A 57,671-nucleotide genomic window follows, 5' to 3' on the forward strand; every position below is an offset into this window, starting at 1 on the left:
ACACGTCCGTTTCATTCGGTCCTGCGCCATATTCAAACCCTTTGTCAAACTGTGTCCGGAAGTTGATGTTTCCATAGGCTGAATAGCTGCTGTTCTCGCGGGCCAGTTCATACGTAAACCGATTCCGTATAGATAGCCGGTCATCTGTTTTTCGCGTGCCCTGGTCCTCAATTTTGGATTTCCCGTACCGGGTTCCCAACAGAAATCCATAGCCAAACCTGTCTTTCCTGTGCTTCAGGGTAAAAGTAGAATTACCGGTCACGCTGATATTGTTAACACCGCCTTGCGACCAGTTGGAGTAGGAAGCCTGGGATCCGTTGAGCCCGGCAACCCAGCTTTGGCTCCATCCCGCCAGCGTGTCACTGATCATAATAGTTTCCTGCGCAGCTAAAGGGGCCGCTGAAAATAGTACAAATGCAAATAGTGGTAATAATATTTTCTTCATCTTTTGATTCGGTTTATTTAACGTTGTATTTCTCTCAATTCGGTCAATAACAGGATACAACAAATCTTGCGAATTCACATTCCCAAAATAATTTGCTGATATTATACAAAAGAGAATGGAGTGCCAAACGTTCTTATAAACCGGCCATTACAGGTTTCCGGATCCCTTGCGGGGATGAAATGCGATTTTTTGCAAGCAGGCCCAGGCATTCTGCCGCCAATCAAAGGGAAACTCCTCGTTTCCAGGGGATGAAGTCATCCTGGTTCAGCTGCATCGCTTTTGTTTGTATGTTACCGCTGGCCAAATCGATGATATAATCCAGGATTTCCGCCCCCATCTCTTCAATCGTTTTCTCCCCCTTGATGACCGGCCCAGTATCAATATCGATGATGTCAGGCATTTTCTCAGCCAGCGCGCTGTTCGAAGAAACTTTGACGACCGGGGCGACGGGGTTGCCCGTAGGTGTTCCGAGTCCCGTGGTAAAGAGGATGATATTTGCCCCCGAACCCGCCATTGCCGTGGTGCTTTCCACATCATTGCCCGGCGTGCAGAGGAGGTTCAGGCCCGGTTCCCGCACATACTCGGTGTAATCGAGGACCGCTTTGATCGGGGAAGTGCCCCCCTTCTTTGCCGCGCCGGCCGATTTCATGGCGTCGGTAATCAGGCCGTCCTTGATGTTTCCGGGGGAAGGGTTCATGTCGAACCCGGAACCGGACGCCTCCGCCGCATCCGAGTAGTTCTGCATGAGGGTGACAAACTTCTCAACCATCTCCCTACTGGTGGTGCGATCTATCAGCTCCTGCTCCACTCCGCAAAGTTCCGGAAATTCCGACAAGATAACCGAGCCTCCCAGTGCCGTTATGAAATCGCCGGCCTGTCCCACGGACGGGTTGGCCGATATACCTGAAAAGCCGTCGGAGCCCCCGCACTCCATCCCCACGGTGAGCTTGCTGAGCGGCGCTGGTTTCCGCTCGTTTTTGTTTGCCTCGGTCAGTCCCAAAAATGTTTGACGAATAGCGGAGGTGAGCATCTCATACTCCGTTCCGCTTTGCTGCTGTTCATAAATATACAGCGGCTTCTGCAGGTCGGGAGTCAGATCCCTGATCTTCTCAAGCAGGATCTCAATCTGTGCATTTTGACAGCCAAGGCTCAAGACTGTTGCTCCCGCCACGTTGGGATGGTAAATATATCCCGCCAGCAGGCCGCATAGCGCTTCTGAATCCTGCCGAATGCCCCCACATCCCCCTTCGTGGGTTAAAAACTTGATACCATCCACATTTTCAAATAGCGGATCCGCAGTATTGAGTTCACTTTTGGGCGGCGGGTCTGTCATCTCCTGAATCTGGCCGGTTTTTCCCTCCTTATACAGCTGTACCAGCTCCGATACGTATTTCTCATAAATATTGCTGTTGGCGTACCCCAGCTCCTGCATGAACGCATTTTTAATGGTGTTGACATTGCGGTTTTCACAGAACACAAGGGGAACCACCAGCCAGTAGTTGGCCGTCCCGACCTGCCCATCCGGCCGGTGATACCCCATAAACTGCCGGTCTTTCCACCTGCTTACATCGGGGGGATTCCAGGTGCCCCCAGAGGGATCCGTGGAGTACTCGGAGACTTCATGCTTTGTATTCTGAACCGTCAGCAATCCTCCCGCGGGGACATCTTCGGTGACCGTGCCGACCAGCGACCCATACATATAGATCTTGTCACCGGCCTCCAGGTCTTGAAGCGCCAACTTGTGCTTGGCCGGGATGTCGTTCATTACGGTTACTTTTCTGTCGCCTGTCTCGACAACCTGACCGGCTTCCAGGTCGGTGAGGGCTACTAACAGGTTGTCGTCCGGGTGTATTTGCAGTGTATTTTTACTCATGTTGATAGGGGAAATGGTTAATTAATAGAACCGGGGAGGTTAATTATTGAATGAATGAGTGAATGAGTGAATTGTTGGTAGAGGGTTTAAAACAGCTTTTTTATTGACCGGTTTATTCCCTTGTTGTCAATATGTTCAAGGTAGCGGGCCACCTGGTCGGCAAGTCCCGATATTTCCGAGAGATCCTGATCCCAAAAGTCGGTATTCCCAAGTACGGCATTTGCCACCTCTTCATAGTCGCCCTGCATCCACGCATCCTGTATGAATGATACCACCTCTTCTGAATCATTGATAGGCGTGGGCTGATCCTGCCACGAGCCCTTGTAAAATCGAATCAGGGATGCCAGCGCAAACACCAGGCGGAGGGGCAGTTCGCCTTTCTTCCTGCGGTAACTCAACAGAGACGGAAGCACCCGAACCTTGTATTTGGATACGGAGTTAAGCGCAATGGAACTCAGTTCATGTTTAATATATGGATTTCTGAACCGTTCAAGCACATCGCGGGCGAACCCTTCAAGCTCGTGCAACGGCATGTCGAGCGACGGGATAATCTCATGAAAAAGGGCCGCTTCCAGGAAAGCGCTGACCTCGTCATCATCCATCGCCTCCTTAACCGTGCGGGCACCCGCCAGGTAACCGACCGGTACCATGCTGGTATGGATTCCGTTGAGAATGCGAACTTTGCGGGTCCGGTACGCAGAGAGCGAATCCACAAACTGCACGTTCAGTCCCGCTTTTTGGAAAGGGAGTTTTTCCTGGATCCACTCTGGTCCCTCGATGACCCACAAGTGGAAATATTCGCCGGTAACCACCAACTTGTCCTCATACCCGAGGTCCTGCTGTATCTGCTCAATATTGTCACTGGGGAAGCCCGGTACAATCCGATCCACCAGCGTGTTACAGAATGTCATGTAGGTATCCACCCAGTCGCGAAACAGGTAATCTGTATCCCACAAGTCGGCGTACCGGAGTATATATTCCTTTAGCTTTTCGCCATTCTTGTCGATCAGCTCGCACGGCAGCACCACGGGCGCCTTGTTTCGGTCTCCATCAAAATGGTTAAACCGGTGCAGGAGGAACGCCGTGAGCTTGGCGGGAAAACTGTTGGGGATCGTTTCATAACCTGTATCGCTTTCATCAAATGCGATCCCCGCCTCGGTCGTGTTCGAGACAATGAATTCGAGGTCGGGGTTTTCCGCCAGCTTCAAAAATCCCTGGTAATCCTCATACGGATTAATCCCTCCCTGCACCGATGTTATCAATTCCGTACTCGTATGGGGCTTGCCATTTTTAAGTCCCTGCAACTGCACGTGGTATAATCCATCCTGCTCTTCGAGCACATCCACCAGTCCACTGGGTATCGGCTGCACAATGGTGACGGATCCATTAAAGCTGGTCTCCCTGTTTATCTTTTCAATCATCCAGTCAAAGAATGCGCGCAGGAAATTCCCTTCTCCAAATTGAACAATTTTGGGCGTACCGTTGCGAGCCGTGGAAACAGTTTCATTATTGAGTGGTTTAGGCTTCATAGAAAATCTGGTTATGTTGATTGGAGTGTTAATAACAAGGACTTAACCGGTTACTTAATGTAATAAATTTTATTGGACCAAGGGAAATGGAATATTGGGGGATTCTTTTTATCGAAGATACACCCTAAAACAACAAATCCCTGCAAGCCAGTGACCTGCAGGGATTAAAGTACGCACGGGAGGATTCGAACCCCCAACCTCCGCATCCGTAGTGCGGTGCTCTATCCAGTTGAGCTACGTGCGCATTTTTTTCAAAGAAAGAAGGATTCGTAACAATTGGCTGAATTTCGATGACTGCCATTCAAATTCCGGCATATCAATCTGTTTTATCTGCCAATCATCTCACTTCCTCCAAAATAGTTTGCAAAGATAAGCACCTTTGGGAAGGCAGGCAAGATGTTTTTTGATATTTAATCCAGGGATTTTCCAGACTCTGGATGGAATAATCTTGCTTAATAGCCATTTGCCTGTGGTAATCACACGTCTTCGGGAACAATATGATGGTACCCGAAATACAGGACCATTCTTCCGCACCAAAGAAGACGGTACGAGACAGGACGCAAAAAATAATCTGTGCCTCCCTGAGAACTATCATGTCAGTTTAACCAACAACCTACCTAATACACCTGAGTTCAACGTAATTATCGCAACCAGAATGCCTGTTTGCCTTAAAATGACAGTAAAACAGTCTCTCCTTGAGGAGAGTGGTCCAATCGCGGGTTTTGCGAAATGGGTCGGGAGGTGCAGGTCTGACATAGAGAAGAACACCCCTCCCACCTTCGGCGGGGCTCCCCCCAAGGGGGAGATTAAAGGCCTACCCCAAGAAATTAAGAAACAATGTTAAAGCTGGAAGCAATATAGAACTCACGTTAATACAGCGGTTCGGGCTTGCAGTTCTGGCGGAGCGTGGCGAGCACCTGTTGGAAGTCGCCCGGCAGCTCCGAGTCAAAGATAACCGGCTCACCCGAGGTGGGGTGTTCAAATCCAAGCGTCTTTGCGTGCAGGCACTGGCGCTTCAGGTTGGCAAACAGGTTGTTAAACATCTGCCGGCGTGTACCGGTGTTGGCGCCGTAGCGGACCGAGTCGCCCCCGTACTGCCGGTCGCCAAACACCCAGTGCTTTTCATGAGCAAAATGGACACGTATCTGGTGCGTGCGCCCCGTCTCCAGGGTCACTTCAACCAGGCTCAGGTGATCAAAATATTCCAGCACGCGGTAATGGGTCACCGCTCGTTTACCCTGTCCTTCAGGTCGTACCGCCATTCGCTTCCTGTGGTGTGGATCTCGTCCAATATTGCCGGTAATGGTACCCGATTCCTTTTCCGGGATTCCCCAGATGATCGCCCAGTAGGTCCGCTCAATATCCTTTTCTTTAAAATAAGAGCTCAGTACCTCGTGCGTTTTGTCGTTTTTTGCCACAACCAGCAGACCGCTGGTATCTTTGTCCAGGCGGTGAACGATGCCCGGGCGTAGCGTATCCTCATCCTGGCCCGAAAGGCTGTCTACATGCCAGAGCAGACCGTTGACCAGCGTTCCCGTCCAGTTCCCCTTGGCGGGGTGGACCACAGTTCCCGCCCGTTTGTTGACCAACAGCAGGTCTTCATCTTCATATACTATATCCAGCGGCATCTGCTCGGGAATGGCCTCCGGCTCTTTCGGTTTCGGAATCTTCACTTTAATACAGTCGCCGGGCTCCACGTTATAGGACGATTTCTCTGCCTTCTCATTGACCGTAACATATCCCTCTTCAATCGCCTTCTGAACCTTCGTCCTGGAGGTATCATCCAGCAACGAGGCGATATACTTGTCAAGCCGGGTTCCGGATGTAAAATCGTCCGGAACCCGGTACTGATGCTCTGTAAATTCTTTTTTTTCCAAAATTGCGGCCTCCAGTTTTAAAATTAGCGCGGTATCTCTAGCCATATCAGCAATACTGAAAATAAGCTAAACCACTGTCATTCATTAATTTAGCTCATATTTTTTTAGCTATCAGGTAACGCACAAAAAAAATAAAAATTTTCTGTAAGGATCGGGCCCGAAAAGTATCAATAAAGTGACTCTTCATTAAGGGAGAGTTACTTGAGATGTTCGTTCTATAGATATCATTATTAAACTATTCCAACAGAGTTCATAAGGCTTCCGGTTTTCCCTTGATCGGAAGCCTTTTTTCATGGAACTGAATCTGCCTGCAATTGTTATCTCCTTATCCCGGCTGAATGCCGATATCGCCGGTAGCTTGATTATCAGCACCGTGAATGAGACTTTTTTCTGCTCGCTTGTTACATTGTACCGTCATCAAAATAAAAAAGTGTCGCTATGATCAAATCACTGTATGTAAAAGATTTCGCGCTGATCGATGAGCTGGAGGTTGAGCTCGGCAACGGCCTGAATATACTGACCGGCCAAACCGGTGCGGGTAAATCGATCATCGTCGGGGCCCTGAATATGATCCTGGGCGAACGTGCCGACACGGAGCTCCTTCGCCAGGGGGCTGACAAAGCTATTACCGAAGGCATCATCCACGTGGGAGAGATGCCCCCCATCCGGGAGCTGCTTGAGGATAACGCCGTTGAATACGCTCAAGACCTGATACTGCGGCGGGAGATCCGGGAATCGGGCAGCCGGGCATTTATCAATGATACACCGGTCACAATTGCCGTACTCCGCGAGGTGGGCAACTACCTGGTGGACCTCCACGGGCAGCACGATCACCAGCTGTTGCTGAAGGAGGAAAATCACCGGGGGGTCATTGACGGCTTTGATGCAATAGCTCCCCTTCTGAACGCGTACCGGGAGACCTACCACGAGATGGGAAAACTAAAACGAGAACTCCGCAAGCTGCAGCAGCGGGAAGACGAACTGCAGGAAAAAATGGAGCTCTACCGGTTCCAGGACCAGGAGCTGGAAGAGGCCAATCTCGACCCCGATGAAGAGGAGGAGCTGGAGGCAGAGTTGAAACTGCTGGACAATGCAGAGGACCTCGATCAAAAAGCGGCGGCTGTCGTCGAGATGGGGAGTGGAGATGAGGTAAACGTAATGGAGCTGCTGAACAGAATAAAGCTTCACCTGGAGGATATGGCCCGCATTGAGGAAGACTTTGAGACCTATCTTGAAGAGATCTCCACCGCCCGTATCAGCATACAGGAGATGATTAACTTTACCGAACGTTATCGCTCGAGCATCGAATTTAATCCCCAGCGCCTTGACGAACTTCGTAACCGGCTCTCCGAGCTGAATCGGCTGCGCAAAAAATATAATCGCGGCATCCCGGAACTCATTGAATACCACCACCAGATCCGTAAAGAGCTGAGCCTGGCTGAAAATTTTGACCTGGAAATCGAAAAAATGGAGAAGAAGATCTCTGCCAAGGCCGAAGAACTTAGCCAGCGCGCCCGGGCCCTGCATGACAAGCGGAGGCAGATCGGACAAAAACTGAGTGCGGATATCGTGGATGAGCTGCGCCAGATGGGGATACCTGAAGGGCAGTTTCGAGTGCGCGTCGACTGGCTTTTTTCGGATCACGGCTGGATACAGGTGGATGGCCAACCGGTCGAATGCACCGAACATGGCTGTGATGAAGTCAGTCTCTACATTTCAACGAACAAGGGTGAAGAACCCAAACCACTGGCAAAAATCGCCTCGGGCGGGGAGATCAGCCGGGTGATGCTGGCGCTAAAATCGATCCTGGCCAAGGAACAGAGCCTGCCGGTTATGATTTTTGATGAGATCGACAACGGCATCAGCGGCGAAATATCGGAAAAAGTGGGACGCAGCATGCGCCGCCTTTCCCAGCAGTGCCAGATTATCGCGATCACCCACCAGCCGCAGATCGCCAGCCAGGCGCACCATCACTACAAAGTGGAAAAAGCGGAGAAGGACGGGCGAACGGTCTCCCGCATAAATCCATTATCCAATAAGGAACACATACAGGAGGTGGCAAGCCTGATGAGCGGCGAGGATATCACCGATGCCGCCCTAAAAAGTGCCCGAGAGCTCATTGAACGGAACACTTTTAAAAACTAAGGCCCATAAAAGATGATACCGCATCGTGGTTTTCCATACATTATAAAGAGGGTTTTGAAAAACCAGAAGTTTTGCAAAGCACTCTATAAAATTACACGATTATGATTCTTCTTCACCGCCCGGAACAACCTGATCCTCTTTCAGACCAGATTGAACAACGATTGAAAGAGATGGTCATCTCCCACAAAATTCATCGCTATCCCGCCAAAGCGAACCAGGAACTCCCCTACCTGCAGGAAAACGATCATTTGGTAACGGGAAAACAGCAGATCAACCAGTTTCTCCGCGAGCTGGAAACAGAACTACGTGAACAACGGATGGTTTCAGGCGACAGCTGCTATATCGATCCCCAAACCGGGGAGATTTGCTGAGCAGCTTCCTTCATTTTTCTTTGATTACAGCTTCCCTGTTCAATTCACTTTATCCCATCTGGAATACTTAATATCGCAGGAGTTCGTTATATTACATCAGATATACCAGATCAGCTTTAATTATATATGCCGGGGAATGAGGGCGTCGAATTTCCGGTACTTTCACTTAGATACCGCATTCATTATCTTTACAAAATGAATGAATTAATTTCTTTCACCTGGCAACCGGGATCAATAAAACGAATTAGCACGGTTTACCTTTCCAAATAGTTGAAATAGCAAGAATGGATTTTTCAGAGTTTATAGAAAACTATCGAAACAGGCTTAAAACTGTTTTCAGAACGGATGACAATATCAACGAAATAAGCCTGGAGCGGGGCATCCCCTCCAAAACATTGCGGCAGGTTATGGACTGCCAGCCTCTGTCGACCTTTATCCCCGAAGAGTACGGGGGGAGAGGATGCAAAACACACGAAGCTCTTTCCATGCTGGAAGCCAGTTCCTACGAGTCGCTCGCACTTTCGCTGATGATGGGAATCAACGGGGCGCTTTTCCTGCAACCCCTGGCCAATTATGGTAATGAAGAGATTAAGCAGGATATCTTTTCACGCTTCCTGGACGATCAGTGCATGGGCGGTCTCATGATTACCGAACCCGACTACGGCTCCGATGCCCTGCGCATGGAAACCAGTTACATAAAAGATGACAAGACTTCCAGCTACCGGGTGACCGGAACCAAACATTGGGCGGGACTGACGGGACAGGCGGATTACTGGCTGATCACCGCCCGCATGAACAAGAAAAACGGCAGCGGGCTGGGGCGCGACATAGGCTTCTTCATTCATGACACCCGAAACGGCGGTATAGAAGTCGAAGAATACTATAACAACCTCGGTCTGTACATGCTTCCCTACGGTCGTAACAAAATTGATATTACCGTTCCACAGAAATACAAGCTGAATCCCCGTTCCACCGGTATCAAAATGATGCTCGACGTATTGCACCGCAGCCGCCTGCAATTCCCCGGAATGGGCATGGGCTTTTTAAAGCGTCTTCTTGACGAAGCCCACAAACATTGCAAATCCCGACTGGTTGGTGGCAAAAACCTGTTTGAATACGACCAGGTAAAACGCCGCATTGCCCGGCTCCAGATGGCGTTTACGGTCTGTTCTGCCATGTGCACACACACGAGCACCAAAGTGCCACTCAGCTGCGACACCTCAACAATGGATGTTCAGGCCAATACGATCAAGACCGTTACCACCGACCTTATGCAGGAAGCCTCGCAATCGCTGCTTCAGCTGATGGGAGCCAAGGGGTACCGGCTAGATCATATCGCAGGGCGTTCACTGATTGACAGCCGTCCCTTCCAGATCTTTGAGGGATCCAACGATATTCTTTACCAGCAGATTGCCGAATCGGTGTTCAAAAAAATGCGCCGGCTGAAGCTTACCAACATGTTTGATTTCCTCCAAAAATATGAGCTGACCTCCAATGTGGCCGACCGTTTTAACGGGTTGTTCAATTTTAATGTGGATTCCAAGATGGTACAGCACAAAATGGTTGATATGGGGCGCATCCTCAGCCGTGTAATCTCCATGGAGTACACCCTGCGGCTGGAAGATTATGGATTCAATCGAGACCTGATCCAAAACAGCCTTCGTACGCTGGAAGACAAAGTTGAGCAGCTGATGGCTTCGTTCCAGAATGAAGAGACTGCCGAGGTTGTAGACCACTATGAAGAAGACAGTTCCTGGGTCCGTTTTGTAGCTCCCGAGCTACAGTACGACTAATTGTACCCGGCGGGAAATACGAAACCTGTAGTTCGTTGTATGTAACGTAGTGCAGGAACTGCAGATCCATTGAGTGTAGCAGATGCCCCAGGTAAATTTCGGCGTGGGTTGTCTTCAACTTTTATCTGGTAATGAATAATGGACTCTCCCCAATTCCTGCATTTCTTGCCGCGTGTTCACGGGATGGCAAACAGTAGCCCATATTACACTCAAAGAATGTTTTGAAGATATCCCCGCCCCATTTATAAAATGGGAAAAGTAGCCCAGAGCATTCATTTATCATTCCACCAACAATGAGAGTAGAGAAAATATCTAAACCCAATTCATCGCTGAATGCATCCGGTTTAAAATTCGGAGGGAACGCGGGATTCTGGCAGGTCACCTGTTGAATTTTCTTCACATTTTAAGATATTTGATTAACGTTAACAATTTCCCGAGCGGAGGTGGGGAAAATAAACGTGTTTGAGATCCTGGGTCAGCTATATAGCGGAGAGTATTGGATTAGTCGGTTCTTGCTGCAGCGGGCGCTCGGCTTTATTTATCTTATCGCATTTATCAACGCGCTGAATCAGTTCCCCCCGCTCTGCGGGAAACACGGCCTGATGCCTATCGATTCCCATCTCAACCGGATCCCTTTCAAAAAAGCTCCCAGTATTTTTCACTGGAAATACTCAGACGCACTGCTCAGAGGGGTAGCCGGAACCGGCATCGTGCTATCGCTGATCGCCCTGACGGGTCTTTCGGAATCGGGGCCACTGGGGTTTTCCATGCTGATCTGGTTTCTGCTCTGGGTGCTATACCTCTCCATTGTAAATGCGGGGCAAACATTCTACGGTTTTGGCTGGGAATCGATGCTGCTGGAAGCCGGGTTCTTTGCCATCTTCCTGGGCCCAATGCATATGGCTGCTCCGGTCCTGGTAATCTGGCTGGTTCGGTGGATGCTGTTCAGGGTGGAATTTGGAGCTGGTCTCATCAAAATGCGCGGCGACCAGTGCTGGCGCGACCTTACCTGCCTCAACTACCATCACGAAACCCAGCCGCTGCCCAATCCCCTGAGTCGTTATTTCCACCTTATGCCGCAGTGGATCCATAAAACCGAAACGCTGTTCAACCATTTTATACAACTTATTGTAGTTTGGGGCCTGTTCTTTCCTCAACCGATCGCCTCCATTTCCGCGGCCCTTATCATTCTCTCACAAGCCTATCTCATCGTCAGTGGCAACTATTCGTGGCTGAACTGGCTAACCCTGTCGCTGGCTTTCAGTGGATTCAATGACGCTGTGATACAACGGTTCGTAACCATTACGCCTCCCCAAATGGCACCTATTCCCGAACTTTACTGGCCTGTGCTGGTCATTCTGGGCCTAACGGTACTATATTTGAGCTACCGTCCCGTCAAAAACATGCTTTCTCCGAGGCAGGTGATGAATTTCAGTTTTAATCCCCTCCACCTTGTAAATACCTATGGTGCATTCGGCTCTGTAACCAAAACCCGATATGAGATAATACTCGAGGGAACCCGCGACAGCTCGATTGGGCCCGACACCGAATGGAAAGCCTATGAGTTCAAGGGCAAACCCGGATCTCCTTCCCGGCGACCTCCCCAAATATCGCCCTACCACCTGCGGCTTGACTGGCAAATGTGGTTTGCAGCCATGTCTTCGCCCCACCGAAATCCCTGGCTCAGGCAGCTTATCCAAAAGTTACTGCAGGGCGACAGGGCTACAGAAAAACTGCTGAGGGATACTCCCTTCAAGGGTGCATCACCCCGACATATCCGGGCCCGGCTGTTCAAATACAGGTATGCTACAAAAGAGGAACGGAGGCGAGGCGGCACCTGGTGGAAACGGAGTTATGTCAGTGATTACATACGCCCTCTTTCCCGTGCGGACCTTGTTGATCCCTGATACCCGTTGTTCTTCATCTGGATACATTATGCTACGTGCAAAATCGAGAATCCCTGCTTCAAACGATTAGCGCTACAGCAGGTATTCCAGTACCGACGGCCAATCCGGAAAACGCTCAGTTCCGAAATGAATATGTTCCCCATCAAACTTATCCACCCCGTGGGCTTTCCTGTCGTCAATAAGTATATCTCCAAACACCAGGTGCTTGTGATGAGTCAAAATAAGTCGCTTGTGAGCTGATTTGGGAAGATACCGGCGCACCCACAAGTTTTTGGCCGCCCATGCCGTCTCGTTATTCCACGGTGCGGTAGAAAGAATATATGTATCATAAGCGTTTGCCAGCGTGCGGTATGCCGATACAGCTCCCTCCACCGGGGGCAGGTCGTCAAAAAATCCCGGGATATCATCGAAATCATCGCCGTACTCTTCTTTCTGATGTTCACTAACCAACGGGATACCGGCCTCAAAGTCGACCAGCGTTCCATCCATGTCGATATACAGTCGCTGTGCACTCATACTGTTGAAGTATTACAAAAGTTTTGGAAACTGATCTCTTTTAATCCACCAATAATAAACGCAATATACTTTCTGGTATTTTAGGTGTTAGCCTTCGGCTTTTTTGCCATTGCTTTGTATCTTCCGCTGCATTTTGTTCAACCGCTAATCAACGTTGCAGATGGTTACATCCAAACCCCGGTCACCACTTCAACAATTTCTGCTCATAGCCGGGATCCTTTTAATCGGGATCAACCTGCGGCCGGCCCTTTCGGGAGTGGGCCCCTTGATCGGGGCGATTCGTGACAGCACGGGACTTTCCAACACGCTGCTGGGTTTATTAACAACGCTGCCGCTGCTGGCATTTGCTGCCCTCTCTACGCTTACCCCCCTGTTTACCAAGCGGTTCGGTATTGAGGAGACGCTGGCTGGTGCGCTCCTTTTGCTGACCTCAGGAATTCTGCTGCGCGTGCTGGAGTCTCCGCTGGCACTGTTCGGAGGAACGTTGCTGCTGGGCATCGCCATTGCATTTGGCAATGTTTTGCTTCCCTCACTGGTAAAACGCGATTTTCCCCACAAAACGGGTTTAATGACCAGTTTTTACTCCAGCGCCATGGCGTTTGGTGCCATGGTAGCGGCGGGCATCAGCGTTCCACTGGCTTTTGAGGTGGGATTGGGCTGGCGCTGGGCACTGGGGGCCTGGGCCCTTCCCGCAGTCATCGCCCTGCTGGTGTGGCTGCCCCAGACCCGCAATACCACGCTCCCCAAACATTCACGCAGTTTTCTTAAGGCAATGAAAGACCTGGGCGGTTCCAGGCTGGCCTGGCAGGTGGCTCTTTTCATGGGACTTCAGTCGTTTGCTTTTTATGTTGTGCTGGCCTGGCTCCCGGAAATTTTAGTGGATCGGGGACTGACAGCCGAATATGCCGGCTGGATGCTCTCCCTGTCGCAGGGAATGGGAATCCTGGGCAGTCTCATTATTCCCACCTGGGCTGAGCAGATGAGCGACCAGCGCGTTGCCGTCTGGATTGTCGTAATTATGGAGCTTATCAGCCTTGTCGGGCTATTACTTCCCGGCACATTTTGGGTACCGCTGTGGGTGTCCCTTATCGGGATCGCCCTCGGAGGAAGCTTTGGACTGGCCCTCCTCTTTATTGTACTTCGCACCGAAAACTCCGAAACCTCGACAGAGCTCTCCGGCATGTCACAATCCATCGGGTACGCGCTGGCCGCTACCGGTCCCACCCTGTTCGGGGCCCTTCACGATTTTACCGGGGCCTGGCTGGTTCCGCTGGGACTCCTTTTTGCCGTTCTCCTGGTTAAACTTTTTGTGGGACTCGGGGCAGCAAAACCCCAAAAGTGTTAACTCCTGCTTTTCTGTTCCGATTTCCACCAATATTGTTTGGGAAATAAGGCAAGCAACAATAACGATGAAAGGACAAATATATCTTGAGTGGGCAGACTAAAATACAGAAATAAAGATAGTCTCAGCTATAAATGGTACGATAGTACCCCAACACGGTTGCAAAGAGCTCCCTTTTTATATCAGCTTTTTATAGATGCGAACCAGCAGCTCCTGGGATATGCCCAGGAAAAACAGTCCATAAATAAGCGTAAATATCAGCTGCAGGCGAACCACACCGACCCTCTCATACTTCCTGGCGGAGGTTGTCACTTGCTCGGGCAATATTTCAAAATTGTCTAATTTCTTTATTTTCCTCACCATCATATTATCCTCCATGACCAGCAGGTCGGCATCAAATCCTCCGGTACGTGTAAACAGTGTCCGGGTGGTGAACAGGCTCTGGTCCCCAAAGCGGAATGCGTTCAGGTCAAACCGGGTACACCAGGCATAAAAATTCAGGAGAGGGTGATCGCGGTCGAATGCAAGCCGGAAACAACCGGCAGTGGCCCCTCTTTGGCAGGCCGCCGCCACCTGCACGTCAAATTGATGGGGCGGGATGGTATCGGCATGTAAAAAGTACAGGATCTCCGAGGAGGCGTGCCGGGCCCCTTTGTTCATTTGGCGGGCGCGCCCTTTTTCGGCCGTCTGCAGCACCCGCGTAGCCCCCGCCTGGTTTGCCCGGGAAATCGTGCGGTCGGCGCTCCCACCGTCTACCACAATGATCTCTTCCAGGTAGCCGCCGGAACGCTTCTTTACAGCCCGGATTGTCCGACCGATCATATCCTCTTCATTCAGGGTCGGGATAATGACGCTAATTTTCATGGCCGGGAGTTAACAAATCGGTATTTGACCTCTTTCCAGTCATCCAGCGTGTCTACATCGTTGAGTTCCGGGAGTTCGGCAAATGAAAGGTCGAGACTATCAATATCGGCGACTGTGGCGGCATAAACTCCACTGGTGCTCCACTCTTTATCTTCAAAAAGTTCCGGGTAGTAATTGCGCATCCCCAGCAGGTAATACCCGCCGTCGCGAGATGGACCGGCAACGACCTCATTTCCCTCCAGCTCCCGGAAGGCCTGGCGGAGATGGTCGGTTTCCAACTGGGCACAGTCACTCCCAATGATGCCAATGCGCTGGTATCCACCGGCAAAGCCGCAATTGAACGCGTGTTTCATCCGCTGGCCGAGAGTTTCTCCAATCTGGGTTCTCTTTTCAGCCCCAACCTCATCCCACATGTCATTAAGGGGAATATAGTCGGAGTACCATACCTGCACATCGGCCTCAAGAGGCTTCACAACGTCGCATGTATACCGGAGCAGCTGATGATATATCTGCAGCGCTTTCTGCGCGCCGACCGACTCAGCAAGCCGCGTTTTGACTTTTCCCTGGTGTGGATTCTTTACGAAAACAAGTATAAGTTCTTCTGTTGGCACCTGCTGTCAATTACGTGTTTTGAGGATTATGATCTCGGTTGATATTCCAGTGTAACATATCCATGCTGAATCGAAATTTCACCCCGCTTGGCCATTTTGTGTAAAATCCACCCGTGATCATCATCGCTCTACGTAAAAGAGGACTTTCAAAAACTCTTATTTTGCCCAATCCCGGCGTTTTCACAAATGTTAAAGCTTTATTTACAGGGGGATAAACCCTGGTTTCGAGTTTGATCCGACCTTGATTCCAGATATAACCCCTGGTCCAGGGCCCTTCTGAAAAATATTTGTCATGTTCGAAACTTTTTGGCAATTATTAAATTTAAAGACCATCTTTGACGAGCGAATCTTACTAAATAATCAAAATCTTATTGCAACCTATGAAGAAATCTCTTTCGGGATTGTTAACCGTTTCAATACTATGTTTATTATTTAGCGCTCATTCTGCCGTTGCTCAAAACCAGGATGGCAAGCTCGGAGTGGGCCTGATGGTCGGCGAACCCACAGGTATCAGCCTTAAATACTGGCAGTCGCAACAAAACGCCATTGACGGGGGATTGGCATGGTCGCTTGGGCAGTACGATGCGGTCCACCTGCATGCCGATTACCTGTGGCACAATTATTCTGTATTTGACGAAGTGGAGGAAGGCCAGCTCCCCCTGTTCTATGGTATCGGCGGGCGATTGATTTTTACAGAAAATGATGCCGTCCTCGGAGTTCGCGTACCGGTCGGTATCAACTATCTGTTCGAAGAATCACCGGTAGGCCTTTTCCTGGAACTGGCCCCCACCATTAACCTGGCGCCAAGTACTGATTTCGACATCGGCGGGGCGCTGGGGGTACGGATTTACCTGTAATACCGATTACTGTTGTTTGAGAAGGGATTACTTCTCGAAGCAGCCCCTTCCCGGGGTCTGCAATGATATAACTTTATACCATAAATGAGAATTTCAAACCCGTGAAATGCTAACATTGGGCATAGCAGCGATTTTATAAAACCTCTGCCAGAATCCTTTGGAAAACATTTGAATCACCGTTCGCAGGGAGTTGTACTTCCGCTTTATGCGCTATAGAAGGTCGGTGTACAACCACCTCCCAACTAAGGATCAGGTTCTGCAAAGGCTTCTGCTAATCATTCCGGATCTGATCCCTGACTTCCAGCTTTACTTTGGTTCCCTCTTTAGCCAGCTGTACGGATTCAAAATATTCCCCGAATTTTCTTTCTATTTTTTCATCCAGTTCTGCCAGGTAGGTGTCGTCGGAATCCGGATCGTGATGGGTTAACAAAAGATTTTTCACCCCGGCACGGCGTGCAAAATCAACGGTAGTCTCCCACGCGGAGTGTCCCCACCCGACCTTGCTCCTGTAGCTTATCTTGTCATATTGGGCATCGTGAATCAAAATATCAGCATCCCGGATAAACTCCCTGAACTTTTCGTAAAAAAAGGCGCAGGATTTCTGATCGATCGGTTGCAACTCGTTGTCCGGGGCAAACACGATGGTTTTTCCCGCAGCCTTCAACTTGTAAATAGCGGTATTAATCGGGTGATTTGCCAGCATGTATTCTATGGAATACCCGTTGCCTTCCTGCTTTCCGGTGTCCTGGGTGACGTACTCGAGGCTGGCATCAAACATATCCAGCGTAACCGGGAAAAAAGTTTTGGAGAGGTGGCCTGAAAGAATCTCACGACACCCGCCGGTGGCCTGGGGAGGCATGTGGATGGCAAAATGATTTTCAGCACTGTAGATCGGTTTAAAGAAAGGAAAGCCCTGAATATGATCCCAATGCGGGTGGGTAATAAATATATTGCCGGTAACCTCTTCCCGGAATGCCGAAAGATAGTTGCCCAGGTTGCGAATTCCGGTACCACTGTCCAGGATCAGCAACTCGTCGGTAAATGGCAGTTCCACCTGCACGCAGGTGGTATTCCCACCGTAAACGATATTCTCTTTATTGGCACATGGAGTCGATCCGCGGACTCCCCACAGTTTAACCGCTAGGCTGGGTTTCAGAACACCGTTCAAGAGGCGACGTACCTGGGGGGCATCGATATTCTCATCCAACACAGTCACTTGCTCAAACGAGGTAAATTCAGCCGGAAAGGCATTCACTCCCTGCCTCGCTGATTGAAACAGGTATACGGGCATCGACTCCGTCTCGGCGTTGTCTCTGAGGGCCTGAATTATGGAGATCGCCTCTGTGGCAAATGCCCTGCTGTCCCAAAAGACAAGATCCGGATGGCTGGTACGTATACGGTTTACCAGTTCCTCATTATCGGAATTTCTATCCTTGATCAGCCGCAACCCGCTCTCCTCGATTGCCCGGGTTAACACAGTTAAATCGGAGGGGGACTCCGAAACAAGAAATACCTTTTTATTTATTCTTTTTTCACTCACAAAAAGGGACCTTTGTCAACCGTTTCCTGCCTGAACCATTCATTTTTCTGCGTTATCAATAGCCGTTGTTCCGCCTGCAACCGTTCCTGTAGATTATTCCCGCTATTTGTTATTCCCAGCCTGCGGTCTCGTCATTCGTTACTCGTCCCTTCGTAACTCATCAATCTTCTGATCCAGCTCGTCCAGCTTATCCTGTTTCTGCTGCAGTTTTTCTTCCACTTTGTCAATTTTTGACTGTATCTCATTCAGAAGTGGATTGTCATCATCACTGGATTTGAAGTAGGTTTTTGATTCCTGGTATTGCAGCACTTCCTCTTTCAGCTCATTCATCTCGTGCTTCACCTTTTTGTACTTTTTGCGGATATCCATAATTTTGGACCGCTGGTCGGGCTCCAGGTCAGCTTTCGCCAGCTCCTGGTCAAACTTATTGCCCGATTTGGCCGCACGAAACCGCTCATAAATAACATCACAAGCCTCGCGATACCGTTTCCATACCTCGTTTTTCTTCTTTATTGGCACATAGCCGATATTTTTAAACTCTTCCTGCAGCGGCTTAGCCTTTTCAACCGCCTCAATGGGATCATCATGCGTGCCGAGCTCGCGCAACTTTTCAAGAATCCGTTCCTTCTCCTTTAGATTCTCTTTCTGTTGCTCTTTCCTGTCCTTGAAATGCTCGCGCCGGCGCTCATAAAATACATCCTGTGCCTCCTTAAATTTTTTCCAGAGCTTGCGGGATTTATTCCGCGGGACCGGACCCACTTTTTTCCACTGGTCGAGCAGGCTCTGCATTTTGCTGTGGCCTTTGTCCCACTCGGTGGTGTCATTGATCTCGCGGGCCTTCTCAATCAGCTCAACCTTTTTCTCATAGTTGGCCTCCTCCTGCTTGCGCAGCTCATCCGAGTGCTCGGATTTATATTCGTTGAAGGCATCCGTCGCCGCCTTGAACCTCGCCCACAGTTTGTCTTCATCGCGCTGTGGAAGGTTGCCGGTCTTTTTCCAGCGCCGGTGCAGCTTGTTGAGCTCCTTGGCTGCCCTCGGCAGGTTGTCCTCGTCCATCAGGGCCTCCGCCTTGCGGCACAGATCCTCTTTTTTCTGGTAATACTTGTCAAATTTTTGGCGATGTTTCTCGTCGTGCTGGTATTTCTTGTCATAATACTTGTCCTGTGCAGACTTGTATCGATCCCACACCTCGTCCGATTTTTCAGCCGGAACCCGGCCAATTCGCTTGTACTGCCTGGTCAGATCGTCAAACTCCTTGTCGACCGCCTTCCAATCGCTTGTACTGTCATCGATCGAGGCCGCCAGTTCTTCCATCTTGTCCAGCACAATCAGTTTGCCGGTAAGATTGTCTTCCTCCTGCTGGCGTTTACTTACCAGGCGATCCACCTTGTGTTCGTCAAACTCTTTTAGCCTGGCTTCAAACTCCTCGTCGAGCTCATCCCCGGTGCCGGAAGGTAAAATACCAACACTTTTCCACTGGCCCCTGATGCTGCTGACCTTGTCGGTTGCCGTCCAGTTTTTGTTTTCCACAATCTCGGTCAGCTGTTCAAGCAGGTTTTGCTTTTTTTCCAGGTTCTTTTTCTTCTGCTTGTTCAGCTGTTCGTAGTGTTCCTCTTTCCGCTGCTCAAACGTTTCTTTCGCCTCCTGGAACCGCTTCAGCAGGTTTTTCAGGATATCCTCTTCACCTTCGATCTCGGGGCCTTCATCCCATTTGCCGCCCAGGTTGTCCAGTTCCATCGTGATGTAGGGCCAGTCAGACTGCTTGGCCAGCGATTCCGCCTTTTCGACCAGCTCCTTATAGTACCCAAGGCCGGTCTGCTCCTCCGGTTCCTCCGATTCCTGTTTTTCAGCTTCATCGGTTTCCGGCTTTTTCTCGCCATCCTCAGGGCTGACAGCTGATTCAGCTTCCTGCTTATTCACCGGCTCTTCCGCTTTGGACTTTTCTTCTTTCAACTGTTCTTTCTCCTTTTTTAACCGATTGTACAGTTCCTCAAAATCGCCAATTGCCTGTGCTTCCCTGAGCTCATTAATCAGTGCTTCCACTTTATCAGCACTTTTCTCATCCTTCCCGAGAAACGCTTTAATTTTGTCCTCGAGCTGCTGGAACATTTCCCGGTATTCATCCACCGTTTCAGAAAGCTCTTCCTCGTCTGTCACTTCTGCGATTTTCCGTTCGCCAAACAGGCTTGTTTCCTTTAGTATCAGCTCTCCCTTGTCGGTCAAATAGGAGAATTTATTTTCAAATTCCACATCCACTGTTGTCTTGGTTTCTTCACTCATAACTTCAATCCGGGACCCTTTTCCCTCTTTAGAGACCTATCCTTTGCAATATTTTAAAACTCGTTAAGTTGAACTAAGATAATATTTCTATACAATTTATTACAAACTTCTTCTGTCAAGTAAAAAAAGGAAGCCGACCCAGCGGCCGGCTTCACATTTTTAAACAGCAACGGATCATGCATCCTGTGCGGTCACGGCTTCAGGTTTGCTGGAACAGGTGCACGTCTCGCTGGGGGAACGGAAAACTGATACCCTCCTTGTCGAAACGCTGCTTTATTTTCTTGGTCAAATCGTACCGCAGCGGCCAGATCTGCTCAGTAGCAGTCCACGGGCGTACGAACAGGACCACGGCATTGTCCCCGAGACTTCCCACGGCAATAAGCGGCTCCGGCTCGGAAAGAACCCGCTCATCCGCATCCAGAATTTCTTTGATGACAGCCATCGCCTCATCAATGTCGTCTTCATAGCTTATACCGATCTCCATGTCGACGCGCCGGGTGTTGTGGCGCGTGTAATTTTCAATTTTCCCACCCCAGATCTGGGAGTTTGGCATGGTGACGCCGATATTATCGAAAGTGTGCATCTCGGTTACAAACAGGCCGATCTCATCGACCACCCCGGAGGTACCCCCGATATCCACAGCGTCTCCCACATTGAACGGGCGAAGTACCAGCAGCATAAAGCCGGAAGCGATATTGCTCAAGGTGCCCTGCAGGGCCAGCCCGATGGCCAGTCCGATCGTACCGAGCACGGCAATAATACTGGCCGTTTCCACCCCAAACTTGCTCAATACCGCCAGGATGGTAATAACGAGCACTATAATTTTTGTACCCTTCACCAAAATGGGTGATATGGTGTCATCAATTCGTTCGGTTTTGGCGGTAGCCTTACGTACTCTCTTGCTCAGCCAGTTTGCCACGATCCAACCGACAATCAATATGCCAAGGGCCCCGATCACATCAAGGCCGTAGGTGGCAAGATCTTCCCTGACAGTCTGCCATAGTGTATTGATATTCTCCATCATTTCTCCTGTAATTTTGAATTAGGCTGTACTAAAAAATTAAGGCAGCATTTCGAAATGCTGCCTTAAATTAGATAAATATTATGTTAATTGTGTTTTCTACCCTTTCAGGATAGAACGCACTTCTGAAAATCCCTCTTTCGCATCCTTCCACAGGACTTCAGCATCCTCTTTTATTTTTTCGAAGGTTTCTTCGCCTGAATCTTTAATGCGATCCAGTTTTTCGTTCAATTCACTGCGCCTGGCTTTTAGCTCTTCAAGCCTGTCGGAAATCTTTGTCTTGATCTCCTCCGACTCTCCCTGCGCTTTTTCCTGCAGGGTGTCGATCTGCTGATTCCATTCACGCAACTGTTTTTCGAGTTTTTCGATATACTGTTCTCGAGTGGCCATAGTGACCTCCTCTGGTATTTAATGATTTAAAGTTAACAGGGAACCGGTATTGCCGAATATCGATATTTTCAACCTGGTCACCTTAGTCTTCAAGGTGGCTGCGAAGCATCCATGCGGCTTTGGAGTGCACATTAAGGCGCTGGGTGATCAGATCGATGGTAGCCTCGTCATCTGCTTTTTTAGGGGCTTCCAGCGCTTCCCGTGCGGTGCGGATCACCTGCTCGTTGGCAATGGCCAGCCGGCGCACCATCTCCAGGGCTTTCGGCTTCTCGGGATCCTCCTTGATTGAGGTCAGCTGGTTAAATTCCTTGAACGAGCCGGGAGATTTGTGCCCGAGTGCCCGGATCCGCTCGGCAATCTCATCGATGGCTTCAGCCAACTCGGTATACTGCTGCTCAAACTGCTCATGCAGCGGATGAAAAAGTTCGCCGGTTACATTCCAGTGATAGTTGTGCGTCTTCAAATAGACCATGTACGAATCGGCCAGCAAGTGCGACAACCCTTCTGCAATCGCTTTCCGATCCTCTTCGCTTAGCCCGATATTGATTTCCATATCCATGACTCCATCTTTGTTGCTCATCGTATAATACCTCCTAATAATTTTGTTGAATAATGAATGCTGTTGCCTGCTTCATATTGCTTTTCGACAAGCTGGCAACAGACCGCTCGCAGACAATTTTTCTTTATCTTTGCTTGTTCCTGCATTGGCTTTGCAATTCACTATTGACTACATCAAAAGCGGGAAAATCATTCCTCTTTTTCGATAGGAACTTCCTATATCCGGCATAGAAAGGACAAAAGAGAAACAGCAAATTCAGGATTCTTCGGCACGCTCCCGGTTCCACCGGAACCGGTCGATGAGACGGAGCATATCAGCCGGTATTTTGGCCTCGTAAGACACCTTTTTACCCGTACGGGGATGCTCAAACGCCAAACGGTAGGCGTGGAGCGCCTGGCGGTTGATGAGCGGCTCTTGCTCCTCTTCGGGCGCATAGTGCTGGTCTCCCACCAGCTGGTGACCGATCTCGTTGAACTGCACGCGAATCTGATTTTTCAGTCCCGTGTCAAGGTAGACCTCAACCAGGGTGTTCTCCGCAAACCGCTCTCTCACTTTGTAGGTAAGATGGGCATACGTGGCACCCTCTTCCTCCTTGTCTACCACAATATTCCGAAAGCCCTCCTTTATCAGCTTCAGGTAGTGAATCAGCTCTCCCTCATCCTCCTTCAACACGCCGCGAACAATAGCAAGGTAACAGCGTTCGGGTGTATGATTTTTAAACTGCTCCAGCATGTTGTGATGCGCGCGTTCATTCTTGGAAAATACCATGAGTCCGCTGGTATACCGGTCTATGCGATGCACGCTGCCCACGCGCACCCCATGCCTGCCAAGATGTTCGGCAACAAGGTCGAAAAGGTTTTTAACATTGCTGTTTGGGATGGGAACCGAAAGGAGACCGGCGGGTTTGTCCACCACAAAGATATCCTTGTCCTGGTGAACGATATAAAATTCTCTTTTTCTACCCATAGATGAAGTGAAGTCCTTGTCCGGTATTGTTATGTTAAACTGGTAGGGAAGAGCCCGTCTTACCCTTCCACACCGTGAACTTCCCTCAGAATGGCCTTTGCATCTTTGTCCTCATCCTGCATAACCCGGTGCTGAAGATTGGTAATAATCTCCTGTTGTGCCTGTTCAAAAGCGGCTTCTTTGGCTTCTTCTTTTGTACCGGTCCGGATCAGGTCGTATACGTCATCGGCACGCACAACGCTGTACAGCTTATCCTCGTTAAAAGCGTGCGAGCGCAGCTCTTCGTATTCCTTGAAAACGCGGGGGAAATCCTCGCTATTGTCAGCCCGTGTAATAATTTCTACATCTTCCGGTCCTTCTGCACTTAACGGAGTTTTACAGAGATAAAAGTAATTTTGCTTGTAAATCATATTGAAAGGTGACTTATAGGTTCGCTAATGTGGTTATTGGTTAATTAGTATAGTCGTTATTTGTGCGAGACTACGTGCTGGAGTTTGGGTTCATGCCCTGTTAAATCACTCAAAAATCCAACAGCGTACGGCTTGCTGCCATATGAATCTGATCGTCATAACACCAGATGACATCCGATTTTCACAATAACCGAATTAAAATATTCGTATTTAGTATTTTATATTTGCCTGCGTCTAATATAGGTATGTTTTCCGTTTTTTGAATCCTTGAATTATTACAATCTTGCAGTAACGCAATGCAAGCCAGCCGTTGTCAGTCCGGATCGCTGCAGGTTAGCAGAAAACAAGTTTGGCAGCACATGAATAAAACGGAATTCAAAGATGTAGTTCTGAACAACAGGCCGGCATTTTAATTAAAGAACAAAACAAACAGCGCTTCCGAAAACCATTTACCAGTTGAATAACTTTCTTCCCATGTCAAATATCAGATATTGGATTCCCCTTTTTCTGGGTCTGTTGCTATTTACCTCCTGTTCAAGCACTGCCAGCCTTCAGCAGCCGGATTCCTCCCGTGATGCAGCAGGGGAGCTTCCCGACCTCTCGACCCATTATCTTTTCGGCGACACCCCCAATGATGCCGGCATGTGGCTACTGCCCCAAATTGAGGGTGCTGTTCATGCCGAAATGGCTTCCAAGGGTCTGCGCCTATCCTCCGATGAAATCTACAGCCCCAACACTCCTTCACTAAACCAGGCCATTGTTCGCCTGAATATCGGTGAAGGCGGCGGAGGGACGGCCTCTTTCGTCTCGGAACGGGGACTGCTGTTGACCAATCATCACGTAGCCTACGATGCCATCACCTCGGCAAGTACGGCCCGGCAGAACTACCTTGAGCAGGGATTTTACGCTGAGAACGGAGCAGAGGAAATTCCGGCTGAGGGGTATTCCCTTTATATCCCGGTTGAACAGACCGAAGTAACGGAACGGATCAGCGCTAAGATCCCGGATACCCTCAACAATTATGAACGCAGCGAGCTGGAACAGCAGGTCCGGCAGCAGCTAATTCAGCAGCGAAAAGAGGGCAACCAGGACCTGGTGGTAGAGATCGACGATTACTGGGCCGGCAATCGCCAGTTTATGGCTGTTTACAAAGTGATCCGGGACATCCGGCTGGTGTACGCCCCGCCCTCGTCCATCGGTAAATATGGCGGGGATGTAGACAACTGGGAGTGGCCGCGCCACACCGGTGATTATGCTTTCCTTCGCGCTTACGTGGGCCCCGACGGCAGCGGTAGAACCTATGATGAACAAAACATCCCATTTACGCCCTCACGACACCTGGCTATTGACGCAGACGGAGCGAAACCAACCGAATTTACCATGACCCTGGGGTTTCCCGGTTCCACCTACCGCTACCAGAGCAGCTATGCATTCAGCTTTTACCAGAATGTGCGCAATCCCGTAATGATCAAGGCGTTCCAGGCGATCCACGATGCGATGGAGTATGCGGCGGAGCAGGATGAGGATGTGAGAGTTGAGCAGGCCTCTGACCGCGCCTCGGTAGCAAACACGCTAAAGTACCTCAAAGGTGTTCAGGATGGATTTGACAAGTACGGAATCGTGCAGCGAAAAAAAGAACAGGAACAGCAGTTCCGGCAGTGGGTGGAAAGTGATTCGGCCCGCGATCTGCGCTACGGGCGTGTACTCAGCCAGCTGGAGCAGGCATTTGATATCGCTTCGCAAACTGGGGATCTGCTGTATGGCACCTATTATGCACTAAACAACAGCACGCTTTTGCAGGCCGCCGGTTTGTATGACGACTATTTTACCTACGTTGAGCATCCCGACAGTCTCTCCTTTAGTGCCGGCCGAAAAGACACCCTTTTGATGCAGCACCGCCAGATGCTGGAATCGGTCAACCCCGAGGCCCAAACCATGATGCTGCAGCAGATGCTCCATATCATGGCATCGTTGCCCGCCGGCAAAAAACCACTCTTTTTCGTTGATCTTTTCTCAGATAAAAAGGGGGATGCGCTGGCAAAAGCGATCAATCATTATGTAGAAGACCGGCTGAAAAAATCGATGATTTACAGCCCCGCCCAGGCGGAACAACTCCTTGCTTCTCCTGTCGGAAAGTCATCCCCCCGGCCGGTCGACCCGCTGGTAGAGCTGTATCGTGCCATGTATGAGGCTTTTGAATTTAGCCGTAACAACTACTCCCAGCATTTTGCCTACCTTAATCCTGCCCGCGAACGGTACGTGGAGGGCATGCAACAATTCCGGCAGGACTCCACAGAATATCCCGATGCCAACTTCACGCTCCGGCTCAGCGGGGGACGCGTACTCGGGTACAGCGCCACCGACGGCCTTTATAATTCGCCCTACACCACATTTGAAGGGATGATCGCCAAAGACACCGGTAAGGAGCCGTTTGATGCCCCGCAGGAGCTCGAGGACTACTACAAAAACAGGTATACAAAGGATCCCGCCTCCGTTCCCTATACAACGGAATCCGGTCACCTTGTTGTCAACCTGCTGACTACGAATGACATAACGGGAGGGAATTCCGGGAGTCCACTGCTGGACGGTGACGGAGAGATTGTGGGTATCGCCTTCGATAGCAACTACGAGGGGGTAATTGGCGACTACTATTACGACCCCGACCTTAACCGTACCATCAACGTAGATATCCGCTACATGCTGTTTTTGATGGAGGAGTACAGCAGGGCCGACCGGCTGCTGGAAGAACTGGATATCATACGGAATAACCCGGCGAATGCACTGCCGGAAGCCGCGGAATAACAAACTTCCGTGCAGCCAATTGAATTGCAGGAAAGCGTTGCAAAACCAGGGGATTTGTCCAAGATCAACCCATGAGCCCATTCAAAACCGAAGCTTATACCTCATAAATGAGGATTTCAAATGTGCAAAAATGACGAAATTGGGCAGAACTATGGTCTAGCAACGCCCTGCCCAAGGCAGGAGGGCTGTTATTCTCTATCTCAGACCTGCACCTTCCGGCCCAATCGCGAGAGCCACGCGATTGGGCCACCCTCCTCAAAGAGGGACTCGTTTCTTGCCATTTCAACGCAAACAGGCATTCTGGTTGAGATCCTTATGTCGAATTCAGGTTATCCTACTCTTACGTCCACAACGTTTAAAGCCTGTTGAAGAGGAGAAGTCCCGGTTTTTACTTCCTCTTTTTGCTTGCTTTAAACGACTGGTAGTGCTCTTCAATCTCCTCGACCGAATCACCGCCGAATTTTTCCAGGAAAGCGTTCGCGATTACCGGGGCGATCACATTTTCGATTACGACCACCGCTCGAGGCAGCGCACATACATCAGAGCGCTCGTAGCGGGTATCCATCTCCTCCTTCGTATTCATATCCACGGTCTTCAGGGGCGTGAGCATGGTGGGAATCGGTTTCATCACCCCGCGAATGACTATTGGCATGCCGGTGGTGACGCCTCCTTCGAAGCCGCCAAGCCGATTGGTCCGGCGCCGGAACGCTCCATTTTCATGGGTGATTTCGTCGTGGACCTGATGTCCCGGGCGGCGACCGGCCTCAAAGCCGAGCCCGACCTCCACCCCTTTCATCGCCTGAGTACCCATGATGGCCTGGGCCAGCTGACCTTCCAGCTTGCGATCCCAGTGCACAAAACTGCCCAGCCCGGTGGGCACACCCGTTACTACAACCTCCCAGTGGCCGCCGAGTGAACTTCCCTCTTTTCTCCAGTGCTTGATCTCTTCGCGCATTTTGCGGGTCAGCTCCTCATCGAGGCAGCGCACGGGAGACTCGTCAGCAGCCCGAAATATCGTTTCGGCCCCCTTCTCCATCAGGGGATCGGCAACGGCACGCACATCCTGCCACTCATCTTCATATCCCACGCTGCCGATACGAATTATATGACCGCCGATTTCGATACCAAAATGCTTGAGCAGTTTCCGTGCAATCGCACTTAATCCCACGCGCATGGCCGTCTCGCGGGCGCTGGACCGCTCAATAGCCGGCCGTATGTCGTCATACCGGTATTTCTGAACCCCCACGAGATCGGCATGTCCCGGCCGGGGGACGGTTATCGGGTCTACATCTTCGCCGTCTCCCTCCTTGTTCATTACTTTGGGCCAGCCGGTGTCATCTTTTTCAAACGCACGGTTGGGCAGCTGCAGGGCGATGGGGGTTCCCATCGTTTTCCCAAACCGGACGCCCGACAGTATTTCTGCTCTATCTTTTTCAAATGCCATCCGGCCACCGCGGCCATATCCTTTCTGGCGGCGCGCCAGGTGAAGGGCAATTTCATCTTCTGTAATCGGGAGACCGGCGGGAATACCTTCTATAATTCCGGTTAGTTGTGGACCGTGCGATTCTCCTGCTGTTATATATCGAATCATGCTGTAGTAGGGTAAAACGGGTTGTTAGATTGCAATTTTCTATCCTGTACGCCAGTTCACAAACTTCCTTATTTGCTGTAAATCAACCGCACAGGCGGGTTTAATATTCAGAGGATTTAATCTTTCATACCTGGGTTTTCCTTTATTTTCGCCGTCAGGTCTCAATATCAATATGCTCGTGCTTAATATAATCATGGCGGGAGACCCGCTCTTCCAGGGTGCGCGTATCATCACAGCCGCTTTCGCGCAGCTGCTCAATTCGGTCAACATCTCCAAGCACAACGAGGGAGTCCCCAACCTCGATACTATCACTGCTGCCCGGGTTAAACTTGATGCGACTTGCATCTCCCTCGGGAATTATGGCAATGATAACGACAAAATATTTTTCCCTGATTCGCGCTTCTGAAAGTGTTTTTCCAGCCAAATCGGACCCCTCGAACACTTTTACTTCATCAAAAATATGGTCCTGGGTAGTTCCCCCGAGAATTTTATCCATGAACTGATCCACATGCGGACGCAGTATCACGTTGGCCATCCGGTCGGCGCCGACCTCATAGGGAGAGATCACCTTGTTGGCCCCTGAACGCAATATTTTTTTTGTGTTGGAGCGCTGGTTGGTACGTACCAAAATAAAAATATCTTCGTTGAGTTCGCGCGCAATCAGCGTTACAAATACATTATCCTGATCGCGCGAAAGCGTGCATATAAGCCCTTTGGCCCGTTCAATACCCGCTTCAATCAGCACATTTTCTTCCTGCGCATTTCCTTCCACGTACAAGAGCCTATCCTCTTTGATTCGATCAATGCTGGTATCCCGGTTCTCCACCACCACTATCGGGATGTCCGCATCCCGCAACACCTGCCCGATACGGTGCCCGATGCGGCCATATCCACAGATTATGTAATGATTCTCCATCTTTTCCAGCTGCTTCTTCATAGCACGTTTTCTAAAAATTTCACTTTCAAATATAAGCTGTGTTGTCTGAGAGGCAATATACGATATTACCCCGATTCCCATCACAAACAGGGCCATCGTGTGGACCCGCCCCGCGTTGGAAAGGTTCTGCAGTTCGGAAAACCCGATGGTCGTTATCGTGATGAAGGTCATGTAGAAGCCATCAAAAAAATCCATACCTTCTATGAGGTGATATCCCGCCGACCCCACCAAAAAGATGATGCATAGAATACCGGTGGCCCCCAGTATCCTGAAGGCGACAATATTATTTATAATATCATTATAGATATTTCTCACGGTGTTTAAACGAACTGGTCGGAAATTAAGTTGACAATATAGCCGAAAAATAAAGCGTATGAAATGAAAACCACTTGTAAATTTAATAGTTTCCACCCCTGAAAATATAAACCGAAACACCCGAATGGAAGCTCTAGAGAAACTGGGACAATACGGACTGCTGCTTTATCGCGCACTTCGATCTTCCTATGAGTATAATAATTACAAAAACAACCTGGTCAATGAACTCGTTAAGATAGGCTATGAGTCGTTACCCATAGTATTGTTGACGGGGGTATTTACCGGGGCCGTTATGACGCTTCAGACGGCCTACCAGCTCGAAATCGCCTATGTTCCGCAGTCGGTCATCGGCGCTATTGTTTCGGAATCGATCTTGATTGAGCTTGCAGCCGTGATTACCAGCCTGGTACTGGCAGGCAAGGTGGGCGCACGCATTGCCACCGAGCTGGGAACGATGCGGGTAAGCGAACAGATCGACGCGCTGGAGTCGATGGGATTCAACTCCGTTTCGTTCCTGGTGGTACCACGCGTTCTGGCGGGCCTCATCATGTTTCCGATACTTTATATCGTGGCCTCGGCATCGGGTATTTCCGGCGGACTCGTCGCCGCTGTAGTTTCCGGTGCTGTGCCGGCGGCCGAATATATGCAGGGGGCCCGCGAGTTTTTCTATCCCTGGGATGTCTCCTTTGGCCTGCTCAAAGCGTTTGTATTTGGCTACGTAATCACGTCAATATCATGCTACAAGGGATATTTTGCAACCGGTGGAGCCGAAGGGGTGGGAAACAGTACGACCCAGGCCACCGTATTAAGTTGTATATATGTTTTGCTGGCAGATTTCTTATTAGCCGCCATAATGTTGTAAATTGCAGGATTATATGATCGAGATAAAAAATCTAACCAAAAGCTTCGGCGACCTCCTGGTCTGGCAGGACGTCTCCTTCGATATTGAAGACGGGGAAACCCTGGCCATTATCGGTCGGTCGGGCTGCGGCAAGTCGGTGCTGGTGAAACACCTGAACGCGCTGATGTATCCCGACTCCGGCAAGGTGTTTATCGACGGCGAAAATGTTTTCGAGCTGGAGTACGTAGAGCTTCGCAAAATGCGCCAGCGATTTGGCGTTCTGTTCCAGGGATCGGCCCTGTTCGATTCGATCAATACATTCGAAAACGTGGCCTTCCCGATGCGGTATTTTACCGATTTTTCGGAGGAGAAGATCACCGAGAAGGTCCATGAGGCTCTCGAAATGGTAAATCTGCTGGAAGCGGCCGACAAAGACACCAGTGAGCTTTCGGGCGGAATGCGCCGCCGCGTGGCCCTGGCCCGCGCTACCGTGCTCCAGCCTGACTTTTTGATTTACGACGAGCCGACCTCGGGACTGGATCCCCAAACCTCCGATGAGATAAACGCGCTAATCACCTCAATGGCGAGCAATCTTAACATCACCTCTATTGTGGTAACGCACGACATCCACAGCGTACTGGATATTTCTGACAAGGTCGCTTTCCTGCACGAACAAAAACTGTGGTGGCACGGGCGTACCGACAGCATGAGCAGCAGCGGCAACAAAGAGCTACTCGACTTTATAAAGGCAAGTGAATATCAAATAAAAACAGACAAGGAGAATTTCATTGGCAAAAATCAGTAACGAACTGAAAGTTGCAATCACCATCATCGCGTCGCTGGTTGTGGCGTTTCTCGGGTTCAGAGTCATGCAAGACATGCCGGTTTTCCGGCAATCCCATAAAATAAACGCCTATTTCGACCGTGTGGACGGCCTCAGTGCAGGAAATTATGTGTATATCAACGGTGTAAAGGTCGGTTCTGTCAAACAGATCGAGCTGGCGGGGGGAGACAGTGTGCTTGTAGGGATGACATTCGATCTCGGTGTTGACATCCCCAGGGGATCTGTAGCCGTACTCGAGTCATCGGGACTTCTCAATGAAAAGGCAATTATCATCCAAAAAGGCACATCCGACGAGCTGGTCCCCTACGACGGGTACATCAAGGGGCGGTACGAGGGCGGCATGATGGAGACCCTCCAAAACGAGGGTGAAAAGCTGAGCAGCAATGTCTCCTCCTCATTCAACAAGCTTAATACACTGCTGGAACAACTCAACCGCACGCTGACCAAAGAAAACAGGGGCAGGATTGAACAAACGCTTTCCAACCTTGAGTCTACTTCAAACAACGTTTCCGAACTTGTCAACGGCAAGCGCGATGAGCTGGAGTCCAGCATCGATCACGCCAACTCCATATTGGCCAACATTGACACGCTGACCACCGACAACCGGGAGCAGATCGACTCCGCACTGGTTCAAATGAACAGCTCCCTGCAGGAGGTTGAACTCCTGAGCAAAGAGCTGACGGAAACCTCGAACCGGCTGAATACCATTATGGGTAAAATTGAGAATGGAGACGGCACGCTGGGCAAACTGGTCAACGATCCCTCCCTTTACAACCGTTACGACAGCCTGGCTGCGGAAATGAAAACTCTGATCGAAGGTATCAACAAGGATCCTCAGAAATATCTCAAACACATGCGGCTTATAGAGGTTTTTTAGGGATGTGAAGTGACGAAACCGGTTTAAACAACCCTTGCAGAGGACTCGACAAAACATTCGAATCATGTAACCTAATGGTTAGACATCAGGTTCTGAAAAGACTCTTGCAAACAATACTTTGGGCCTTGACCCGTAATAGAATTAACTTCGAACCCTTAATTGCTCTTAGTTCAGGCTTCTTGTATATTTACAAGCTTTATACAGGCTGTTACGAGGCCATTTGTAACGATTTTTTAAACTGAAATTTGTAGTAGATACGAGGTTTTTTGTTATGGGCGTAATGGAGAGAATGAGAAAGAACACCGGGATAATCCTTTGGGTGTTGATTTTCTCTTTTGGTGTACTTTGGATTTTGGCTGACACACAGGTTTTTGATGCCATGCAGGCAGGTCCCCGCTCCCTGGGCAGTGTCAACGGGGATCCCATTTCGATGGAAGAATACAACAGCAGAATTAGCGGATATATCGATCGCTATTCGCAGCAGACCGGCAACTCCATCACCCCGGAGATGCGGGCTTACTACGAGGATCAGGCCTGGAATGAACTTGTAACCAGCAAGCTGTTGCAACAAAAGATGAGCGAGCTGGGAATCACTGTGACCGACCAGGAGGTTGTTGAGATGATCACCGGGGAAAATCCGGATCCGTTTATACGGCAACAGTTTCAGCGCGAGGATGGCACCATCGACCGGGTCGCCCTCCAGGCGGCTATTGAATCACCTGAAAACAGCCAGGTGTGGGTGATGATTGAACAGCAACTGCGCCAAAAGCGGCGCCAGGAAAAGATGAACAATTTTGTGCAGTCTTCAATGGTCGTCAGCAGCCATGAAGTTGAGCAGCAGTATCTGCGCGACAACACCACGGCCGACATCTCGTACCTGCGATTCCCCTATGCAGAAATTCCGGACAGCACTATTGAAGTTACCGAAAGCGACCTGCGGGAATATTACAATAACAACCAGGATCGCTACGAACAGAATGAGTCCTACCGGTTCAAATACGTAAGTTTTGACAAAACGCCGACCAGTGAAGACACCGCACGTACGTTCCGCGACCTGCGCAACATCCGCGACGATTTCGCACAGGCTGAAAATGATTCGTTATTCCTCTTCCAGCAGCAATCGACAACCGAATACAGCGCAGAATTTGTGGACAAGACGGAAATTCGGGAGGAATTCCGGCCGGTTCTGGACCTCGAGAATGGAGAGGTTAGTGAACCGATTCAAACCGGGGGAAAAGTAAACCTGCTGAAGAAAATAGATGAAACGCCGGAGCAGGTGAAGTTTGTTGTCCTCAGCTATGATATCCGGGCGGATCCCATAAACACAGTGGATGCCAGAGCCCAGGATGCGGATGATTTCAGTTATTTTGCCGAACAGAACGGATTTGAGGCCGAGGCTGAAAACAGCAATCTCCCCGTGCAGGAGGCATTTGCCACCAAAGACAATCCCTTTATTGCCGGCATCGGTCAAAGCCGGCAGATTTTAAACTACCTGGAAACATCCACGGAAGGAGATATCTCTACTCCCCTGGAGCTGAGCGGCCAGTTTGTCGTGCTCAAAGTGGATGAGATTATTCCAGAGGGCGTCCGACCGTTCGAGGAGGTCAGGGATCAGATTCACAACGTGGTACTGAATGAAAAACGCAAGGAGCAGGTGGCACAGCAGGTTCAGAACATGATCGACTCCAACTCCACGCTTGAGGCACTGGCCAGTGCTTCGGGCAAAGAGGTTATGACACAGGAAGGACTTCGAAAAAGCTCCGTGGTCATACAGGGGGCCGGCCGCGAGCCGGAAGTGATCGGTGCTGTATTTGGCCTGGATGAAGGGGAGACCTCAAACGTTCTCAAAGGCAACAGTGCTGTATTTGTAGTACGGGTTGAGAGCAAACGTGAGGCTGACCTGCAGGATCTGACCACCAGCACCCGGCAGCAGATTCGTCAGCAGCTTCAGCAGCAAAAAAGCAAATCCTACATGCAGGTATGGATGGAACAGCTCAGGGCTGACGCCGATATTGAAGACAACCGCGCACAACTGCTCCGCCAGGGCTAAATCCCATAAAAGTATAAAACAACGTTTTTTAAACACCGGGCAAGAGGAGCGATCTTCTTGCCCTTTTTATTTATCCGGTATCGTGGCAATGAAAACCCTGAAACTTCTGTTTTGGCAAGCGTAGAGGTTTTGTTTGATATGGTATCGGTCAAAATACTGATTTTTTAACAGCCTGCAGACCATCAATTTCTAATTCTATCTTACATCCTTGAGTTCACAAAGCTATAGCGAATCCGACAGAAAATGGATGAAGCTTGCCCTCGAAATAGCAGAGCGGGGAGCGGGCTACGTCTCTCCCAATCCCAAAGTGGGATGCGTCATTGTTTCCGGAGAGGGAAAAAAAATCAGTCAGGGCTACCACGAGCGCTACGGGCAGGCACACGCCGAAGTAAATGCCGTACAAAAAGTGAAAGATAAGGCGCTGTTGAAGGGGGCTACCGTGTACATCACCCTGGAACCTTGTGCCCATCACGGGCAGACGCCCCCCTGCTGCGAGATGCTCGGGGAACTCCCGATACGCCGGGTGGTGGTGGCGATGAAGGATCCCACCCAAAAAGTTAACGGCAAGGGTATCAAATACCTGCGGAATCGCGGTATTACCGTGGATGTTGGCCTGATGAAGGAAGAGGCGGAACAGTTGAATGAATTTTTTCTGCACTACCAGCGGTATGATCGTCCCTTTGTTACACTTAAAATTGCCCAAACTGCCGACGGATATATCGCCGCGCCGGATGGCGATTCCCAATGGATCTCCGGGCAGGCGGCGCGCGAGCAGGTGCATCGATGGCGAAGCCATTATGATGCCGTGATGGTCGGGCGCAACACGGCCCTGCTTGACAATCCACGCCTCACGGTACGCCACGTGGAGGGGCGGCAGCCGCGCCGTATAGTAATCGACGGTCCCCTGGAGCTTCCGAAAGATCTCAACCTGTTTACAGATCAATATGAAGAAAATACGATCGTCATTACCCACAACCGAAAAAAGTATGAAGAGAAAGCCGACCCGATGCTGAACATGCTGCAGTCCAACTACTTCCGGGGACAGACACTGCTGGTTCCCGAAGTTGAGGGGCACAGCGATCTGGAGTCGGCCATGCAGGGGCTCGCAGAGCTGGATATTACTTCAATCCTGGTGGAGGCGGGGCAGTCGCTCGCTACTGCGCTTATCAGGCAGCGGCTGGTTGACAAGCTGGAACTTTTTATCTCACCAAAGCTGTTGGGCGGCGGTACGCGCAGCTTGCTGGGCCTGGGCATCAATCGGATGAAGGAGATCATTGAACTCCGGGAGGAAACCTGGCAGCGGGTGGGAGACGACCTCCTACTGACCGGATATCTTTAATTATCAAATGCTAACTGGAATGTTCTATAACCAAAGTACACGAGCTACGGTTGAACATTCCCAATTATTTCAACAGACCAACAGATGTTTACTGGAATTATCGAAGAGACCGGGCTGATAAACCAGATAACCGAGCTGAACGGCGGCAAGGAATTTATCATATCAGCAGCATTTTCCGAAGAACTTAAAATCGACCAAAGTATCAGTATCAACGGGGCGTGTCATACCGTGACGAAATGTAATGAAACATCTTTCACTGTACAGAGCGTGGAAGAAACCCTGCGTAAAACAACGATGGGCAATTTGAGAGAGCAGGAGACGGTCAACCTGGAGCGCTCCATGACGATGGACAAACTGCTGGACGGGCACATCGTACAGGGGCATGTTGACTGTGTCGGCACTATTACCTCAATCGAGGTGGAAGGCACCGACCACCTGCTCACTGTAGAATACCCCGGGGAGCATAAAAATCTTATCGTCGGCCGCGGGAGCATCGCCCTGGACGGCATCAGCCTTACCGTTGCGCGGGAGACCGTACCGCAGTTTACCGTCGCCATTATCCCGTACACTTGGGAACACACCAATCTGCAAAACAAAGAAGAAGGCGATATGGTGAACCTGGAATTTGACGTGCTGGGGAAATATGTGGCACGAAATTTGGAGGTGAAAGGTGAGGTGTGAGACGTCAGACGTGAGAGGTGAGAGGTTGTCAGATGTCAGGCGGGGGCTATTTCGACGTTTTATGACAAAATTATGGGTTGAGATTGCATATTTCGTAATAAAGATTGTTTGGAGATAATGGTCAACCAGTATCAGAAATCCAGTCCGGAACACCTCAGAATCCGTAACCGCCGCGGCCGCGTCCGGTTGGTGAGGAGCTGCGTTCCAGGTTGTTGAGTCCCGGTAGTTTCTGGATAATACCGGCCAGCTGACCGCTGTCTACGCTCAGGCGAAAGAAAAAATACTGGAAATCGCCAAATGGATTCATTTCAAACGAAAGATTCCAGCAATGCAGATCCCTGCTCAGGGAAAACCGGGATGGCGTGAGCCCTTCGTCAATAAAGTCATATCCAAGCTGTGTGCTGAACTGCCACTTGGGAGTCAACCGAAACTGGATGTTGTTGGCGTTAAGCGTAGCCGAAGTGTTGGGAGATCCATTTGGGTTAAGCGACCAGCGATAGCTAAAGTTGAACGAGACCCTCAGCGGCGAATTCAACGGCTGCACCGGGCGCCGGTTGAAACGGGGATCAAAGCCCCGGAACATCCGCTGGTTAAAGGGGTCATAGCTCGCGGGATAGCTCGGCTCCCCCATCTGGATGCCCTGTCCCCGGCCGCCCCAGTCGAACGAGGTGCTCGCACTGACGCTCCAGTTCGTCGGTTCCAGAAGTCGGTTCCCTTTTTCCCACAAAAAGTTGTCGATTTTTCGGCCGTTTTCATCCCGCTGATAAAAATTAAACCGCGCACTGGCCCGGATATTCACACCCTCCACCACCGACGTTGAAAAATTCGCATTCAGGTCACTGAGCTTGATACTGTCGGCCGCAAAATTGTAATTCGTTGAAAAGTTGAGCTGATCAACAAGCCTGATGTTCCGTTCATTTTTTTCCCCGAGCGAATCGCGCTTTACCTGTTTGGCTTCAAACACGTTGTCCAGGCTAAAGCTCAATGAGCGGGACTCTCCGCTGCCCGGGCCCCTGAACACCTCATCCTCAAAAATGGAATATTTCTGCGTGCGGTTGCCTGTCGAATCGGTTTGGACCTCGCGGTAATAGCCCCAATAGTCGCTGCTGAAATCCGGCCTGTAGTTAAAGGAAAGCGTAGGCCGAACCGTATGCCGGAAGGCCGTGATATTGCCGATATTCTGGTTCCACAACCCGTAGAAGGTGGTGTTCATGCTCAGGCCGGTATTAAAATCGCGGGCCGACTCAAACCCCCGCACCTTTTCCGTCTCCACCCTGTTGGAATCGGGATTAAACGTCTTGCGGATGCTGGTGGGAAACCAGTACTCGTTGTAGTTCAGGCTCGGGTTTAAATTCACAAAATTGCCCGGCCACAGGTCACCGAGGCTGAAACTCAAATTCTGTTCAAACCCGTAGCGAAAATGCTCGTCGCTTCCCGTGGCTTCCCGGTACTTGGCGGGATCAAAAAGAGCTTCAAGCCAGTTGATCCTGGCAGAGTCTCCGCGGGTGGGCTGAAACTCGTAGTCCGACTCAAACTGGTTTTGATACCGAATACTGAGCTGTTCCCAGAAGGTGGGATCTCCCCCGGTTCGATTTCCACTGGAAAATGGCGAAAACTGCTCCAGGCTAAAATTCATTTTGGGACCGGACAGCCGTACCGTATTGGTCCTGAAGTTCTGGTTTTGATTGGCGGAGATACTGAAATTATAGGCATTTTCGGGATGGCGGTACCGGTAGTTTAAGCTGGAACTGGTGCTGGTTTGAGCCCGCTCGTTGGGATCGTAGGAGTTACGTTTGAAATAATTCGAGGTTCGATAATTTATGTTTGTCGAAAAGCTGGCATACGGCGAAATGGTCTGGCTGTGATTTATGCTCACCCGTTTGGCAACCGTGGTATTGAAACCGGGATCGGTGGCCTCGAGGCTGGAGTTCTCGCGCGAATACCCGACCTGAACACTGCCGTTAAACCGATCCCTCACATTGTACTGGGAGCTGGCATCCAGGAAGAAGGTCCCGGAGGTAAAAATATCTACAGAGGCCTGGCCCACGAGGTGTTCATTAAAATGCTGAAACCATCCCAGGTTTTGCAGACCCAGCCCCCTTGAATCGGTCTCCTGGAAGGCGTACGTGGGCTGCAGGAGACCCGACTGCCGCTGGTCGATGCCCTTGAGAGGGAGGTATCCGAACGGGAACACCAGCGGGTAGGGGATATCGAGAATAAAGAGCCGGGCCCGGGTAAAGAACACTTCATCCCGGTCCACCACTTTCATCCGGTCGGCCTTGATATAATAGTGGGGATGATCCAGCGTACAGGTGGAGTAGATGCCATCTTCCACGAAGACGGTGTGCCGATCGGCATTTTTGACTCTTTGGCCGATCAGGTTTCCCTGTTGCATCTTCGTACGCGCAACTTCGAACCGCCCTTTCTCCGATTGGTAGTTAAAACTGATGCTGTTGCTTCGTATGCGTTCCTGCTCTCGCTGCAGCACCGGCTGTGAGAGGGAATCTTCCGGGGTCTGGGTACTGGCATTGACCTCATGCCTGTTCAGGTCCATCGTTATTTTTCCCGCTGTAAGTTCACCCGAGGTGTGGGTCACCTTCGACTGACCGTAGAGCGTGGCATTACGCTGGTTTTTAAAGTTGAACACCAGGGAATCACGCGCAGAAAAGTTGACTTGCCCCTCCTGCTGGGGCTGTCCTCCTCCAGGTCCCGCGCCCATCTGCCCCTGTTGGCCTGCACGCTGCATCTGTTGACGCTGCTGCTGTTGCAGGTCAGGAGTCTGGCGAGCGTCTTGCAGGGTATCTGTCTCTACGGTATCGGGCTGAGCCTGATCGACCTGGGCATACAATCTTTCAGCAGAACCCAGCAGGAACAACAGCAGCAGTGCGCCGACGCAACTCTTCGTATGTAGACCCACCACATTATCCATAAAAAATGAAGCTGCAATACCATTTATCATCAGAAGAGTAATAACCCAAAAAAGAACGATAAATTATAGTAGAAAAGAGAAGCGGCAGACAAACAGTTGTAAAGGAGAATGCATTACTCTTGTTCACGGATCTTGTACACCACGTCCCCTTCTTTGCGCATTCCGTATTCCTCGCGGGCGATCCGTTCCAGCAGTGCGGAATCTGATTTCAGATCTTCAATCTTGTCTTTTAACTCGACAGTTTCAGCTTCCAGTTGCCGGGTTTTCAGCTTTAGATCCTCCTTGCGTTCACTCAGCTGGTACCGCGTAAGCAGGCTGTAAGTATCGATAAATGCAAACCATACGAATACAAACCCTCCCAGGACCAGGAGAAGAAAAGACTTGCGCCAGTTCAGGGGGTTGATCAATTTCCAGTTCATCAAATGGGGTGCTAAAAAGCTGATATTTATCGGTAATGGACCTCAAAATAGTGCAATTTTCGTAATAATAGCAATTTTAAAGCTGAGCTAATGATTAAAATTATGCGATCCTGTATAACATCTCTTGCCACCCCTAAAGCATCGGCTTTCTGTCTGCCGGGTGTTGTTGCAAAAATTACTATTTCGGCTTCCCGGTTTGCCGCACATCGGTTGCCGAAATCCCCAAAAAGTTTTGTATCCTTCGGCACCGTAGGGTTCTGTATCAGGATCATTTAATATAAGAAACAGTAGTTTTTCGAACGGATCTACGCCATGAATGAATCTATTGACGCCCTGCAGCTAAATTTGGGGGACGGCGGGTTGCTGGCCATGAATATTTCCCTGGCGTTCATCATGTTCGGAGTGGCGCTGGAGCTGACTGTCGACGACTTCAGGCGATTGGCTAACGAGCACAAATCCACGCTTGTCGGTGTCTTTTCCCAGTTTATTATATTGCCGGTGCTCACCTTTCTTCTGGTTCTTTTTTTTGAACCTCATCCCAGCATGGCGCTTGGCATGTTTATGGTTGCTGCGTGTCCGGGCGGCAACATTTCCAACTTTTTCTTCCTGCTCGCCAACGGCAATGCCGCACTTTCAGTGACGATGACCGCCATTGCCACGCTCGGGGCCATCCTGATAACACCATTCAACTTTACCTTGTGGGCCAGCTTTTATGAGCCCACTGGTGTTATGCTCAAAGAGATCCATATCAACCTCTGGGAAGTCTTTAAAATTATCGGGTTAATTTTGGGGATACCGTTGTTGCTGGGCATGACGGTACGGCACTTCAGGGAGCCGTGGGCTACGAAGATATCGAGCTGGATCAAGGGTTTCGGCATTCTCTTTTTCTCTGCCTTTGTGCTTGTGGCTTTTGCCATGAATTACGATAATTTTATCAACTACGTGCACCTTGTTATCGGACTCGTCTTTTTCCACAACGCCTTTGCCCTGACCGGCGGCTACGGGCTGGCATCAATTTTTGACTTGTCAAGGTCCGATCGCAAATCGATCGCCATTGAAACCGGTATTCAGAACTCCGGACTGGGTCTACTGCTTATTTTTAACTTTTTTGATGGCCTGGGTGGCATGGCCCTGGTGGCGGCGTGGTGGGGCATCTGGCATATTGTTACCGGCCTTGCCCTCGGGTGGTACTGGTCTGTGGGCAAATCAACCCTACAGCGGGTATTCAGCAATGCATAAAAAATCAGGACCCGGCTTTGGAGTAACTAATTCACAATCAGCCTTGTCATGCATGAAGGGCTACACTTAATTGGTTAATTGGTCATCCAGAAGGCGTTCTCAAAATGTTTGAAACGGGGAGCTTCATTCTCCTTTTGTACAATTGATATGACGTCAAAACGGACCGGTGCTCCATCCATCTTTCTCTCGTAGAGCCAGGCTTCGGCCGCCTTGAAAATATTCTGCTTTTTCTGCTCCGAAATAGCGTCCTCAGGTTCTCCGAAGGTGGTATCCGATCGGTATTTCACTTCCACGAAAACGATCTGCTTCTCATCGTAGGCTACGATATCGACCTCGGCGCGCTTAAAAAAATAGTTGCGTTCCAGAACCGTGTACTCCTTCGATTCCAGGTAGGAAGCCGCCAGGTCTTCACCCTCGTCGCCGATCTGTCGCGGGTGCTTACTGGTCATCGTCCACCGGCAGTTTGATGGTATCAGGCAGTTTTCCTTTCATCGACTCTTTCAATTCCGCCAGCTTTACCAGTTGCTTTAAAAATTTCAGGTTGTTTTTGTTGATGTAGGGCAGGAGGGCGGACGTAAAGCGTTCAAACATCTCCAGGAAAGTCATAAAATTTTCGATCCGCTCCCTGAACTCCTGTTCCTCTTCTGTCTGGGCACCGCCTTCGGCTTCAAACACCTCCAGGCATTCCTGCAGGTTTTGCCGGATCGGGGCCACCTCCCGCTGCTGCCGCTCGCGAACAATGGTGGATACGATATTCCAGACATCCTTTTCCGCCGTGTAATAGTCCTTGCGTTTGCCCTTGAAATGGACTTTGTGGATGAGCTGCCAATTCAGCAGGTTACGCAGGTTCATGTTGGCATTTCCCCGGCTGATATCCAGCTGCTCCATAATCGTGTCGGTATCCAGCGGGTCGGCCTCGGCGTACAGGAGCGCATGAATCTGGGCCATCGTCTTGTTGATTCCCCACGCCGACGCCATTTCTCCCCAAAGCAACACAAATTGCTCTAACGCCTGCTTGTGCTGTTCTGAGCGGGTTTGTTGACTCACGGCGGATTATCCTGTGCTGGTTAGCTGCTTTCGGAAGTGGAAGATTCAGTCTTCGATTCGGATGCAGATGCAGCTGCTCCGTTTCCGGCCGATCCATTGCCGTTTTTCTGCTCTTTTCTCTTGTAATCGGTGATGTAAAAGCCGTCACCCTTATACACCACGCCTCCTCCACCGGTGATCAAACGCTTTACTTTTTGACCGGTTTCGGGGCATTTTTCCAGCGGGTCATCGTTGATCCCCTGGGTAACTTCAAAGGTGGATCCGTCTTCTCGTTTGTATTCGTATGTAGGCATAGTTATTCAATTTGTTAAGGGTTTAGGGCACTAACTAAACATAAAGCGTGCCAAAATCACCTTTTTGTACAAAAATTCAGTGTTACAACACCATTTCAGGTCAGGAAAGTTCGCTCAGTCCTTTTTCAAGCCGCCGCACACCCTCTTCCAGCTCCTCCATGGCAGACGCATAACTCAGCCGGATGCCGTTGGGTTCACCAAAGGCGTCGCCGGGCACCGCCGCAAGTCCCACTCCGTCCAGCAGGTAGAGGCAGAGGTCCGTCGTCGTCTCGATTCTGTTCCCGTCCGCACCGGTCTTCCCGAGATGTTCCGAAACGTCCGGGAACACGTAAAACGCCCCGGCCGGCTTAAAGCACTTTACGCCATCGATCGCCGAGAGTACATCCACGATGTAATTCCTGCGCTTTTCAAACTGGTCACGCATCTTGTGTACCTCTTCAAGGGAGCCGGTGTACGCCGCTTCACCCGCTTTCTGCGAGATGGCGGAGGGAGCCGACGTTTCCTGGCTCTGAATCTTGGATACGGCATTAACCACCTCTTCCGGTCCGGCCATATATCCCAGCCGCCAGCCGGTCATGGCAAATCCCTTGGAGAAACCATTGATGACGAGTGTCCGGTCCTTCAGTTCGGGTGCAACCTGCAGGATGCCGTCATGATCTCCCTCGTAGTTGATATATTCATAAATTTCATCCGAAATAATGACCACGCCGGGATGGTTGACCAGTACGTCCGCGAGACCGCGCAGTTCATCGGCGGTGTAGCGGGTGCCGGTGGGATTGGAGGGTGAACAGAGGATAAGCGCCTTGGTTTTATCGGTGATCGCCTCTTCGAGCTGCACTGGCGTCATTTTATAGTCGTTTTCAAAAGCGGTGCGCACGGTCACGCTTGTACCTTCGGCCAATTTGACCATCTGTGGATATGACACCCAGTAGGGAGCCGGTATAATCACTTCGTCACCGGGATCGATAAGCGCCAGCATGCTAAATCCCAGCGACTGCTTGGCACCGTTGCTGACGATTACCTGTGAGGGATCGAAATCCAGCCCGTTATCTCGCTTCAGCTTGCCCGCAATCGCTTCCCGGAGTTCGGGGGTCCCGGTGTTCATGGTATACCCGTGAAAGCCATCGTTAATCGCCTTGATGGCAGCATTACAGATATGTTTCGGGGTTTGAAAATCGGGCTCTCCCGCGCTGAGAGAAACGATGGAACGTCCCTCGCGCTTCAGCTCTTTGGCACGGGCGGAAATTTTCAGCGTTTCTGAAGGTGACAGTTCTTGTGCTCGTTTTGATATCATAAGTGAATGTATTGGGATTTAACAAATAAATGTCGACAATGACCGCTGAAAATAGCAAAAGATGGGTTGGATTTCTATAGATTTGGGAAATAACAGATACCAATTTTCAATGAGCCGGAAATGTGTTGCACCAGCAGCTAATTATCCAGGAGCATACTGTATATTTCCTACTATTTTTCTGGGTGATAAACAGCGCCTCATCCAAATACGCAGTACGCAATACAAAATACGTTCTCATTGCTCGTTATCTTTATAATAGTCTCGAAGCGCCTTTGCCACATGCTCTGGCACAAAAGATGAGAGATCTCCATCCCAGTAGGCCACCTCTTTTACGAGCGAGGCGGAAATGAAGGTCAACTGTTCGTTGGGCATCAGGAAAACGGTATCCACATCGGGAGCCAGGCGGCGGTTGGTGAGCGCCATGCGGAACTCATACTCAAAATCGGATATCTGTCGTACCCCCCTGACCAGTGTCTGCGCACCCTTTTCCCGTGCAAAGTCGACCAGCAGGCCGGTAAACTGCTCAACCTGCACATGCCCGGACCACTCCTTGCCTTCCAGGCATTTGCGGATCAGGGCTTCCCGCTTGTCGCCGGAAAATACGGTGCTCTTGCGGTTATTTACAGCAATGGTCACAATGATGGTATCAAACAGTTCGGTAGCCCGCTCCAGAATATCGAGATGACCATAGGTGATGGGATCGAATGAGCCGGGGTAGAGTGCCAGAGTTTTCATAGGCGGCAATTTGATTAACAATTAGTCAGTGTGCAAAGCGCAACATACTGCGGAAGCGGCGGAACTCCACAGTGGCAATAATCGCTTATTCCGGCTCCTCCTGCAAAAATATACTTACGATGGTTCTGCCGTAGGCTTTCGAAAAAAAGCAATTGGGGTGCTCTGTAAAATCGTGGCGCTTGTCGTGTTCAAGTACAAACCAGCCGCGGTCATTCAGCCATCCCTTTTCCAGGATTGTCTCAATCATTTGCTCCATGCGGGGATATTCGTAGGGAGGATCCGAAAAAATAATGTCGTAAGGCAGGGGCGGGCCATCCAGAAAGTCGGCCACATCCGCTACCGCTGTGCGAATTTGATCCTCAATATCAAACTCCCGGCCGAGCTCTTCAATATGGCGAATGTTAAAGTGATCGTTATCTACAAACAGCACCCTGGAGGCCCCGCGTGAGATCGCTTCAACCCCGAGGTTCCCGGAGCCTGCAAAAAGATCCAACACATTGGCATCGCGGATATACCGGCGCGCCTCGATCACAGAAAAGAGCCCCTCCTTGGTACGATCAGAGGTAGGACGCACCTTCAGCGTTTTGGGAATATTAATTTTTCTTCCTTTCAGCGTACCGGTAATAATTCGCATAATCCATTCAACGGTTTAACAAAAGCTGCTGTATTCAGAGATAATATAAAATAGAAAATTTTACTCCCTGCGTCACTCCCCGTTTGTTTATTTTCGTGCCGGACAGGGCGGAATTTACTCCTCCAGTGCCAGCATAATCGCCGGGAAGGCACATGCCAGGCTAAAGCCGTATGAGGTTTCTTCAGCCTCAACTTTCATCTTTTGGAGAGAATCCATCTTTATGATCTCTGAAGCCTCATCATCCCAGAACGGCTGTAAAATATCTATAATGCGAAAGGCCTTCACGCCATATACATATACCTGCTCGTGCAATCCCGTCATCCAGTTGAGTTGCCTGGCATTTTGCAGCCAAAGGTACGGCAGGTCTTCAGGCTCATCAAACTTCAGGTAGGTAGCCCCCCGGAGCTTTCCCAACACAAATGAACTGACGGCAATGGCATTGTGGAAACAGCCGATGGTCATGTACGAGCCTTTCACTTCGCTGTGCCTGCTCCAGCGGCTCCCGATCTCAAAATCGCTGATCAAATCGGTTGTAGAGGCGCTTGATGCCAGCTTCTGAAGTCCTCCCAGCTTTTCCCGATTCCTCAACAGCAAAAACTTGAACTTCTGGTTACTGAGATTATACCACGTGGGCTCAATTTGGCTTCGGTCGATACCCTGCATAAGGATGTTGATATGGTCCTCCCGTTCATCGGGCTTGTCATAGACCACTTTTGGGAAGGTTGTCCAGCATTCCTGGGTGGGAAACGAGAGCACACGAATATGATTAATGCCGAACTCCTCTTTCAAACGGACAACGGTGTTTTTAATGCCCCGGAAGTTGTGCTGATCCCCCTCCAGGAGGGCTCCCGGCAGATCAAAATTAAAATCCACCGATCCAATCCGCGCAAGTGTCGCCTGTTTTTTCGGTTTACTTACGGCATAAAAGAGCTGATTGTCAAAAAAACAGAGCCCAAGGCTTGGATTCGGTGGTGTCATCCTTGATCATTCCCAGGAAGCTGCGTTCAACAGCGTCGTCTGCTCAAGAGAACCGATTCTGTCATCCGTATCCGGATCTTCCAGCAGGTAAATTTGGGGACGAAGCGTATCGTTGAGTGTGTACTCGAAACGCTTTTCCGGTGAACGCGGAGAGTAAATAATAGAATCCGGATCGTAGGTACTTGGAGGCAGCTCCGTGAAAAGCGAGTCGCCTTCAGCAACCATCAGGGAATCTGTTTTCAGGAACTGAACCAGGCTGTCAAGCCCGCCCTGAGTGGGAGGAAAATCTCCCCTCGTGTTTTTATACTGTTGAAGGGCATCCCTCACATTCGACATCCGGTGACGAACCCGTTCCGTCATCTGTTCGCGTTCAAGAACTTCCTCGTAGGGATCAACAATGGCGTGGTAGAGAAAATACCCCAAAACAAGAATGATGATCCCTAAAATAATACTTAACAGTTGATTGCGCTGTTCAATATTCATCTTATGCTGTATTCCTTAAACGTGGTTTCAGAAAATTGACTTTGAAAATACATGCCGACCTCATGATATGCAACTCTAACTGGCAAAAGCAACTGTGGAAAACAAAGTTTAACTTCTGCACCCTTTTCAGAAGATATCGGCACCTGTCCCTGACTCTTCGGAATATCACCGTTGTCAATCAAAATAACAAAGGGAATTTTTCGGTGGCGGGTGGCTGTTGCCCGGATGGTGGCTCACCTCTGCCGACTATCTGACAGAAGTAAGGAAATTCCGATATTTCTCCTAAAATGGTATATAATTTTTTACTTTCCCGCCTTTCATTATCCACAAGAAGTATTCAGCAATACAGCATCCCCGTTGAACCGCAAGATACTAAACCTGGCAATACCAAATATCATCAGCAATCTATCGGTCCCCCTGCTTGGGGTCGTAGACACCGCTCTTGTCGGCCACCTTGATGAAGTGTACTATCTTGGGGCCATCGCGGTGGGGGGCATGATCTTCAATTTTCTTTTTTGGGGATTCGGCTTCCTGCGCATGGGGACCACCGGCCTGACCGCACAGGCGTTTGGGGAAGAAGATCGCCCTGAAAGCGTGCTGATACTGGCACGGGCTCTTTCCGTCGCCGCACTGTTCAGCGTACTCATCATTCTGCTGCAGACCTGGATTGCCGAGCTGAGCTTCTGGCTGGTGGAGGCTTCTCCAGAGGTGGAGCGTTATACTGAAATTTACTTTGACATCCGTATTTACGCGGCCCCTGCCACGCTCGGGCTCTATGCCATCAACGGGTGGTTCCTGGGGATGCAGAATGCCCGCTACCCGATGATCGTTACCGTTTTCCTGAACGGACTCAATATCGGGCTCGATTTCCTGTTTGTATACGGGATGGGAATGCATGTGGATGGTGTTGCCACCGGCACGCTGATCGCCCGCTACGCCGGCATAACGCTGGCCATCGTACTGCTGGTATGGAAATACCGCGACTGGCTGAGCGCGTATCTCCACGAACGACTGATGGAGCTGGGGGCCATCAAAAAGTTTTTTGCCGTCAACCGGGACATCTTTATCCGCACGCTCTGCCTTATCTTCACTTTTTCCTTTTTCACTGCCAAGTCCGCAGAATTCGGAGACGTAATTCTGGCCGCCAACAGTATTCTCCTGCAGCTTTGGATGATCGTCTCCTACGGGGTTGATGGGTTTGCTTACGCCGCAGAAAGCCTGGTTGGTCGGTTTACCGGGTCCAGAGACCGTAAAAAGGTAAAACTGGCCGTACAATACTGCTTTAGCTGGGGAATCGGCATCGGAGTAGGGGCATCGGCCTTTTACTGGCTGTTTGACACCTCGCTCCTGGCCCTCTTCACTGATCAACAGGCGGTGATCGATACGGCACTCACCGTGTTTTTCTGGACGGTTGCGGGACCCACGGTCAGCAGTTTTTGCTATATATGGGACGGCATTTTTATCGGGGCAACTGCCACCGGACCGATGCGAGACTCCATGTTAATCGCTACACTGGCTGTTTTTCTCCCAGCCTACTACCTGGGCGTGGGATATCTCGGCGTTCACGCCATCTGGCTGGCCATGGTCTTGTTTATGATCGCCCGGGGTGTTACACTTACCCTGTACGCACCCAACAAGATTTTAGCTGAAATATAAAATCCTCCGGGTACCACACGTTTGGACCTGTTCCCGGTTCCGAATTGGAAATGAGAAGCTCCCGATATACCAAATAAACAGACTTGCTATGAAACAGATACTTCTTCTCCGGCATGCAAAATCATCATGGGAAATTCCCCACCTCAAAGATTTTGACCGTCCCCTCGCCGCCCGGGGTCAGAAGGATGCGCCCCGTATGGGCAGGTTTCTCAAAAAAACCGGGTATTTACCTGGACTTGTGATCTCTTCCCCGGCTGAGCGGGCCAAAGAAACTACGCAACTCTGCCTGGAAGCCGCCGGACTTGATGAAGATCTCATCACCTGGAATGACAATCTTTACTATGGTACGGCAGGAGATTATCTCGATGCGATTCAACAGGTCCCGAAAAACATTGAATGCATCATGCTGGTGGGGCATAATCCCAAGATGGAGGATATCGCCAGCAGCTTGGGCGGAGAAGCCAATATTCGCGTGCCGACGGCAGCCCTTATCTGCTTTGAACAGCCGGCCAACCGGTGGGATCAAATCATACCGGGGCACCCCCAGCTTAAATGGATAATGATACCCAAACTCCTGAAAAAATTGATATGATTTTATTTTTCTCTACCCAGGAGCCCCGCTTCGCTGAATCCCTCAACTCCAGGAGGGCTATCTAAAGAGTATTGGTTCATGAATATAGTGGTAATGTGGGGATACAGTTTTTTTCAGCTTCACGCCCGAAATTTCCGATACTCTATCCAAAACCTAATTACTGTTGAATAACAAATACAACTATTATCGGAATACGGGATAAACGTCATTAATTGGGGCTTTGAGATGGTTCCTGTAAATTGGCAGTTCCTGCTTCCTGTCAACCGAGGTTTCAGGTTCACATATTTTCCTTATTTTCGAATAGTGTTTAACATAATAAAATGGGTGCACTCATAATCTAGTGATGGCAGAAGATCGAGATAATGCCCGGCTTAAAACGCTGGCACAAAATATTAAGAAGGATCCCGACGATTCTTTTTCGAAATTCGCTCTGGCCCTGGAATTCAACAAAAGGGACCAATATGACAAGGCGCGGGTTCTTTTTGAATCGATCCGCAACAATGATCCCGAATATGTAGGCGTCTATTACCACCTTGGTAAAACGTATGAGCTGTTAGGTTTGAACCAACAGGCCCAAATCACCTATACTGAAGGGATTGAGATCGCCTCATCCAATAATGCGAAAGAGCGTACCGTTTCTGAGTTAAAAGAGGCGCTTGCCGAACTAAACATGGAATTGCGTAATGATTGAACGACGATGAATATGAAAAATAATTATGGCAGTAAGCAGATGAATCGTATTGGCCATTCTATCCACACCCTGTTCAAGGCGGGATTGATCCTGGTTTTGCTGCTGGGATGGCACTCCGCGGCGCAGGCCCAGGGGCAGCAGACCCATACGGTCAGGGCCGGGGAAACGCTTTTCAACATCTCCAAACAATATGATGTGAGTGTGCAGCAGCTCCGGGAGTGGAACGATCTTCAGAACGATGAGCTCCGTGTAGGACAAACGCTGGTGGTGGGGCAACCTTCCGGCGAACCGCCGACCGACACCATCACGCACGAGGTACAGCCGCGCGAAACTCTTTTTTCAATTTCCAAACAGTACCAGGTCACCATACCGGAATTAAAACGCTGGAATGACCTCTCCGGGAACGATCTTGAAATTGGCCGTGAGCTCACCATCTATCCTTCTGAAAGCCCATCGGGTGCCCTTCCCGACACCGCCGGCCGTTCACTGGTGGTCAACACCCCGGCCAGCAGCAACACCTACTATACGGTCAAAAGTGGAGATTCATTGTACAAGATTGCCAGAGAACACAACATGACCATTGATGAGCTAAAATCACTGAACGATCTCACCTCCAATACCATCCGTGTAGGCCAACAGCTTACCGTTCGAAAAGTGGGGCAGGCCGCTCCCTCCGTGGCAGAAAACATCGAAAACTCGACTCCGCAAGGGGCGTTTGTAGTCCATACGGTTGAAAGCGGGAGCACTCTTCAGTCGTTGCTGAACCGGTTTGACATGACAGAACCCGAATTTCGGGCCCTCAATCCAGATATCTCTTCCATCCAAAGCGGGCAGCAAGTCACCGTGTTACTGCCTCCTTCCCGGTCGCATCCTAACCCCTATTCCGTCAAGTCAAACCTGAAGAATCTGGGACAGACCCTGGTAAGTGTCTACAGTGAAAATCAAATCGGGACCACAACCACCAGCGGCGAACTTTACAACCCCGACGAGTTAACCGCTGCCCATTCCAATATTGCACTCGGGAATGTGATATTCGTACAAAACCCCGGTAACAGCAAAGGAATCTACGTGCGCATCAACGACCGGTTCTCCGGAGAAGGGCTCAGGCTCTCGCACGCGGCCCTTCAGGCGCTGGAGCTTAACACATCAGGCAATGCTACTGTCAATATGTTTCAGGATCAATGAGCCACCATTTTTCGTCACTTAAAACCTATTTCAGGAATACCAATACCCTGCTCTACAGTTACCTGATCAGCCTTCCGCTGCTTTTGCTGTACGAGGTGCTCATTTTTATATCCCAGCCAGACTCCTCCCAGGTGGTTCGTATTTCGGTGGATGTGTGGATTAAATCGCTGTTCTCGAACTTTGGACAGGATGTACTTTCCATCACGCTCATATTCGTTGCGCTGCTGGGTATGTATATCCTGTACCGCGACCGCAGCAAGCTGCGTACTCTCAACATCTCCTATTTCTTTTTAATGATCGCAGAGGCAACCGTCTATGCCTACCTGCTGGCCCTGCTGATCTCGCAAACTCTTGACGCGCTTCTGCAAGTCGTACAGGTGCAGCCGATGGAATCACTTACCACGCTGCAGCAGCTTGCCCTTTCCCTTGGTGCAGGTCTGTATGAGGAGCTTTTTTTCCGTGTTATCCTGGTTTCCGCCCTTATATTTGTCTTCAAATATCTTTTCAGTAAAAAGTGGATGGCGGTTACCTCCGCCGTACTGCTGGCAGCCGCTATTTTCAGTGCAGTTCATTACATCGGGGTGCTCGGCGACCCGTTCACCTTTGGCTCCTTCCTGTTTCGCTTTCTCTTCGGCCTGGCACTGAACGGAATCTACGTATGGAGAGGGTTTGGCCTTGCCGCATGGACCCATGCCATTTACGACATCATGGTCGTGGCATTCATGTAGACAGGCCATCGGCAACTTCATTCCCTCTTTACATCAGCGGATTATTTTCAGGGTTGTTAGAAAAGAATTACTGCTTATATCAATACAATCTATTTAAGTTTTAAACAGATTATTGATATACTCATAATTCAACATTGAACGACACGTAGAATCAAATGATTTCAGGTACTTTCGATAATTAATCGATATATTTATATAGCTGGTTCGAAGAGATACATTTAATTTTCAACAAAGGTGCCAGTTCGGGATGGCCGAATTAACCAAAGAAGAAGTACAAAAACAGGAAGATTTTGAGGAGGAAATTATTCCTCACCTGGATGCGCTGTACAATTTTGCGCTCCGATTAACCTCGGATCCCAATGATGCTGAGGATCTCGTGCAGGATACGATTGTCAAGGCGTTCCGTTTTTTCAGCAGTTATGAGAAAGGGACCAACGCCAAGGCCTGGTTGTTCCGCATCCTGAAAAACTCCTATATCAACAACTATCGCAAGCAGTCCAAACAACCCAACCAGGTTGATTACGACGAAGTTGCGACCTTCTACGAAACCATTCGCGCTGAACGTACCGACACCTCCGACCTTGAAGACCGGATGTTCCGCGAGCTGATCGATGACGACATCTCCAATGCCCTGGAAGAGCTTCCGGAAGATTTTCGGACTGTTGTACTCCTTTGTGACGTAGAAGGGTTTACCTACGAGGAGATTGCAAATATGCTTGATGTCCCGATCGGCACCATCCGTTCCCGCCTGCATCGCGGGCGAAACCTGCTGAAAGCAGAACTGATGGATTACGCACAAAAACGTGGCTACCAGCCTGACTAGTACCAGTCATCCATAACCAGTCGGGTTTACGGGACACTGGAACGCAGATGAGGCCGGATACTGCGGATTAACCACAGAATAGTTTTTCAAACAACCCTTTCAAATGATCGATCGGTGGTGTCCGCATTTCGTCCGTCTGCCAGTAACGGACGAAATCCACGGTTCGCCACTACACCAGCAGTAAACTTATCTGTGTCATTACTCAATAACTCGGTGGCCGGCGGGTATCACTGCGTTTTTTGATCCTCTTCCAAATCCAGTTTTAATACAATCCGGATGGTTGTTCCCTTGCCCTCTTCTGATTCAAGCACAAACAGCTTGCCCTTGTGATAATTTTCAATAATCCGGTTGGTCAGGCTCAGTCCTAATCCCCAGCCCCGTTTTTTGGTGCTGTACCCCGGTTTGAATATCTGCTGGTGATATGATTTTTCAATACCCACGCCGGAGTCCTCGATATCTATCATCAGGTCGTTTTCAATGCGCTTCGTTGTCACTTTCACATAGGCGGGTTCTCCGCTGATTTTTATGGCATCCATGGCATTTTTGAGCAGGTTTTCCACCGCCCATTGGAATAGTTCGGTATTAACCCTGGCTCGCAGGTTGTGGTCAAAATCGCGGCTCACCTCCACCTGCTTGCCCAGCTGGGGCAGCCGCTGTTCCATATAGTCGATCACCTGATCCAGCAAGGGACCGATACGCTGCGACTTCAACTCCGGCTCCGACCCGATTTTGTTAAACCGCTCCGCCACCCCCCGCAATCTGGAAATATCTTTCTCAAGTTCGTTGCATATCCGCTCCGTAAAATCGTCGCCCGCTTTCTCATCCCTGAGCAGTTCCACCCAGCCGTACAGGCTTGAAAGCGGCGTGCCCAGCTGATGGGCAGCCTCTTTTGTCATCCCCACCCATAAATTAGACTGCTCTGCCCGTGTAATCGTTCGGTAGCTCACGTAGGCGATTCCAAGCAGAAGGGCCAACAGGGTAAACTGGATATATGGAAAGTAGCGCAGCATCTGCACGGTGGGACTTTCCCCGTAGTACACATACTGCGTTTGCGAATAGGTGTTGTCTCCCACTTTTACCTCAATAGGATCGTTCATCGCCTTAAACCGTTCAATGAGATCCTGGTTCAGGTTAGATTCGTCCACATTGCGATTAAAAATAATTTCACCCCGTTCATCCACAATAATCGAAGGAATTTTAAACCGATCTTTAATAATCAGCTCCGAAGCGACGAAATTTTGGGATGTTCGGTCAGCCTCGGCCTCCTCAACCAGCGCAATGATACTGTCGGGAACAGCCGCGTATCGCTGGAGCTCATTCATGACAGTCAACAAATTTTGGCTGATCTCGCTGTGCACCGGTCGACCGGTATACTCAATAGCACGCGCCCAGAGCTCAACACTCAGCCGCTCCTGCTGCAATACCCGGTTAACCAGGTATTGGTTATAGGCAAAAGATCCAAGGCCAAGACAGATCAGCAGCCCGATCAAAACGATGTTGATTCTATTTGACGTGAGAAATTGCTTCATCCTGGGATTTCAACTATTAGCGGTACTGCCCTGAAGATCGGAATTATTCCATAACATGCAATATAAAAGCGCCGGACCGGTAATTCATGGGCTTGACAATAAAAAAGGCACCACCCGATACGGATGATGCCTGAATTACAATACATAATCAACGGCCTGTCATGCAGATGCTTTGCGCTTTTCGTAAACAGGCGGAGCATTGTTTTGGATCGTCTCGCGCGTGACCACGCAACGCTCCACATTTTTCATGGACGGCAGCGTAAACATGATATCGAGCATCGACTCCTCCATGATTGACCGAAGCCCTCTTGCCCCCGTCTTGCGGCGGAGTGCTTTCTTGACAATCTCTTCCAGCGCCTCCTCCTCAAAGATAAGTTCAACCCCTTCAAAGTTGAACAATTTTTTGTACTGTTTGACCAGGGCGTTTTTGGGACGCTGCAAAATTTCGATCATCGCATCCTTCGAAAGCTGGTGCAATCCCGCAATTACCGGCAGTCGTCCGATAAGCTCGGGGATGAGGCCATAGTTCTGGAGATCCTCCGGTTCCACGTGGGTAAAAATATCGGGATCCTCCTTGTCATACTTGATCTGCTCTTCCGAATGGAAGCCCATGGAGCTGACCGACAGCCGGCGGGCAATAATTTCTTCGAGTCCGCTGAACGCCCCGCCGCAAATAAACAGGATATTGGAGGTATCAATCTGGATAAAACTCTGCTCCGGGTGCTTGCGCCCGCCTTTGGGCGGTACATTCGCCACCGTTCCCTCCAGGATTTTCAACAGGGCCTGCTGTACGCCTTCCCCGGATACATCCCGCGTGATGGAAGGATTATCGCTTTTCCGGGCCACTTTGTCCACCTCGTCGATATAGACAATTCCGCGCCGCGCACGCTCCACATCATAATCAGCCGACTGCAGCAGGCTGGAAAGGATGCTCTCCACATCTTCGCCCACATATCCCGCTTCGGTGAGCACGGTGGCATCGGCGATGGTAAACGGTACGTCAATGACATTGGCCAGTGTGCGTGCCAGCAGCGTCTTTCCGCAACCGGTGGGTCCCAGCAGCATAATATTGCTCTTTTCCACAAGAGTATCGTCTATATCTCCCGAGAGCTCCCCCCCGATGCGCTTATAGTGATTATAGACAGCCACCGACAGAGTTTTCTTGGCCTGTTCCTGCCCGATTACATAGTCGTCGAGCCGTGCCTTGATCTCGGCCGGTTTCAGGATCGGCTTGAAGTTATGCTCCCGTTTTTTTGACATGGAAGCGAGATCACTTTTGACGATGCCCGAGGCATCAGCCACACAGCGATCGCAGATATACACATCATTCGGACCGGCCACCATGCTGTTTACCTCGTGGCTGGAGCGGTCACAAAAGGAGCAATGTATGGTCTTGTTTTTCTTATCACTCATAATATTGCGGTGATCTTACGAAGAGGATTCCTTCTTCTTCTCGTTCTTCATTACGTTATCTATCAGCCCGTAATCTACGGCTTCCTGGGCACTCATCCACTTGTTGCGGTCGGTATCCTCCATTACTTCTTCCGGATCCTTGCCGCTGTGGTCGGCCAGAATTTCACTGATAAGCTTTTTGATACGGATAATCTCCTGAGCCTCGATTTCGATGTCGCTGGCCTGCCCCTGCACCCCGCCGAGTGGCTGGTGAATCATAACCCGGGCGTTTGGCAGGATGTTGCGCTTGCCTTTTTGACCGGCAGCAAGCAACACCGCACCCATCGATGCCGCCATACCCACGCAGGTAGTGGCCACATCACAACTTACATACTGCATGGTATCGTAAATGGCGAAACCGGATGATACAACACCGCCCGGACTGTTAATATACAAATTAATATCCTTTTCGGGATCTTCGGCCTGCAGATACAGCATCTGGGCTACAATGGAGCTGGCTACGGCGTCGTTGACCGGGGTTCCCAGAATAATAATCCGGTCTTTGAGCAGACGGGAGTAGATATCATAGGCCCGCTCTCCCCGGTTGGTCGTTTCTACGACCATCGGGACTAAATTGTTGTTTTGAATTCGTTGCGTATCGCCCATTTCGGGTAACTCAAAAAGTGGTTGTTTGTTCATAGCTTAACTAACAATATTGGAAGAGTTTTCCTGTTCTGCTTCATCTTCGGCCTGTTCGGCAGCCTTCATCTTTTCATCGTATGCTTCCTGATACTCCTCTTTGGAGATCTCTTCAACCTCGATTTCTTCACTGAGTCTGTCAAAAACCTTGTTTTCCCTGATACTATTCCGGAGATTTTCGAGCTGTTGCGGATTCTGAGCAAACATGTTCCTCATCTGGTCGACAGAGATACCGTACTGGGCCGCCTGTGCAGAGAGATGCTCATCTATATCATCGGGTTTTATCTCAATATCGTCAAATTTTTCTTGCAGCTTTTCATTGATAAAAAACCACTTGGCATCCCGCTCGGCACGGTCTCCCAGCCCCTCCTTGTACTCCTCGGGGTCAAAGTCGGGCGGCAGCTGTCCCTGGTTTTGCTGTTTTACGCGTTCCACATATTGATTCTTAAACTGCTCGATAAACACTTCGGGTACTTCAAATTCGTGCGCTTCCACCATTGCATCCACCAGGTCGCGCTTGAACAGATCATCGGCGCTTTGATCATAATAATCCTGAATCTGGCTTTTAATCAGGCTCTTGTACTCATCCACGTTCTTGGCCTCTTCGTTGGTCTGCTGCTTGGCAAACTCGTCGGTGAGGCGGGCCTTGTTCGGCTTTTCGATCTCCAGAATTTTCAATATGAAATGATGCGAATGATCGCCATGTCCTATTTCGACATCCACTTCGTCGCCAACCGTATGTCCCAGCAGGTCTTCCCTGAACTGCTCCGATTCCTCCTGGTTCAGGTCAATGACTTCGTTGGCCTTATTCTCCTCGTCCGGGTTTCCATCTTCATCAACAGGAATAGCCTGCACAGACACACGGCAGGTTTCGGTAACCTCTTCGCCCTCGTCGAGCGGTTCCCAGTCGCCCTGCTGCTGAAGCTGGTGCTCTACCTCTTCCCGGACTTCCTCATCCGTTACATCATGGACCATCTTGTCGACCTTGATCTTACTTAAGTCGGCAAGTTCAAATTCAGGTCGCGCACCAATTTTAAACACCGCTTCCAGCTCATCATTTTCCCAGCTCATCTCTACCATCTGGCTTTCGCCGACAGGCTCGTATTCGGGCACAACTTCATTCTCAAAAATTTCCTGTACATATTTGCCGATCTCCTCCTCCTCAATTTCATCGCCAAAGCGCTTTTTAATGAGCTGGATCGGCACTTTACCGGGGCGGAAGCCGGGCATGTTAATCTGGCCCTGGTACTTCTTGTAGGCTTCATTAAATTTGGGGGCCAGGTCTTCTCGTGTGGCAGAAATTTTCACCTGCTTGTCAACGGAAGTTATATCTTCTACTGAAATATCCACTTAAATTTACTCCTCGTATTTTCTACTTACTTAATTTTTGTTGATGCATTCACGGCAGACGAGAGTACGAGAGGGGGGACTCGAACCCCCACGCCAAAAAGGCACTAGATCCTAAATCTAGCGCGTCTACCAATTCCGCCACTCTCGCATGTTTAAAAACAGAAAACAGCTTAAACATTCTGCGGTAGTCTAAAAGCCACAAAAACTACGACTTTTTCGATCTCATTTCAACACATACTTTATTTATATCATTCGGATTTACCAATAAAGGCGATGAGACATTACAATCTATTTTGTAATTTCCCGTGAATCGAATCGCCTCAATTCAAATAACCCGGTATGTTTTACAACCTGCGCCTGGTGTACATTACCACCAAAGACCGAGATGAAGCCCGAACCATTGGCCGGGCCCTTGTCGAAGAGAAACTGGCAGCCTGCGTAAATATTATAGACGGCATGGAATCCATTTACCGGTGGGAGGGCAATATCGAGGAGGCAAAAGAAGCGATCCTGATAGCCAAGACCCCTTACCACAATGTAAAACCCCTCACCAAAAGGGTTAAACAACTGCACAGCTACGAGTGTCCCTGCGTGGTATCACTGACTCTCACCGAGCAGGAGGGCAATGACGAGTACCTCCGGTGGCTTATCAAGGAAACCCAGGACCAGTCGATCAGTTACGATATCGAGGAGGAAGAGACCTGAAACATCCGGATGAGGGACGGTATAGATAAATACCTCGATGGATAAACCCGGAAAAGCGTTAACTCGTTGGTGGCTGCATATTACAAGGTATTACCGGTGCAGCCCGCACTCTGTCTTTTCCATGTCAGACCAGCGTCCGTCTCTGCCCTCGGCGGGAACCGTGCAGTGCGTGCATCCGACCGAAGAGTAGCCCTGCTGCTGCAGCGGATTCCGCGGCAGCCCGTACATCTCCATATATTCATCAACCATGTTCTTGTTCCAGTCTACAAGTGGGTAGCAGCGCAGCATCTCGGTCTTTTCGATGACGATATCAAGGTTGCTGCGGTACCGGTTCTGGTACCCGATAAGACCCGACATCCAGATTGAAAACTGTTGCTTCAGGTCCTGCAGCGGCTCGAGCTTGTTTATCCTGCAGCACTCGTCCGGATCACTTGCCCAAAGCTGCTTTTCCCTTGTCAACTGATGCTTGGAGGAGTCCGGATGGAGGTCCACCACATTCAGGTCGAGCAGCTGGGTAAGCCGCTCTTTATACTCCAGCGTTTCCTGGAAGTGGTACCCGGTATCAATAAAGTAGATAGGGTATCCCGGTTTTACGCGACTTAAAATATGCAGCAATACCGCTGACGTCGTTCCAAAAGAGGAGGTTACCAGCACTTTTTTAAATGTGTTAAACACCTGGGCAACCCGCGCATCCACA

53 protein-coding genes and 2 tRNA genes (2 of these 55 only partly in view) are annotated in these 57,671 nt (G+C 50.0%); 21 read left to right on the top strand and 34 right to left on the bottom strand.

The genetic code is table 11. From position 1 onward, the window contains the following. The 5 genes from ACG2E4_RS03120 to ACG2E4_RS03140 form a co-directional block, all read right to left on the bottom strand. On the bottom strand, window positions 1-445 hold the 5' portion of the coding sequence (locus ACG2E4_RS03120; RefSeq protein ID WP_395257294.1) for a DUF3078 domain-containing protein. 431 nt of this gene lie to the left of the window's left edge; 445 of the gene's 876 nt are visible here — the first part of the coding sequence; its start codon is at window positions 443-445; the stop codon falls past the left edge of the window. A 220-nt stretch (window positions 446-665) separates the two neighbouring features. Next, window positions 666-2,318, bottom strand: a complete 1,653-nt coding sequence (locus ACG2E4_RS03125; protein ID WP_395257296.1) for a UxaA family hydrolase — start codon at window positions 2,316-2,318, stop codon at window positions 666-668. Window positions 2,319-2,404: 86 nt separating this feature from the next. Next, complete coding sequence (locus ACG2E4_RS03130) at window positions 2,405-3,847, bottom strand: tagaturonate reductase (protein WP_395257298.1); 1,443 nt, start codon at window positions 3,845-3,847, stop codon at window positions 2,405-2,407. Between the two features lie 170 nt (window positions 3,848-4,017). Continuing rightward, window positions 4,018-4,091 (bottom strand) — tRNA-Arg (locus tag ACG2E4_RS03135). Between the two features lie 625 nt (window positions 4,092-4,716). Then, window positions 4,717-5,769, bottom strand: coding sequence for an RluA family pseudouridine synthase (locus ACG2E4_RS03140; protein WP_395257300.1), 1,053 nt, complete (start codon window positions 5,767-5,769; stop codon window positions 4,717-4,719). A 393-nt stretch (window positions 5,770-6,162) separates the two neighbouring features. Between ACG2E4_RS03140 and recN the strand changes: the two genes are divergently transcribed. The 3 genes from recN to ACG2E4_RS03155 all read left to right on the top strand — a co-directional run bounded on the left by recN (window position 6,163) and on the right by ACG2E4_RS03155 (window position 10,033). Then, window positions 6,163-7,869 (top strand): DNA repair protein RecN, encoded by a 1,707-nt coding sequence (recN, locus tag ACG2E4_RS03145; RefSeq protein ID WP_395257302.1) that lies wholly within the window; start codon window positions 6,163-6,165, stop codon window positions 7,867-7,869. 101 nt (window positions 7,870-7,970) lie between these two features. Then, window positions 7,971-8,240 (top strand): hypothetical protein, encoded by a 270-nt coding sequence (locus ACG2E4_RS03150; RefSeq protein WP_395257304.1) that lies wholly within the window; start codon window positions 7,971-7,973, stop codon window positions 8,238-8,240. A 284-nt stretch (window positions 8,241-8,524) separates the two neighbouring features. Next, a complete protein-coding gene (locus tag ACG2E4_RS03155) occupies window positions 8,525-10,033 on the top strand; it encodes an acyl-CoA dehydrogenase family protein (protein WP_395257306.1) in 1,509 nt (502 codons plus the stop codon). Between the two features lie 121 nt (window positions 10,034-10,154). Here the strand turns inward: ACG2E4_RS03155 and ACG2E4_RS03160 are convergent, their stop codons facing one another. Beyond that, window positions 10,155-10,433: a hypothetical protein gene (locus ACG2E4_RS03160; RefSeq protein ID WP_395275687.1), complete on the bottom strand. Its 279-nt coding sequence runs from the start codon at window positions 10,431-10,433 to the stop codon at window positions 10,155-10,157. A gap of 43 nt (window positions 10,434-10,476) precedes the next feature. On the opposite strand from ACG2E4_RS03160, the gene ACG2E4_RS03165 reads away from it, so the two are divergent. Further along, entirely contained in the window at window positions 10,477-11,940 is a 1,464-nt protein-coding gene (locus ACG2E4_RS03165; protein ID WP_395257308.1) for a lipase maturation factor family protein, read from the top strand. 72 nt (window positions 11,941-12,012) lie between these two features. Here ACG2E4_RS03165 and ACG2E4_RS03170 read toward each other — a convergent pair whose 3' ends face one another. After that, the gene (locus tag ACG2E4_RS03170) at window positions 12,013-12,456 is read right to left on the bottom strand and encodes a hypothetical protein (RefSeq protein WP_395257310.1); all 444 of its coding nucleotides are present in this window, start codon (window positions 12,454-12,456) and stop codon (window positions 12,013-12,015) included. 160 nt (window positions 12,457-12,616) lie between these two features. On the opposite strand from ACG2E4_RS03170, the gene ACG2E4_RS03175 reads away from it, so the two are divergent. Next, entirely contained in the window at window positions 12,617-13,801 is a 1,185-nt protein-coding gene (locus ACG2E4_RS03175) for a CynX/NimT family MFS transporter (protein ID WP_395257312.1), read from the top strand. 174 nt (window positions 13,802-13,975) lie between these two features. Here the strand turns inward: ACG2E4_RS03175 and ACG2E4_RS03180 are convergent, their stop codons facing one another. Together ACG2E4_RS03180 and ACG2E4_RS03185 are read right to left on the bottom strand one after the other, a co-directional pair. Continuing rightward, entirely contained in the window at window positions 13,976-14,662 is a 687-nt protein-coding gene (locus tag ACG2E4_RS03180; protein WP_395257314.1) for a TIGR04283 family arsenosugar biosynthesis glycosyltransferase, read from the bottom strand. Further along, window positions 14,659-15,273, bottom strand: coding sequence for a TIGR04282 family arsenosugar biosynthesis glycosyltransferase (locus ACG2E4_RS03185; protein ID WP_395257316.1), 615 nt, complete (start codon window positions 15,271-15,273; stop codon window positions 14,659-14,661). Before ACG2E4_RS03185 ends, ACG2E4_RS03180 begins: the two co-directional genes overlap by 4 nt. Before the next feature lie 380 nt (window positions 15,274-15,653). Between ACG2E4_RS03185 and ACG2E4_RS03190 the strand changes: the two genes are divergently transcribed. Continuing rightward, window positions 15,654-16,130: a hypothetical protein gene (locus ACG2E4_RS03190; RefSeq protein ID WP_395257318.1), complete on the top strand. Its 477-nt coding sequence runs from the start codon at window positions 15,654-15,656 to the stop codon at window positions 16,128-16,130. Between the two features lie 271 nt (window positions 16,131-16,401). On the opposite strand, the gene ACG2E4_RS03195 is transcribed toward ACG2E4_RS03190, so the two are convergent. From ACG2E4_RS03195 to ACG2E4_RS03225, 7 genes are all read right to left on the bottom strand, one after another. Beyond that, window positions 16,402-17,670, bottom strand: a complete 1,269-nt coding sequence (locus tag ACG2E4_RS03195) for an MBL fold metallo-hydrolase (RefSeq protein WP_395257320.1) — start codon at window positions 17,668-17,670, stop codon at window positions 16,402-16,404. 138 nt (window positions 17,671-17,808) lie between these two features. Further along, window positions 17,809-19,950 (bottom strand): DUF349 domain-containing protein, encoded by a 2,142-nt coding sequence (locus tag ACG2E4_RS03200; RefSeq protein WP_395257322.1) that lies wholly within the window; start codon window positions 19,948-19,950, stop codon window positions 17,809-17,811. Between the two features lie 199 nt (window positions 19,951-20,149). Beyond that, a complete protein-coding gene (locus ACG2E4_RS03205; RefSeq protein ID WP_395275688.1) occupies window positions 20,150-20,971 on the bottom strand; it encodes a mechanosensitive ion channel family protein in 822 nt (273 codons plus the stop codon). A gap of 99 nt (window positions 20,972-21,070) precedes the next feature. Beyond that, a complete protein-coding gene (locus ACG2E4_RS03210; RefSeq protein ID WP_395275689.1) occupies window positions 21,071-21,361 on the bottom strand; it encodes a hypothetical protein in 291 nt (96 codons plus the stop codon). Window positions 21,362-21,443: 82 nt separating this feature from the next. Further along, on the bottom strand, window positions 21,444-21,941 hold the full coding sequence (locus ACG2E4_RS03215; RefSeq protein WP_395257328.1) for a Dps family protein: 498 nt from the start codon (window positions 21,939-21,941) through the stop codon (window positions 21,444-21,446). A 234-nt stretch (window positions 21,942-22,175) separates the two neighbouring features. Continuing rightward, complete coding sequence (locus ACG2E4_RS03220) at window positions 22,176-22,886, bottom strand: RluA family pseudouridine synthase (protein ID WP_395275690.1); 711 nt, start codon at window positions 22,884-22,886, stop codon at window positions 22,176-22,178. Window positions 22,887-22,945: 59 nt separating this feature from the next. Then, window positions 22,946-23,296: a hypothetical protein gene (locus tag ACG2E4_RS03225; protein WP_395275691.1), complete on the bottom strand. Its 351-nt coding sequence runs from the start codon at window positions 23,294-23,296 to the stop codon at window positions 22,946-22,948. A 474-nt stretch (window positions 23,297-23,770) separates the two neighbouring features. Here ACG2E4_RS03225 and ACG2E4_RS03230 point away from each other — a divergent pair, with 474 nt between their 5' ends. Then, on the top strand, window positions 23,771-26,098 hold the full coding sequence (locus ACG2E4_RS03230; protein ID WP_395275692.1) for a S46 family peptidase: 2,328 nt from the start codon (window positions 23,771-23,773) through the stop codon (window positions 26,096-26,098). A 388-nt stretch (window positions 26,099-26,486) separates the two neighbouring features. Here the strand turns inward: ACG2E4_RS03230 and aroC are convergent, their stop codons facing one another. Further along, the gene (gene aroC / locus ACG2E4_RS03235; RefSeq protein WP_395275693.1) at window positions 26,487-27,689 is read right to left on the bottom strand and encodes a chorismate synthase; all 1,203 of its coding nucleotides are present in this window, start codon (window positions 27,687-27,689) and stop codon (window positions 26,487-26,489) included. Window positions 27,690-27,843: 154 nt separating this feature from the next. Continuing rightward, window positions 27,844-28,941 (bottom strand): potassium channel family protein, encoded by a 1,098-nt coding sequence (locus ACG2E4_RS03240; RefSeq protein WP_395257338.1) that lies wholly within the window; start codon window positions 28,939-28,941, stop codon window positions 27,844-27,846. 124 nt (window positions 28,942-29,065) lie between these two features. Between ACG2E4_RS03240 and ACG2E4_RS03245 the strand changes: the two genes are divergently transcribed. The 6 genes from ACG2E4_RS03245 to ACG2E4_RS03270 all read left to right on the top strand — a co-directional run bounded on the left by ACG2E4_RS03245 (window position 29,066) and on the right by ACG2E4_RS03270 (window position 35,573). Beyond that, entirely contained in the window at window positions 29,066-29,803 is a 738-nt protein-coding gene (locus ACG2E4_RS03245) for an MlaE family ABC transporter permease (protein ID WP_395275694.1), read from the top strand. A 13-nt stretch (window positions 29,804-29,816) separates the two neighbouring features. Next, window positions 29,817-30,587 carry an ABC transporter ATP-binding protein gene (locus ACG2E4_RS03250; protein WP_395257342.1) on the top strand — a complete coding sequence of 257 codons (771 nt, stop codon included), beginning with the start codon at window positions 29,817-29,819 and terminating at the stop codon, window positions 30,585-30,587. Further along, window positions 30,571-31,503, top strand: coding sequence for an MlaD family protein (locus ACG2E4_RS03255; RefSeq protein ID WP_395275695.1), 933 nt, complete (start codon window positions 30,571-30,573; stop codon window positions 31,501-31,503). Before ACG2E4_RS03250 ends, ACG2E4_RS03255 begins: the two co-directional genes overlap by 17 nt. A gap of 289 nt (window positions 31,504-31,792) precedes the next feature. Then, entirely contained in the window at window positions 31,793-33,553 is a 1,761-nt protein-coding gene (locus ACG2E4_RS03260) for a SurA N-terminal domain-containing protein (protein WP_395275696.1), read from the top strand. A 208-nt stretch (window positions 33,554-33,761) separates the two neighbouring features. After that, window positions 33,762-34,892 carry a bifunctional diaminohydroxyphosphoribosylaminopyrimidine deaminase/5-amino-6-(5-phosphoribosylamino)uracil reductase RibD gene (gene ribD / locus ACG2E4_RS03265; RefSeq protein ID WP_395275697.1) on the top strand — a complete coding sequence of 377 codons (1,131 nt, stop codon included), beginning with the start codon at window positions 33,762-33,764 and terminating at the stop codon, window positions 34,890-34,892. An 84-nt stretch (window positions 34,893-34,976) separates the two neighbouring features. Next, window positions 34,977-35,573: a riboflavin synthase gene (locus tag ACG2E4_RS03270; RefSeq protein WP_395275698.1), complete on the top strand. Its 597-nt coding sequence runs from the start codon at window positions 34,977-34,979 to the stop codon at window positions 35,571-35,573. A gap of 154 nt (window positions 35,574-35,727) precedes the next feature. On the opposite strand, the gene ACG2E4_RS03275 is transcribed toward ACG2E4_RS03270, so the two are convergent. Both ACG2E4_RS03275 and ACG2E4_RS03280 read right to left on the bottom strand, forming a co-directional pair. Beyond that, entirely contained in the window at window positions 35,728-38,532 is a 2,805-nt protein-coding gene (locus ACG2E4_RS03275) for a putative LPS assembly protein LptD (protein ID WP_395275699.1), read from the bottom strand. An 83-nt stretch (window positions 38,533-38,615) separates the two neighbouring features. Then, window positions 38,616-38,921 carry a septum formation initiator family protein gene (locus tag ACG2E4_RS03280; RefSeq protein ID WP_395275700.1) on the bottom strand — a complete coding sequence of 102 codons (306 nt, stop codon included), beginning with the start codon at window positions 38,919-38,921 and terminating at the stop codon, window positions 38,616-38,618. Window positions 38,922-39,233: 312 nt separating this feature from the next. Here ACG2E4_RS03280 and ACG2E4_RS03285 point away from each other — a divergent pair, with 312 nt between their 5' ends. Then, window positions 39,234-40,160: a bile acid:sodium symporter family protein gene (locus ACG2E4_RS03285; protein WP_395275701.1), complete on the top strand. Its 927-nt coding sequence runs from the start codon at window positions 39,234-39,236 to the stop codon at window positions 40,158-40,160. 74 nt (window positions 40,161-40,234) lie between these two features. Here ACG2E4_RS03285 and ACG2E4_RS03290 read toward each other — a convergent pair whose 3' ends face one another. The 8 genes from ACG2E4_RS03290 to ACG2E4_RS03325 form a co-directional block, all read right to left on the bottom strand. Further along, window positions 40,235-40,609 (bottom strand): YraN family protein, encoded by a 375-nt coding sequence (locus ACG2E4_RS03290; RefSeq protein WP_395257358.1) that lies wholly within the window; start codon window positions 40,607-40,609, stop codon window positions 40,235-40,237. Then, a complete protein-coding gene (locus ACG2E4_RS03295; RefSeq protein WP_395257360.1) occupies window positions 40,599-41,207 on the bottom strand; it encodes a GbsR/MarR family transcriptional regulator in 609 nt (202 codons plus the stop codon). The genes ACG2E4_RS03290 and ACG2E4_RS03295 overlap by 11 nt, the downstream gene beginning before the upstream one ends. 20 nt (window positions 41,208-41,227) lie before the next feature. After that, a complete protein-coding gene (locus ACG2E4_RS03300; RefSeq protein WP_395257362.1) occupies window positions 41,228-41,500 on the bottom strand; it encodes an FmdB family zinc ribbon protein in 273 nt (90 codons plus the stop codon). Window positions 41,501-41,600: 100 nt separating this feature from the next. Next, window positions 41,601-42,794, bottom strand: a complete 1,194-nt coding sequence (locus tag ACG2E4_RS03305; protein WP_395257364.1) for a pyridoxal phosphate-dependent aminotransferase — start codon at window positions 42,792-42,794, stop codon at window positions 41,601-41,603. 234 nt (window positions 42,795-43,028) lie between these two features. Then, entirely contained in the window at window positions 43,029-43,529 is a 501-nt protein-coding gene (gene coaD, locus ACG2E4_RS03310; RefSeq protein WP_395275702.1) for a pantetheine-phosphate adenylyltransferase, read from the bottom strand. A gap of 85 nt (window positions 43,530-43,614) precedes the next feature. Next, window positions 43,615-44,163: a 16S rRNA (guanine(966)-N(2))-methyltransferase RsmD gene (gene rsmD / locus ACG2E4_RS03315; protein WP_395275703.1), complete on the bottom strand. Its 549-nt coding sequence runs from the start codon at window positions 44,161-44,163 to the stop codon at window positions 43,615-43,617. A 114-nt stretch (window positions 44,164-44,277) separates the two neighbouring features. Continuing rightward, a complete protein-coding gene (locus ACG2E4_RS03320) occupies window positions 44,278-45,141 on the bottom strand; it encodes a hypothetical protein (RefSeq protein ID WP_395275704.1) in 864 nt (287 codons plus the stop codon). Between the two features lie 6 nt (window positions 45,142-45,147). Further along, on the bottom strand, window positions 45,148-45,624 hold the full coding sequence (locus tag ACG2E4_RS03325; protein WP_395257372.1) for a hypothetical protein: 477 nt from the start codon (window positions 45,622-45,624) through the stop codon (window positions 45,148-45,150). 357 nt (window positions 45,625-45,981) lie between these two features. On the opposite strand from ACG2E4_RS03325, the gene ACG2E4_RS03330 reads away from it, so the two are divergent. From ACG2E4_RS03330 to ACG2E4_RS03355, 6 genes are all read left to right on the top strand, one after another. After that, window positions 45,982-47,280 carry an MATE family efflux transporter gene (locus tag ACG2E4_RS03330; RefSeq protein ID WP_395257374.1) on the top strand — a complete coding sequence of 433 codons (1,299 nt, stop codon included), beginning with the start codon at window positions 45,982-45,984 and terminating at the stop codon, window positions 47,278-47,280. 88 nt (window positions 47,281-47,368) lie between these two features. Further along, entirely contained in the window at window positions 47,369-47,872 is a 504-nt protein-coding gene (locus tag ACG2E4_RS03335) for a SixA phosphatase family protein (RefSeq protein ID WP_395257376.1), read from the top strand. A gap of 343 nt (window positions 47,873-48,215) precedes the next feature. Then, window positions 48,216-48,563 (top strand): hypothetical protein, encoded by a 348-nt coding sequence (locus tag ACG2E4_RS03340; RefSeq protein WP_395257378.1) that lies wholly within the window; start codon window positions 48,216-48,218, stop codon window positions 48,561-48,563. A gap of 12 nt (window positions 48,564-48,575) precedes the next feature. Continuing rightward, window positions 48,576-49,748, top strand: a complete 1,173-nt coding sequence (locus ACG2E4_RS03345; protein ID WP_395275705.1) for a LysM peptidoglycan-binding domain-containing protein — start codon at window positions 48,576-48,578, stop codon at window positions 49,746-49,748. After that, entirely contained in the window at window positions 49,745-50,476 is a 732-nt protein-coding gene (locus ACG2E4_RS03350; protein WP_395257382.1) for a CPBP family intramembrane glutamic endopeptidase, read from the top strand. Before ACG2E4_RS03345 ends, ACG2E4_RS03350 begins: the two co-directional genes overlap by 4 nt. Window positions 50,477-50,723: 247 nt before the next feature. Continuing rightward, on the top strand, window positions 50,724-51,299 hold the full coding sequence (locus tag ACG2E4_RS03355; RefSeq protein ID WP_395257384.1) for a sigma-70 family RNA polymerase sigma factor: 576 nt from the start codon (window positions 50,724-50,726) through the stop codon (window positions 51,297-51,299). A 227-nt stretch (window positions 51,300-51,526) separates the two neighbouring features. On the opposite strand, the gene ACG2E4_RS03360 is transcribed toward ACG2E4_RS03355, so the two are convergent. The 5 genes from ACG2E4_RS03360 to ACG2E4_RS03380 form a co-directional block, all read right to left on the bottom strand. Next, the gene (locus tag ACG2E4_RS03360; RefSeq protein WP_395275706.1) at window positions 51,527-52,828 is read right to left on the bottom strand and encodes a sensor histidine kinase; all 1,302 of its coding nucleotides are present in this window, start codon (window positions 52,826-52,828) and stop codon (window positions 51,527-51,529) included. Window positions 52,829-52,987: 159 nt separating this feature from the next. Beyond that, window positions 52,988-54,241, bottom strand: coding sequence for an ATP-dependent Clp protease ATP-binding subunit ClpX (clpX, locus tag ACG2E4_RS03365; RefSeq protein WP_395257388.1), 1,254 nt, complete (start codon window positions 54,239-54,241; stop codon window positions 52,988-52,990). A 15-nt stretch (window positions 54,242-54,256) separates the two neighbouring features. Beyond that, window positions 54,257-54,886, bottom strand: a complete 630-nt coding sequence (gene clpP / locus ACG2E4_RS03370; protein ID WP_395275728.1) for an ATP-dependent Clp endopeptidase proteolytic subunit ClpP — start codon at window positions 54,884-54,886, stop codon at window positions 54,257-54,259. A 36-nt stretch (window positions 54,887-54,922) separates the two neighbouring features. Beyond that, window positions 54,923-56,269: a trigger factor gene (gene tig, locus ACG2E4_RS03375; protein ID WP_395275707.1), complete on the bottom strand. Its 1,347-nt coding sequence runs from the start codon at window positions 56,267-56,269 to the stop codon at window positions 54,923-54,925. Window positions 56,270-56,334: 65 nt separating this feature from the next. After that, window positions 56,335-56,417: transfer RNA gene (locus tag ACG2E4_RS03380), tRNA-Leu, on the bottom strand. 191 nt (window positions 56,418-56,608) lie between these two features. Between ACG2E4_RS03380 and cutA the strand changes: the two genes are divergently transcribed. Continuing rightward, window positions 56,609-56,974 (top strand): divalent-cation tolerance protein CutA, encoded by a 366-nt coding sequence (gene cutA / locus ACG2E4_RS03385; protein ID WP_395257392.1) that lies wholly within the window; start codon window positions 56,609-56,611, stop codon window positions 56,972-56,974. Between the two features lie 90 nt (window positions 56,975-57,064). Here cutA and ACG2E4_RS03390 read toward each other — a convergent pair whose 3' ends face one another. Further along, window positions 57,065-57,671: the 3' portion of a phosphoadenylyl-sulfate reductase gene (locus tag ACG2E4_RS03390; protein ID WP_395275708.1), read on the bottom strand. It continues 47 nt past the right edge of the window; only the last 607 of its 654 coding nucleotides appear in the window; its start codon lies beyond the right edge, outside the window; it ends in the stop codon at window positions 57,065-57,067.

Origin of the sequence: Halalkalibaculum sp. DA384 (genome assembly GCF_043951955.1) — a bacterium.
Classification (GTDB): domain Bacteria; phylum Bacteroidota; class Rhodothermia; order Balneolales; family Balneolaceae; genus JAMQKA01.

What these genes read in the sequence shown, in the direction of transcription:
- clpX (WP_395257388.1), bottom strand. Translation starts at nt 54,241, where the DNA reads ATGAGTGATAAGAAAAACAAGACCATACATTGCTCCTTTTGTGACCGC.
- ACG2E4_RS03325 (WP_395257372.1), bottom strand. Translation starts at nt 45,624, where the DNA reads ATGAATATTGAACAGCGCAATCAACTGTTAAGTATTATTTTAGGGATC.
- ACG2E4_RS03200 (WP_395257322.1), bottom strand. Translation starts at nt 19,950, where the DNA reads ATGAGTGAAGAAACCAAGACAACAGTGGATGTGGAATTTGAAAATAAA.
- ACG2E4_RS03170 (WP_395257310.1), bottom strand. Translation starts at nt 12,456, where the DNA reads ATGAGTGCACAGCGACTGTATATCGACATGGATGGAACGCTGGTCGAC.
- ACG2E4_RS03280 (WP_395275700.1), bottom strand. Translation starts at nt 38,921, where the DNA reads ATGAACTGGAAATTGATCAACCCCCTGAACTGGCGCAAGTCTTTTCTT.
- recN (WP_395257302.1), top strand. Translation starts at nt 6,163, where the DNA reads ATGATCAAATCACTGTATGTAAAAGATTTCGCGCTGATCGATGAGCTG.
- ACG2E4_RS03275 (WP_395275699.1), bottom strand. Translation starts at nt 38,532, where the DNA reads ATGATAAATGGTATTGCAGCTTCATTTTTTATGGATAATGTGGTGGGT.
- rsmD (WP_395275703.1), bottom strand. Translation starts at nt 44,163, where the DNA reads ATGCGAATTATTACCGGTACGCTGAAAGGAAGAAAAATTAATATTCCC.
- ACG2E4_RS03225 (WP_395275691.1), bottom strand. Translation starts at nt 23,296, where the DNA reads ATGATTTACAAGCAAAATTACTTTTATCTCTGTAAAACTCCGTTAAGT.
- ACG2E4_RS03360 (WP_395275706.1), bottom strand. Translation starts at nt 52,828, where the DNA reads ATGAAGCAATTTCTCACGTCAAATAGAATCAACATCGTTTTGATCGGG.
- ACG2E4_RS03230 (WP_395275692.1), top strand. Translation starts at nt 23,771, where the DNA reads ATGTCAAATATCAGATATTGGATTCCCCTTTTTCTGGGTCTGTTGCTA.
- ACG2E4_RS03150 (WP_395257304.1), top strand. Translation starts at nt 7,971, where the DNA reads ATGATTCTTCTTCACCGCCCGGAACAACCTGATCCTCTTTCAGACCAG.
- ACG2E4_RS03220 (WP_395275690.1), bottom strand. Translation starts at nt 22,886, where the DNA reads ATGGGTAGAAAAAGAGAATTTTATATCGTTCACCAGGACAAGGATATC.
- ACG2E4_RS03290 (WP_395257358.1), bottom strand. Translation starts at nt 40,609, where the DNA reads ATGACCAGTAAGCACCCGCGACAGATCGGCGACGAGGGTGAAGACCTG.
- cutA (WP_395257392.1), top strand. Translation starts at nt 56,609, where the DNA reads ATGTTTTACAACCTGCGCCTGGTGTACATTACCACCAAAGACCGAGAT.
- aroC (WP_395275693.1), bottom strand. Translation starts at nt 27,689, where the DNA reads ATGATTCGATATATAACAGCAGGAGAATCGCACGGTCCACAACTAACC.
- clpP (WP_395275728.1), bottom strand. Translation starts at nt 54,886, where the DNA reads ATGGGCGATACGCAACGAATTCAAAACAACAATTTAGTCCCGATGGTC.
- ACG2E4_RS03245 (WP_395275694.1), top strand. Translation starts at nt 29,066, where the DNA reads ATGGAAGCTCTAGAGAAACTGGGACAATACGGACTGCTGCTTTATCGC.
- ACG2E4_RS03190 (WP_395257318.1), top strand. Translation starts at nt 15,654, where the DNA reads ATGAAGAAATCTCTTTCGGGATTGTTAACCGTTTCAATACTATGTTTA.
- ACG2E4_RS03175 (WP_395257312.1), top strand. Translation starts at nt 12,617, where the DNA reads ATGGTTACATCCAAACCCCGGTCACCACTTCAACAATTTCTGCTCATA.
- ACG2E4_RS03355 (WP_395257384.1), top strand. Translation starts at nt 50,724, where the DNA reads ATGGCCGAATTAACCAAAGAAGAAGTACAAAAACAGGAAGATTTTGAG.
- ACG2E4_RS03285 (WP_395275701.1), top strand. Translation starts at nt 39,234, where the DNA reads ATGAATGAATCTATTGACGCCCTGCAGCTAAATTTGGGGGACGGCGGG.
- ACG2E4_RS03125 (WP_395257296.1), bottom strand. Translation starts at nt 2,318, where the DNA reads ATGAGTAAAAATACACTGCAAATACACCCGGACGACAACCTGTTAGTA.
- ACG2E4_RS03140 (WP_395257300.1), bottom strand. Translation starts at nt 5,769, where the DNA reads ATGGCTAGAGATACCGCGCTAATTTTAAAACTGGAGGCCGCAATTTTG.
- ACG2E4_RS03260 (WP_395275696.1), top strand. Translation starts at nt 31,793, where the DNA reads ATGAGAAAGAACACCGGGATAATCCTTTGGGTGTTGATTTTCTCTTTT.
- ACG2E4_RS03345 (WP_395275705.1), top strand. Translation starts at nt 48,576, where the DNA reads ATGAAAAATAATTATGGCAGTAAGCAGATGAATCGTATTGGCCATTCT.
- ACG2E4_RS03300 (WP_395257362.1), bottom strand. Translation starts at nt 41,500, where the DNA reads ATGCCTACATACGAATACAAACGAGAAGACGGATCCACCTTTGAAGTT.
- ACG2E4_RS03340 (WP_395257378.1), top strand. Translation starts at nt 48,216, where the DNA reads ATGGCAGAAGATCGAGATAATGCCCGGCTTAAAACGCTGGCACAAAAT.
- ACG2E4_RS03130 (WP_395257298.1), bottom strand. Translation starts at nt 3,847, where the DNA reads ATGAAGCCTAAACCACTCAATAATGAAACTGTTTCCACGGCTCGCAAC.
- ACG2E4_RS03215 (WP_395257328.1), bottom strand. Translation starts at nt 21,941, where the DNA reads ATGAGCAACAAAGATGGAGTCATGGATATGGAAATCAATATCGGGCTA.
- ACG2E4_RS03205 (WP_395275688.1), bottom strand. Translation starts at nt 20,971, where the DNA reads ATGGAGAATATCAATACACTATGGCAGACTGTCAGGGAAGATCTTGCC.
- ACG2E4_RS03320 (WP_395275704.1), bottom strand. Translation starts at nt 45,141, where the DNA reads ATGACACCACCGAATCCAAGCCTTGGGCTCTGTTTTTTTGACAATCAG.
- ACG2E4_RS03305 (WP_395257364.1), bottom strand. Translation starts at nt 42,794, where the DNA reads ATGATATCAAAACGAGCACAAGAACTGTCACCTTCAGAAACGCTGAAA.
- ACG2E4_RS03180 (WP_395257314.1), bottom strand. Translation starts at nt 14,662, where the DNA reads ATGAAAATTAGCGTCATTATCCCGACCCTGAATGAAGAGGATATGATC.
- ACG2E4_RS03350 (WP_395257382.1), top strand. Translation starts at nt 49,745, where the DNA reads ATGAGCCACCATTTTTCGTCACTTAAAACCTATTTCAGGAATACCAAT.
- ACG2E4_RS03210 (WP_395275689.1), bottom strand. Translation starts at nt 21,361, where the DNA reads ATGGCCACTCGAGAACAGTATATCGAAAAACTCGAAAAACAGTTGCGT.
- ACG2E4_RS03335 (WP_395257376.1), top strand. Translation starts at nt 47,369, where the DNA reads ATGAAACAGATACTTCTTCTCCGGCATGCAAAATCATCATGGGAAATT.
- ACG2E4_RS03270 (WP_395275698.1), top strand. Translation starts at nt 34,977, where the DNA reads ATGTTTACTGGAATTATCGAAGAGACCGGGCTGATAAACCAGATAACC.
- ACG2E4_RS03155 (WP_395257306.1), top strand. Translation starts at nt 8,525, where the DNA reads ATGGATTTTTCAGAGTTTATAGAAAACTATCGAAACAGGCTTAAAACT.
- coaD (WP_395275702.1), bottom strand. Translation starts at nt 43,529, where the DNA reads ATGAAAACTCTGGCACTCTACCCCGGCTCATTCGATCCCATCACCTAT.
- ACG2E4_RS03250 (WP_395257342.1), top strand. Translation starts at nt 29,817, where the DNA reads ATGATCGAGATAAAAAATCTAACCAAAAGCTTCGGCGACCTCCTGGTC.